This is a genomic window from Luteimonas sp. A649, assembly GCF_054072735.1.
On sequence record NZ_JBSVRQ010000001.1, the window covers coordinates 1,969,234 to 2,024,332 of the forward strand.

The following is a 55,099-nucleotide window of genomic DNA, read 5'->3' on the forward strand; positions in this document are numbered from 1 at the left end:
CTCGACGCGGTCGACCCAGGCCCGCAGGTAGGTGGCATAGACCCACTCCTGGGTGCTCGCCGACACGAACTTGCGATTCGGGCGCTTGGCGTAGCGCTCGGACTGCAGGTGGATCTCGGCGGCCAGGCGCGCCATGGCGAGATCGCGCTCGATCCGCTCCTCTCCCCTCGGCAGGGGCAGCTCGTCGGCGCGCGGGGTGGCGTCGGGCGTGGGCACCGCGTCCTCCCCGTGGCGGCTCGTGACTACGCGCGCCTCGGGGGGCGGCGCCACGTCCGGGGACTGCGCGCGCACCGCGCGCTGCGCGACGCCGGCTTCGTCCTGCGGCAGCTGCCCGGCCTGCGCATCGCGCGGCCGCCGGCTCGCCTCGTCTTCGCCACCGCCCTGGTTGCTGGCCTGCGCCAGGAAGTCGGCCTGTGCCTGGGTCAGGGGGCTGGTGGTGCGGGTCAGGATGACGTCGAGCGTGGGCAGCACCGGCGCCGCCTCTTCAAGCGCGAAGCCGATGCCGAGCACGAGCATGCCGTGCACGAGCAGGGAGAGCACCAGGGTCGCGCCCAGGCGCTCGCGCTCGCCGATGCCGCCGGGTGCCGCCATCGCGCTCACCGCTGCATGGTCTCCACGCCCGCCATCAGGCAGGCGTGCCGGGGGCGCCGCGTTCGATGGCGTCGAACAGCAGGCCGGCGATGTTGAGGCCGAACTCGGCGTCCAGCTCGCGGATGCAGGTGGGACTGGTGACGTTGACCTCGGTGAGCCAGTCGCCGATCACATCGAGCCCGACGAAGCGCATGCCGCGCCTCACCATTTCCGGCCCGACCTGGGCTGCGATCCAGCGGTCGCGCTCGCTCAGCGGGCGGCCTTCGCCACGGCCGCCGGCGGCGAGGTTGCCGCGGAACTCGTCGCCCTGCGGAATCCGCGCCAGGCTGTAGTCCACCGGCACGCCGTCGATCAGCAGGATGCGCTTGTCGCCCTGCGTGATCTCCGGCAGGTAGCGCTGGGCCATCGCCAGGTGGCGGCCGCCATCGGTCAGGGTCTCGAGGATCACGTTGAGGTTGGACTCGCCGGCGGCGGCGCGGAAGATCGAGCGCCCGCCCATGCCGTCCAGCGGCTTCAGCACCGCCTGCCCGTGTTCGGCCACGAAGGCCTTGAGCGCGGCGGCATCGCGGCTGACCAGGGTCGGCGGACAGCACTGCGGGAACAGCAGCGCGGCGAGCTTCTCGTTGAGGTCGCGCAGGCCGCGCGGGTCGTTGACCACGTTCGCCCCGGCCAGGCGGGCGGCATCGAGGATCTGGGTGTCGTGGACGTAATCGGCGTCCACCGGCGGGTCGGTGCGCATCAGCACCACGTCGCCGTCGCCGAAGCGACGCTGTGACGCCGGTCCCAGTTCGAACCAGTCCTCGGGGTCGTCACGGACCTTCAGCGGTGCGGCGAGGGCACGGGCGGCGCCGCCGTCCATCGACAGCCCGCCCGGCAGCACGTAGTGCAGCCGATGACCACGCCGCTGTGCCTCCAGCAACATGGCGAACGTGGAATCCTTGGCGACCTTGATCGACCCGATCGGATCCATCACGACGACGACATCCAGCGACATTTGGGCCACCTGCGGCAAATAGTGACAAATGTTATCAGCTGACGGCAGCGCCCGAGCAGGGATAAGCTGCAGACGCGCACAGTCCGCAGCGGTCGTGCTTGACACTGCAGCAGCGGACTGGAAGATTGGCCGCTCGCAAGGCGCCGGCAGTCACGGGGCCATGCACGGGGAGACACGATGACGCAGGACCAAAATCGCGCCGGCAGCCTCGACGGGTTGCGCGTGATGGTGATCGATGATTCGAAGACCATCCGGCGCACGGCGGAGACGCTGCTGCGACGCGAAGGCGCGGACGTCGTCACCGCAACGGATGGCTTCGAAGCGCTGGCCAAGATCGCCGACCAGCGCCCGCAGATCATCTTCGTCGACATCATGATGCCGCGCCTGGATGGCTACCAGACCTGCGCGCTCATCAAGAACAACCAGCTGTTCAAGCACACGCCGGTGATCATGCTGTCCTCCAAGGACGGCCTGTTCGACAAGGCGCGCGGCCGCATCGTCGGCTCCGAGCAGTACGTCACCAAACCTTTCACGCGCGAGGAACTCCTCGACGCGATCCGTACGCACGTCAACACCTGACCGGGGGGGCAGGTACACCATGGCAAAGATCCTGCTGATAGAGGACTCGCCGACAGACACCGCGGTCCTGACCCAGCTTCTCGAGCGCAACGGGCACGAGGTGCTGGCCTGCGGAAACGCCGAGGACGGCATCGAGGTCGCGCGACGCGAGCAGCCGGCGCTGGTGCTGATGGACGTCGTGCTGCCGGGCATGAACGGCTTCCAGGCGACCCGCGCGCTGTCGCGCGACGCAGCCACGACCGCCATCCCGGTGCTGATCGTCAGCACCAAGGGCATGGAGACCGACAAGGCCTGGGGCATGCGCCAGGGTGCCAAGGGCTACATCGTCAAGCCTCCGGTCGAGAGCGAGCTCGTCGAAAGCATCAACGCGCTGCTGGGAGGCTGAGATGGCACGACGCGACGCACGCACGCGGTCCGTCGAGCCCTTCGAGGCCCTCGCCGGCTTCGAGCGCCGCAGCCTCGCGCACGTCGTCGGCCTGCCCGAACAGCTCGATGCGCCGGGCCTCTGGCGCGGCGTCGGCTACCGCGTCGGCCAGCGCCTGCTGGCCTCGGGTTTCGACGAGGTCCTCGAAATCCTGCCCCTGCCGCAGCTCACGCCCGTACCTGGCGCGCAGTCGTGGATGCTCGGCGTCGCCAACATCCGCGGCACCCTGTTGCCGGTGGTGGACCTGCGCCTGTTCCTGGAAGGCGAGCGCACGGTGATCCACGAGGGCCAGCGCGTGCTGGTGGTGCGCCAGCCCGGCGGCAACGTCGCGGTGACCATCGACGAACTCTTCGGCCAGCGCAGCTTCCTCGAAGAGCAGCAGTCCGGCCACGAGGCCCTCGCCGAGGGCCGCTATTCCAGCTTCATCGACCGCGCCTACAAGGTGGGCGGGCATGCATGGGGCGTGTTCAGCCTGGACCGGCTGTCGCGCACCCCCGAATTCAGACAAGCAGCGGCCTGATGCCGCATCAGACAGGCCAGAGGTAATCCCATGAGCAACGTCATCGACAACGAGAGCGGCAAGGGTCGCAGCATCGGCGCCAGGGTCTGGATCTGGCTGCTGGTGGCATCGCTGCTGGTCTTCGCCGGCAACACCATCTACGCGATGACCAAGGCCGCGCGCCTGGGCGGTGCCAGCACGGCGGCCTCGAGCCTGCAGGTGAACTCGCAGCGCCTGGCCATCCAGGGCCGGGAAGCGGTCGACGGCAACACGGACTCGTACGCGGCGTTCAAGGGCACCAGGGCGGCCATCGACCGCGACATCGAACAGCTCGTCCGCGACTTCGGCGGCACGCCCGACGTCGCCGGCGAAATCCGCACCGTGGCCGCGACCTGGGAGCCGCTGGCGGCGAACGCCGACCAGGTGGTCGCCAGCGAGGCGGCGGTGGTGGCCTTCGCAGGCAACGCTGCACGCTTCACGCAGGCGGTCCCGCAGCTGCAGGCGCAGCTTGACGAGGTGGTGCGCGCGATGTCGGCCAGCGGTTCGCCGTCGTCGCAGATCTACATCGCGCTTCGCGAAGTGGTGCTGGCCTCGACCATGGCCCGGCGCGTGACCGAGATCCAGGCCGGCGGCCCGGGTGCTTCGCTGGCCGGCGACGCGCTGGCCCGCGACGCGGGCGTGTTCGAGCAGGTGCTCACCGGCCTGCGCTCGGGCGACGAGGCCATGAACGTGCAGGCGCTGTCCAACAGCTCCGCGCTCGCGGCGCTCGACCAGGCGGCCGGGCAGTGGGAAGAGATGAAGAAGGACCTGGACGCGATTCTGGCCAGCTCCCGGAACCTGTTCGACGCGCAGAGCGCGGCGGCGTCGCTGACCACCGGGTCCGACAAGCTGCTTGCCGACAGCGAGGCCCTGTTCCAGTCGCTGACCACTTTCGGCTCGCTGCGCGACACCTCGATCCTGGGCAACATCTGGATCTCGATCGCGTTCCTGGCACTCGCGGCGCTGGCCCTCGTCGGCCTGATGCGCGAACTCAGCCGCGACCGCCGCGAGCGCTACGAAACCACGATGGAGCTCAACAACCGCAACCAGGAGGCGATCATGCGCCTGCTGGACGAGATGGGCTCGCTCGCAGAAGGCGACCTGACGGTGAAGGCGACGGTGACCGAGGACATGACCGGCGCCATCGCGGACTCGATCAACTTCGCCGTCGAACAGCTGCGCAGCCTGGTGCAGACGATCAACGACACCTCGGTGCAGGTCGCGTCCAGCGCCCAGGAAACGCAGGCCACCGCCATGCACCTGGCCGAGGCCGCCGAGCACCAGGCGCAGGAGATCAACTCCGCGTCCGACCGCATCAACGAGATGGCGCAGTCGATCAACCAGGTGTCGCGCAACTCCGCCGAGTCCGCCGACGTGGCGCAGCGCTCGGTGCAGATCGCGACCAAGGGCGCGGGCGTGGTGCGCGAGACGATCGCCGGCATGGACTCGATCCGCGACCAGATCCAGGAAACCTCCAAGCGCATCAAGCGCCTGGGCGAAAGCTCGCAGGAGATCGGCTCCATCGTTGAACTGATCAACGACATCTCGGAACAGACGAACATCCTCGCGCTGAACGCAGCCATCCAGGCGGCATCGGCGGGCGAGGCGGGCCGCGGCTTCGCGGTGGTGGCCGACGAAGTGCAGCGACTCGCCGAACGCGCCTCGAACGCGACCAAGCGCATCGAGACGCTGGTCGAGACGATCCAGTCCGACACCAACGAGGCGGTCAGCTCGATGGAGCAGACGACCTCCGAGGTGGTCGCCGGTGCGCGCCTGGCCGAGGACGCCGGTACGGCGCTGGGCGAGATCGAAAGCGTGTCGACCAGCCTCGCGGCGCTCATTGAAGGCATCTCGAGCGCCTCGCAGCAGCAGTCCGCGGCGGCGAGCAACATCACCGACACGATGAACACCATCCAGTCCATCACCGCGCAGACGTCCCAGGGCGCGAACCAGACCGCAGCCTCGATCGGAAACCTCGCCCAGCTCGCAGCCGACCTGCGCCGCTCGGTCGCCGACTTCAAGCTGCCGGCCTGAAGCCCAGACCGATGACCGCTCTGCGCGACGCGATCGACTACACCACGCTCGGCTGGGTCAAGCCGGAGCTCGACGAGACCCTGCGCCAGGCGCGGATCGAAATCGAGGACTTCGCCGCCGACCCCGCCGACACCAGCCGCATGCGCTTCTGCGCCGGCTACCTGCACCAGGTGCAGGGCACGCTGCGCATGGTCGAGCTGTATGCGCCGGCGATGGTGGCCGAGGAGATGGAGCGCCTGGCACAGGCGCTGCAGGATGGTGCCGTGGCCGATCGCGATGCCGCCTGCGCGATGCTGATGCGCGGCGTGGTGTTGTTGCCCGATTACCTCGAGCGCCTGCAGAGCGGCCACAAGGACATTCCGATCGTCCTGCTGCCCCTGCTCAACGACCTGCGCGCCGCGCGCGGGGAGTCCGGCCTGTCGGAGAGCGTGCTGTTCGCGCCCGACCTGCAGCGTCCGCTCCCAGATACGCTGGCGCCGGCAACGGTCGCCAATGATCCCGTGCCGGTGCGCAATGCGCGCGCGCAGCCGCTGCTCGGCGACCTGCGCGGTGCGATGGCTGCCTGGCCGGAGCACGGTGCCCCGGCCAATGCCCGCGCGCTTGCCGGCGCGCTGGACGCGCTGATCGCCTACGTCCAGGCCGAGCCTGCACGCCGCATGCTGTGGGTGGCGTCGTCAGTCGCCAAAGGCGTCGCCGATGGCGCGCTCGAGGCGACGCCCGCGCTGCGCCAGGCATTCGCCAGCGTCGAGCGCGAATCCAGGCGCCTGTTCGAAGACGACGGCTTCGGCATCCCGCGCGCGGAGTCCGCGCTCGAGCCGACCCGCCAGCTCCTGTTCCACGTGGTCCATGCCAGCACGGACCATGCCGAGCTGCGCGCGCTGCACGACACCTTCGAGCTGCAGCAGCAGCTGCCCACCGACTCCGAGATCAGCCACGCCCAGGGCAGCATGAGCGGGCGCAACCGCGCCCTGCTCGACACCGTGGCGGCCGCGGTCAAGGAAGACCTGCTCCGGGTCAAGGACGCGCTCGACCTGCACCTGCGCACCGGCGAAGCCGACCTCGGGCGCCTTGCGCCGCAGGTCGAGGCGCTGGGCCGCGTCGCCGATACCCTCGGCATGCTCGGCCTTGGCGTCGCGCGTGGCGTGGTCGAGCAGCAGCGCGCGGCGATGGAGGAGATCGTGCGGGGCCGCAAGCCCGCCGACGAAAGCGCCCTGCTCGATGTCGCCGGCGCGCTGCTCTATGTCGACGCCACGCTCGACGACCAGGTTGCCCGCCTGGGCGCCGGCGACCAGGATGCGCCCGTGCAGGGCGAACTCACCGCCGGCGAGGCCGAGAAGGTGCTCGACGTGCTCGCGCGCGAAGCGATCAGCAACTTCGCCGATGCCCGCCAGGCCTTCGTCGCCTTCATCGAGACCGGCTGGGACCACGGCGAACTGGTCGAGGTGCCGCGCCTGCTGCGCGAGGTCACCGGTGCGCTGCAGATGCTGGAGCTGCCGCAGCCCGCGGCGTATCTCACCGGCGTGCGCCGCTATATCGAAGACGAGCTGATCGACAGCCGTCGCGTGCCCAACGGGCGCCAGCTCGACACCTTCGCCGACGCGCTGGCCAGCTTGGAGTACTACCTCGAAGCGCTGCGCGAGAACCGCTTCAACCGTGACGAAATCCTGGACGTCAGCCGCCAGAGCCTGGAGAGCCTGGGCTATTGGCCGCTGCCGGCTGAAAGACCCTCCTCGCAGGCGGCCGCCGCGCCGCTCGAGTCCGAGCAGGCGGTGGTGAGCGAGGCAGACATCGAACGCACCGTCGCGGCGCTGATCGATCGTGGCGGCACGGGATCGCTGCCGGGCGCCGAGGCCCCGGCACCGGTCGCGGTCGAAGCCGCGCCGGCTCCGGCCCCTCCGGGTGGCTTCGAAGCCACGGGCGACGAGATCGACGACGAGATCCGCGAGGTCTTCCTCGAAGAGTTCGCGGAGGAGATCGACAACCTCGACCAGCTGCTGCCGCTGTGGCGCGCGCAGCCCGACGACCTCGAGCGCCTGCGCCCGATCCGTCGCGTCTTCCACACACTGAAGGGCAGCGGACGCCTGGTCGGCGCGCGCAAGCTCGGCGAGTTCAGTTGGAAGGTCGAGAACATGCTCAACCGCGTGCTCGATGGCACGCGATCGGCCAGCCCCGCCGTGGTCGCGATGGTCGACCAGGCGTTCTACACGCTGCCCGAGCTGCAGGCCGCGCTGCGCGGCGATGGCGTGGTCCGCTCCGACCTCGAGCGCATGCAGGCCTCGGCCGAGCGCATCGGCAGCGGCGACGAGGGCATGCCGGAAGAGACGACGCGTGCGCAGATGGCCATGGACGCGCTGGTGCCGGAGGCCTCCGTTGCGGACGCCGCCGAGCCTGCGGCGCCCGTGCCGCAGGCCGACACGGCCGAGGTATCCGTGCCGCTGGAGATGGTGCCGGCCTCGGTCGACGCCCTGCTGCTGGAAATCCTTGAAGCGGAAGTCGGCGGGCACCTGGTGACGGTCGACGCCTGGCTGGATCGTGCGACCACGTCCCCGGCGCAGGTGTCCGAGGCGCTGCTGCGCGCGCTGCATACGATGAACGGCGCCTTCGCGATGACCGAGGTGCCGACCGTCGCCCAGGCGCTGACGCCGGGTGAAGGCTATGTACGCCGCTTGCTGTCGGCGGATGAGCCGGCGTCCGTCGAGGGCGTGGCCGCCATCGGTGAGCTTGCCGCAGTGGCGCGTGCCGCGATCGCGGGCCTCCTGTCGGCGCAGCCGCAGGTGCCCGTGGCCGCCGCCTTGGCCGCGCGGCTCGCGGCGCTGCGCGACGGCCTTCCGGAGCCGACGCCCATGGGCCTTGACACGTCCGTCGGCGACGACGCCTCCGACGACGCAGGCCAACCCGCGGAAGCGACCTTGGGCGAGCGCGTGCCGGAGCTGGTCGACATCGACCTGAGTGCCTATACCGGCTTCCCCGCGGGATCCAGCGCCGCCGATGGTGGCGATGTGGCCGGGGACGAAGGCGGGATCACTGCTGCTGCCACTCCGGACGAGGAGCACGCGTCGGCTGACGGGTTCGGGATCGCGCGCGTGGACGCGGATGTGGACGCCGCCGCTGCAGCGGCTGCCGCAGAAGCAGAAGCAGAAGCAGAAGCCGAGGCCGAGGCCGAGCGGCTCCGGTTCGCCGAAATGGAAGCGCAGCTCCTGGAGCAGGAGCGCGTCGAGGCGGAGCGCCTGGAAGCGGAGCGCGTGGAAGCCGGGCGTCTCGAAGCCGAGCGCGCCGAGGCGGAACGTCTCGAAGCGGAGCGCATTGAGGCGAAGCGCATTGAGGCGGAGCGCATTGAGGCGGAGCGCCTTGAAGCGGAGCGCGTCGAAGCGGAGCGCCTGGAAGCGGAGCGTCTCGAAGCGGAGCGTCTCGAAGCGGAGCACGTCGAAGCGGAGCGCCTTGAAGCGGAGCGTCTCGAAGCGGAGCACGTCGAGGCCGAGCGCCTGGAAGCTGCGCTCGTCGAAGCACAGCAGGCCGAGGCTGAGCGGACTGACGCACAGCGTGCCGAGGCGGAGCGCCTTGAAACCGAGCGTGTCGAAGCAGAACGCCTCGAAGCCGAGCGCGTCGAAGCCGAGCGTCTCGAAGCAGACCGCATCGAAGCGGAGCGTCTCGAAGCGGAACGCGTCGAAGCCGAGCGTCTCGAAGCAGAACGTCTCGAAGCAGAACGCCTCGAAACAGAACGCCTCGAAACAGAACTCCTGGAGGCCGAACGCCTCGAGTCCGAACGCCTTGAAGCCGAACGTCTCGAAGCCGAACGTGTCGAGTCCGAACGCATCGAAGTGGCGCGCATCGAAGCAGAACGCCTTGCAGCCGAGCGCATGGATGTCGACCGCGTCGCCGCCGCCGCGACCAGGGCCGTGCTGACTGCAATCCCGACCGAGGACGATCCCGACGCCGACTTCGACTTCACCGGCCTCGACTCCGAACTGGTCGAAATCTTCGTCGAGGAAGGCCGCGACCTGCTCGACCACTCGGACGGCCTGCTCGCCAGACTGCGTGAATCGGCCGATGATCGCGAGTCGTTGATGGGCCTCCAGCGCGACCTGCACACGCTCAAGGGCGGTGCGCGCATGGCCGGCGTGTTCGCCATCGGCGAACTTGGCCATTCGATGGAATCGCTGCTCGAGGCGGTGTCCGAGCAGCGCTTCGACCTCGCACGCAACGACGTGCCGCTGCTCGAGCGCGGCTTCGACCGCCTGCATGCGATGGTCACGCGCGTTGGCGAGGGTCGTGCGATCAGCCCGTCGCAGGGCCTGATCGACGCTTTTGACGCCCGTGCCCGCGGCGAGGAACTCTCGGCCGAAAGCGGCGCCCCCGCGGGTTCGCGCATGCCGGCCCCGGCCGTGGTGCTGCCGCCGCTCACCGCGCCCATGGGCGATGTCATGCTTGCCGGCGACGACGATGACATCACCATCCGTGCGCCCCAGGAGCAGGTGCGCATCCGCGCCGACCTGCTCGACCGCCTGGTCAACTACGCCGGCGAGGTCGCGATCTACCGCGCCCGCCTGGAACAGCAGCTTGGCGCGTTCCGCGGCGCCATGGGCGAGATGGAGCAGACGAACATGCGTCTGCGCGACCAGCTCCGTCGCCTCGACATCGAGACCGAAGCGCAGATCATCGCCCGCTACCAGCGCGAGCAGGACTCCGCCGATCCCACCTTCGACCCGCTCGAACTCGACCGTTTCTCCACCTTGCAGCAGCTCTCGCGCGCGCTCGGCGAGTCCGCGGCCGACCTGTCCAGCCTGCAGGGGACCCTCGACGACCTGACCCGCCAGTACGAAACCCTGCTGCTGCAGCAGTCGCGGGTCAGCTCCGACCTGCAGGAAGGCCTCATGCGCACGCGCATGGTGCCCTTCGACTCGCTGGTACCGCGCCTGCGTCGCGTGGTCCGCCAGGCCGCATCGGAAACCGGCAAGCACGCACAGCTCAAGCTCGACGGCGCCCAGGGCGAGCTCGACCGCAACGTGCTCGAGCGCATGACCGCGCCGCTGGAGCACATGCTGCGCAATGCCGTGGCCCATGGCCTCGAGAAGCCCGGCAAGCGTCGCGACGCGGGCAAGGCCGACGAGGGCACGGTGCGCATCTCGGTGCGCCGCGAAGGTTCGGAAGTCGTGCTGGAAGTGGCCGACGACGGCAACGGCCTCGACCGCGAGGCGATCCGCCGCCGCGGCATCGAGCGCGGCCTGATCCGCGACGATGCGGCGCTGATCGACAGCGACCTCGACAGCCTGATCTTCCAGCCCGGCTTCTCGACCGCCGATGAGGTCAGCCGCCTGGCCGGCCGCGGCGTCGGCATGGACGTGGTGGCCAGCGAAGTCCGCCAGCTCGGCGGCGCGCTCGACATCGCCAGCACGCGTGGCAAGGGCACGACGTTCACCATGCGCCTGCCGCAGACGCTTGCGGTCACGCAGGCGGTCTTCGTCAAGATCGGCGATACCAGCTTCGCGGTGCCGATCGCATCGGTCCGCGGCGTGGGCCGCCTCTCGCGCGAAGAGTTCGACCGGCCCGGCGCCAGCTATGCCTACGGCGGCGAGGACTACACGGTGCACGACCTCGGCGGCCTGGTCGGCCACGCGGCTGCACGCGCCGAGGGCCACATGCAGATGCCGCTGCTGCTGATCCGCTCGGGTGAACTCCGGGTGGCGGTGGCGGTCGACCAGATCGTCGGCAACCGCGAGATCGTGGTGAAGCCGGTGGGTCCGCAGGTGGCATCGGTGCCGGGCATCTTCGGCGCGACCATCATGGGCGACGGCAGCGTGGTCGTGATCCTCGACATCGCGCCGCTCGTGCGCCGCCAGCAGGTCGCCCGGCCGCGCGATGCGACGCCGGTGGAAATGCCCGACCAGCGCCGCGTGCCCCTGGTCATGGTGGTCGACGACTCGATCACCATGCGCAAGGTCACCGGCCGCGTGCTCGAGCGCCACAACTTCGAGGTCGGGACCGCGAAGGACGGCATCGACGCGCTTGAGCGCATGGTCGAGCGCGTGCCCGACCTGATGCTGCTCGACATCGAGATGCCGCGCATGGACGGTTACGAACTCGCGACCGCGATGAAGGCCGACCCGCGCCTGCGCAACGTGCCGATCATCATGATTACTTCGCGTACCGGCGAGAAGCATCGCCAACGCGCCTTCGAGATCGGTGTCGAGCGCTACCTCGGCAAGCCGTACCAGGAGAACGAGTTGCTGCGCAACGTCCACGATCTGCTGAAGCTGCAGCGTGATGGCTGAGCAGGGCGCCACGGTGCGGGTGCTGCTCCTTGCGCGCGCCGGCGAGGCCAGGCAGCGCCTGGAAGCCGCGTTGGCGGAGGCCGGCGCCGAGCTGGTGGCCGCGGTCGACCCGGTCGATGGCGATTCCGCCGCCGCCATCGCGCTCGCACCTGCCGCGGTGCTGGTGGCGCTGGAGCCGTCGATCGAGGATTCGCTGGAGCGCTACGACAGCCTGCTGTCGGACCCCGGCGTGCTGGTGATGTTCGACGAGGCCGAAGTCGCCGCGCAGCGTGATGGCTGGGACGCCGCGCGCTGGGTGCGGCACCTCGCCGCCAAGCTCAACGGCCACGAAGACGTGCTGCCCCCGGGTGCGGATGCCGACGACGCCATCCATCCGGCGCCCGGCCCGCTCCCGGAGCGCGAGTTCGATCCGGCCAGCGTCGATATCGGCGCACTGACCGGGGCCGCGCATGACCTGGCCGCGGAAGTGCCGCGTGCCGAAGCCTTTGATCCGCCGCTGGCTGGGGAAGCGGATGCGCCAGCGGCGGGATTCGCGGGACTGGTCTCCGTGGAAGACATGGACTGGTCGTCGTCATCGGAGGCCTACGAGGCCCCCTTGGCCGAGGATCCGGACCTGGTCCGGCTCATCGCCAGCGCCGACGAGGCCCGGTCGCTGAACGCCGGCGCGGATGACATGCACGCTGCCGCCGGTATCGATGGTGCTGAGGCGGTTGACGCGGACGCCGCGTCGGTCAGTGACGCCTTCGAGCTCGATATCTCGGACGAATGGAGTGCCGGCGACGTGCCCGGCGGCGTAGCCGATGACGATGCGGCCGTCGTGGCCGGCGGCGAAGACGATGCACCGCCGGCCATCGACCCGCTCTCGCTCGGCGACGGACTGTCGCTGGCCGACGACGATGCGCCCATCGCCACCCGCGCGCCCGATGCGCCGGCGATCGACCTGGATGCCCTCGCGTCCAGGCTCGACGGACTGTCGCTGGCCGACCCCGACAGCTACGGCCACGGCGTGCTGCGCGGCGCGGTGGTGGTGGAAGCGGGTCTCGGCGGGCCGGACGCCGTCCGCCAGCTGATCGGCGGCCTCGATGCGGGCTTCGCGCGGGCGGTACTGGTGCGGCTCCAGCTCGACGGCGGGCGCTACGAGCGCCTGGTCCAGCAGATGCAGCGCGCAACCTCGCTTCCGGTGGCCCTGGCCGAGCCCGGCGGCTCCGCCGAACCCGGCACCGTCTACTTCCTGGCACCCGACACCGTCGTGGTCCAGGATCGTGCGCGGATGGTGTTCGCGACGGCGGAAGACGATGGCGACAGCTACGGCGCACTGCCTGCAGCGGACAGTGCCGTCATCTTCCTGAGCGGCGCCCAGGTTGCCCGCGTGGACGAGGCGATGGCCCTGGCCACGGCGGGTGCGCTGGTGCTGGCACAGGCCCCCGACAGCTGCTACGACAGCACCGCGGTCGGCGCGCTGGTCGGGCGCGGCGCAGATGCCGCCCAGCCGGGCGACTTGGCGACGGCGCTGCTCGACCGTTGGCCCGCATGAGGACCTGCCCATGAACTCCCCCGCCATCCAGGACATCCGCGGTGTCCTGATCCAGGTCGAAGGCGCGCGCCTGCTGCTGCCCAACGCCACCATCGCCGAAGTGCTGTCGTACGCCGAGCCCGAAGCCGTGGCCGGCGCGCCGGACTGGCTGCTTGGCCGCATCCGCTGGCGCGGCTGGCAGCTCCCGCTGGCCTCGTTCTCGCGCCTTGCGGGCATCGCCGACGAAGTCGGCGGCCTGGGAAGCAAGGTGGTGGTGCTCAAGGCACTGGGCGGCGACAGCCGGCTGCCTTACGTCGCGCTGCTGACCAAGGGCTTCCCGCGCCTGGTCACGGTGCCGCGCGATGCGCTGGTGCCCGATGCCGGCGAGGGCGATGTCGATGGCGAGGCCGCGATTCTGCCGCTGGGCGTGCTGATGCGCGTGCTGCTCAACGACGAAGCGGCGTTGCTCCCGGACGTGGACGCGATCGAAACCGCCATCCGCGACGCGCTGGCCGCCTGACCGGGAAGCGCTTCAGGCCAGGTCGCCGAACGCGGCCTGCAATGCGCTGATCGCGGCGATGCCGGCGGTTTCCGTACGCAGGATCCGCGGCCCCAGGCGCAGGCCGCTGAAGCCGCCGTCAGCCAACACCGAGCGGTCGCGCGGCGACCAGCCGCCCTCGGGACCGATCGCGATCACCACGCTACGACCACCAGGATGCGCCAGCCCGCGCACGGCGGCGTCGGCGGTGGGATCCAGGGTGAGCCGTAGCGCGTCAGCCGGCAGCCCTGCCACGGCGTCTGCAAGCGACATCGGTGTCGACACCGCGGGCACCACGGCGCGACCGCTCTGCGCGCAGGCCGAACCGACCACGCCCTGCCAGTGCGCCAGCCGCTTTGCGGCGCGCGCGGCATCCAGGCGCACCTCGCTGCGCTCGCTGTTCACGGGCACGAAGGCGGCCACGCCGAGCTCGGTCGCCTTCTGCAGGATCCAGTCCATCCTCTCGCCGCGCGCCACGCCCTGCAGCAGCAGGATGCGGAGCGCGGATTCATTGTCGACGGCATGCGCGGCCAGGATCTCCACCTCGCCCCCGCGCTTGCCGGCGGCCGTGACCCGAGCCCCGTAATCGAACCCGTCGCCGTTGAACAGGACGCAGGCGTCGCCGACATCCAGGCGCAGCACGCGCAACAGGTGCGCCGCCGCGCCCTCAGGCAGCGCGAGACGCGCGCCGACGGTCAGGGGCGCTTCGATGTGGGCGCGGGTGAGTCGCATGGGGGATCCCCTTTTTTAGCCACGGATTTACGCGGACAGGTGCGGATTTACACGGATAGAGCGGAAGAAGCGGAAGAGCATTTTTTTGCCACGGATTGACGCGGATGACGCGGATCTGGCCGAGGCAAGTTTGTTGCGAAGAACTCGTTTGAGAAAATGCAGCGAGCAGCGCGCGGTCTTTGGACTGGCCTTGGCCAGATCCGCGTGATTCGCGCAGATCCGTGGCCAAGCTTTTGCTCTGTTTCTCTACTGCCCTATTGCTCCATCCGCGTCCATCCGCGCAAATCCGTGGCCGAAAAGCCTTTGCTCTATCCGTGCAAATCCGCACCTGTCCGCGTAAATCCGTTGTTAAACCGCTCTCCCGGTCGCCGCCTCGATCGCCACCCGCGTGGCGTCGGCCAGCAGCGCCAGCTGGTCGTCGTCGATGCAGTAGGGCGGCATCCAGTAGAGGATGTCGCCCAGCGGGCGCAGCATCACGCCGTGATCGAGGGCGGCGCGGTAGGCGCGCAGGCCGATCTTGTCGGCGGCGTCGAAAGGCGTGCTGCGGTCACCGTCGCGCGTCAGTTCGAACGCGAGCACCATGCCGGCCTGGCGCACCTGGGCCACGTGCGGCAGGTCGGCGAGCGGCGCGGCGGCGGCGGACATCTTCGCGGCCGTGACCTGGTTGCGGGCGATGATGTCGTCGGATTCGAAGATGTCGAGCGAAGCCAAGGCGGCGGCGCAGGCCAGCGGGTTGCCGGTGTAGCTGTGCGAATGCAGGAAGGCGCGGTCGCGCGAGTCGTCGAGGAAGCCGTCGTAGATCGACTGCGTGGCCAGCACCGCGGCCAGTGGCAGGAAGCCACCGGTCAGGCCCTTGGACATGCACATCAGGTCCGGCATCACGCCGGCCTGCTCGAAGGCGAACATGGTACCGGTGCGGCCGAAGCCGGTCGCGATCTCGTCGGCGATCAGGAACACGCCGTGCACGTCGCACAGCTCGCGCGCGCGCTTCAGGTACACCGGATGGTGCATGCGCATGCCCCCGGCGCACTGCAGGCGCGGTTCCAGGATCAGCGCGCAGACCTCGCCCGGGTGTTCATCAAGCAGGCGCGCCAGCGCGTCGGCGGCTTCCTCGGCGCAGTCGGCATCCGACTGGCCGGGACGCGCGTGCCAGGCATCGGGGGAGGGCGTGAACATCGCCTCCATCAGCAGCGGTGCGTAGACGCGGCGGTACAGCGGGATGTCGCCGACCGACAGTGCACCGATGGTCTCTCCGTGGTAGCCGTTGGCGAGCGCGACGAACTTCGTGCGCCGGGGCTCGTCGCCGCGGTTGCGGTACCACTGGAAGGCCATCTTCAACGCGACCTCGACGCCGGCCGATCCGTTGTCGGCGTAGAACACCTTGGCCAGCGGGTCGCGGCCGGGCTGGCGCGGGGCGATCGCTAGCAGGCGTTCGGCCAGCTCGATCGCCGTCTCGTGCGTAGCGCCGGCGAGGATCACGTGCTCCAGGGTGCGCGCCTGGCGCGCGATGGCCTCGGCGATGCGCGGCTCGGCGTGACCGTGGATGTTGGTCCACCAGCTGCTCACCGCGTCCAGCGTGCGGCGCCCGTCGTGGCCGACCAGCCAGGCCCCATCGCCGCGGGCAACGGTCAGGAGCGGCAGCGTGTCGGGGTGCTCTCGCATCTGGGTGCAGGGGTGCCAGAGCACGGCCAGGTCGCGGGATCGCCAGCTTTCGCCCTCGGCTAGAATGGCGGGATCGTGGAAAGACTTGTCGGACATCGCAGCATTATCGCCCCTCGGGCAGCGAGGGCGCGCGCATGAGCCGCCGCCTGCCGATCATCCACGGCATCACCGAGTCCGACGCCGGCCCCTACCGGCTCGAACGCATGGACCTGGAGTTCTCCAACGGCGAGCGCCGGCGCTACGAGCGCCTGCACGGCCACGGCCACGGCGCGGTGGTGGTGGTGCCCCTGATCGACGACGAGACGGTGCTGCTGGTGCGCGAGTACGCCGCCGGCGTGCATCGCTATGAGCTTGGCTTGGTGAAAGGCCGTATCGACGCCGGTGAGACCCCGGCCGAGGCGGCCGACCGCGAACTCAAGGAGGAGGCCGGCTACGGCGCGCGCCGGATCGACGTGCTGCGCAGCCTGACGCTGGCGCCGACCTACATGAGCCATTCCACCCACCTCGTGATCGCCCGCGACCTGTATCCCGAGCGTCTGCCGGGCGACGAGCCGGAGGAGCTGGAAGTGGTGCCGTGGCGGCTTGATCGCCTGCACGAGCTGATCCTGCGCGAGGACTTCTCCGAGGGCCGTTCGATCGCGGCGCTCTTCATCGCTCGCGACTGGCTGCAGCACCATGTCACTGGTTGAGGTCGTGCGCGAAGGCGTGATCGCGATCGCCCGCGAGGCCGGCGCCGCGATCATGGCCGTGCACGGTGACGACATCGCAGTGCGCGCCAAGGCCGACGCCAGTCCGGTCACCGCTGCCGACATGGCCGCGCACCGCTGCATCGTGGACGGCCTGGCGCTGCTGACGCCTGACATCCCCGTGCTGTCCGAAGAGTCCGCGCACATGGTGCCGCTGCAGCAGCGCCGTGGCTGGTCGCGCTTCTGGCTGGTCGATCCGCTTGATGGCACCCGCGAGTTCCTGAAGGGCAACGGCGAATTCACCGTCAACATCGCGCTGGTGGACGATGGCGTGCCGGTGTTCGGCGTGATCCAGGTGCCCGTGGGCGGTGCCGTCTGGCACGGCGTGCCGGGGCAGGGCGCCTTCCGCCGCGACGGCGGCGTCGAGCGCGCCATCGCAACCCGTCGCCCGGCCACCGCGCCGCTGCGCGTGGCCGCAAGCCGCTCCCACCTCGACGCCCGCACCGCGGCGATGCTGCAGCGTATCGGCGAACACGAATCGATCGGCCTGGGCTCCTCGCTCAAGTTCTGCCTGCTCGCCGAAGGCGGCATGGACGCCTACCCGCGCCTGGGCCCCACCAGCGAATGGGACACCGCTGCCGGCCAGGCCATCCTTGAAGCCGCCGGCGGCTGCGTGCTGGACCTGCGCGGCCGTCCCTTCCGCTACAACCAGCGCGACACGATCCTCAATGGCGACTTCGTTGCGCTGGGCGATCCGGCGCTGCCGTGGCGGGATTGGGTCTAAGAGCGCTTTGCCACGGATTGACGCGGATCACGCGGATTGGCCGAGTCCAGTTCGATCACCACGCGCTGCTCCCGCATTTCCCTCAAACAGGGATTTTCCCCACAAACTCGCCTCGGCCAGATCCGCGTCATCCGCGTCAATCCGTGGCAAAAAAGAGCTTTCCCTGGAGTCCCGAAGTGTCCGAACAAGTCCATGAAATGCAGCGGTTGTTGGCGATCATGGCGCGGCTTCGCGACCCGGAGCGCGGATGCCCGTGGGATCTGGCGCAGGACTTCTCGACGATTGCGCCGTACACGATCGAGGAGGCCTACGAGGTGGCCGATGCGATCGACCGCGGCGACATGGATGGGCTGCGCGAAGAGTTGGGCGATCTGCTGCTGCAGGTGGTGTTCCACGCGCAGATGTCCAGCGAGGCCGGCGAGTTCGCGTTTGGGGACGTGGCCCGCGCGATCTCGGACAAGATGGAGCGACGGCATCCGCACGTATTCGGCGATGAAGACCGCGAGGATGCTGAAGCGGTGCACACGAGTTGGGAGCAGATCAAGCGTGCCGAGCGCGCGGCGGCAGGAGATGGCGACGATTCCGCGCTGGCCGGCATCGCCCGCGGGCTGCCGGAGTGGCAGCGGGCGGTGAAGCTGCAGGACCGCGCCGCGCGCGTGGGGTTCGACTGGCCCGGGCCCGCGCCGGTGATGGCCAAGCTCGAGGAAGAGCTGGAAGAGGTCCGCGTGGAGTTCGATGCGGTCGCCACCGCGCCGGATGATGCGGCTGCCCGTGACCGACTGGAGACAGAGCTCGGGGACCTGCTCTTCGTGGCGGCCAATCTCGCGCGCCACGCGAAGGTCGATGTCGGTGCCGCGCTGCGCCGCGCCAACCACAAGTTCGAGCGCCGCTTCCGCACCATGGAAGCGCTGGCCGCGTCCGAAGGCAGGCAGCTTGCCGGGCAGCCGCTCCGGGCGCAGGACGCGTACTGGACGCGTGCGAAGGACGCCGAACGGCTGGCCGCGTCCGACACAGGGCGTGATGCCAGCGACTGAGGCATGATGCCGGCACAGGCCGCACCAGGAGCCGTCCCATGGCCCGCTTCGCAAGCTTCCGCGAGTTCTATCCGTTCTACCTTGGCGAGCACAGCGATCGCATGTCGCGGCGCCTGCACTTCGTAGGCAGCTGCGGCGCGCTGGCCTTCGCTGCCACGGCCGTTGCCCGCGCCAACGCGTGGTGGCTGCTCGCGGCGGTGGTGTGTGGCTATGCCTTCGCCTGGGTCGGCCACTTTTTCTTCGAGAAGAACCGGCCGGCCACGTTTCGCCATCCACTCTACTCATTCGTGGGGGACTGGGTGATGTTCAAGGACATCCTCACCGGCCGGATCCCGTTCTGAGCCTTCACGTGGCCTAGACTCGTTCCACGGCACATTTCACAAAGCTGAAGACGTCCGTGGAGAGAACTGTATGCGTGGATCGCAGGAACCCGGTGGCCTTGTCCTGATCGTCGAGGACAACCGCAATATTTCGGAGATGGTGGGGGAGTACCTCGAGGGCCGTGGCTTCGAGGTCGACTATGCCGCCGATGGCCTGGACGGCTATCGCCTCGCCAGCGAAAACAACTATGACGTGGTCGTGCTCGACCTGATGCTCCCGCGCCTGGACGGCATCGAGGTCTGCAAGCGCCTGCGCGAGGAAGCACGCAAGTCGACCCCCGTGCTCATGCTCACTGCGCGCGACACCCTGGACGAAAAGCTCACCGGCCTCGGCGCCGGCGCCGACGACTACCTCGTCAAACCCTTCGCGGTGCAGGAACTCGAGGCACGCCTGCGCGCGCTGATCCGGCGCGAACGCCGGCAGGTGGGCTCGGAGGTGTTGAAGGTCGCCGACCTGGTGCTCGACCCGGCCAGCCTGCGCGCCACGCGCTCGGGTACCGAGCTGCAGCTCTCGCCGATCGGCCTGAAGCTGCTCACCATCCTCATGCGCGAGTCGCCACGCGTGGTGAACCGCCAGGAGATCGAGCGCGAGATCTGGGGCAACAGCCTTCCCGACTCCGACACGCTGCGCAGCCACCTCTATAACCTGCGCAAGACCATCGACAAGCCGTTCGACAAGCCCCTGCTGCACACCGTGCAGAGTGCGGGCTACCGCATCGCGGACATCGAACAGCCGCCGGCCTGACGCGGAGGCGGGGACATCGCAATGCCAGATGGCCTGCCGCACAAGCTGCGCAGGGTATTCCTGCTGCAGGCAATGCTGGCGATCCTGGCGGTGGTCGCCTGCCTGTACGTATCCACGGTGTTCGCGCGCGGCGTGCTGTCCACGCAATGGGTGCGCGCGGAGGCGGCCCGGTTCTGGGATGAGAAGGCGAAGGATCCTGCCTATCCGCCGCCGTGGACGTCGTCGGTGCACGGCTATTTCGTGCCGACGGGAAGCGACCCCACGGCCGTGGGGGTCCCGGCGGAGTACGTGGCGATGGGGCCCGGCGTGTACCGGCTGAACCCGACGGGGGCGTCGCAGCGGCTGCTCGTCGAGGATGGGCCGGGCGGGCGCCTCTACCTCCAGATCGCGTTCCGGCTGATGGACAACGTGGGACGCTGGTCGGTACTCATCGCGTCCGTGCTGGCCGTGCTCGCAATCGCGACGGTCAGCTGGCTGAGCTATCGCATCGCGCGCAGCATGGTGTTGCCCGTGACCACGATGGCGGGCGAGGTGTCACGCTGGGATCCGCGGCGTCCCGATCTCGACGCCATCGATCCGGGGCGATTGCCGGGCGACGTGGGCAGCGAGGTGCGCCTGCTGGGCGGCGCGCTCAAGGGCCTGGCGGAGAGGACACAGGCCTTCATCCAGCGCGAACGCGATTTCACCCGCGAGGCCAGCCACGAGCTGCGGACGCCATTGACCGTAGTCAGCGTGGCCGCCGATATGTTGCGTCGGGATCCCGAATTGCCGCCGCGCATGCAGCGTTCGCTGGACCGCGTGCAGGTGGCCGCGCGCGACATGGAGGCGGTGGTCGACGCGCTGCTGATCCTGGCGCGGGAGGACGAACCGGGCAGCATCGAGGAGTTCGACGCGCTGGACGTGGTGATCGAGGCGGTCGCGGTCGGCGCGACGCTGCTCCGCGAACAAGCCGGTCCTCCGGCCGTGCGCCTGACGCTGCTGGAGCATGGCGCTCCGCGTCTGCGCGGCTCGCGGCGGGCGTTGGCGGTCATCGTGGAGCAGCTGGTGCGCAACGCCTGCACGTTCACCTCGGAAGGCACCATCGAAGTGGTCGTGGAACCGGATCGCATCGAAGTGCGCGATACCGGCGTGGGCATGGAGCGCGATGTGCTCGAGCGCGCGTTCGAGCCGTTCTACCGCGCCGACCAGTACGTCGGCGGGCGCGGATTGGGGCTGGCCGTCGTGCGGCGGCTGGCCGGTCGCTTCGGCTGGTCGGTGGATATCGACAGCACGCCCGGGAAGGGTACCGACGTCATCCTCCGCTTCCAGCCGAGCCGGGAGACCTGAGCCGGTCAACGCCTGCCATGCTGGTGCGTTAGCCTTCACGACCCCAGCCGGATCCCGCAGCGAATGAGCCACCGACCCAAGCGCGCCCAGCGCCCCCGCAAGATCCTCGCCATCGCCGTCATCACCGTCTTCGCCATCGGCGCGGGCGCCTGGTATTTCAGCCAGCGCAACGCATCCGCCGATGCCGGGACCTGGCGCACCGTCGAGGTCGAGCAGGGCGACATCCGCGTCGCGATCTCCGCCACCGGCACCCTGAGCGCGATCTCGACCGTGGTCGTGGGCAGCCAGATCTCGGGCCAGGTGACCGACGTGCTGGTCGACTTCAACGACAAGGTCGAGCAGGGCCAGGTGCTCGCCCGCATCGACCCGAGCAGCTACCAGGCGCAGATCGAGCAGGGCTCGGCGCAGATCGCGAGCGCCCGCGCGAGCCTTGCACAGGCGCAGGCGGCGCTTCGCAACGCCGAACTCGACCACAGGCGCAAGACCGAGCTGGGCGAGCGCCAGCTGGTCGCGCGCAGCGACGTCGATCTGGCGCGCGCGGCGCTCGACCAGGCGCGCGCGCAGGTGGCGTCCGCGCAGGCGCAGATCAACCAGCAGACCGCGTCCACGCAGACCACGCGCATCAACCTCGAGCGCACCGTGATCCGCTCGCCCGTGGACGGCGTGGTGCTCACCCGCACCATCGAGCCCGGGCAGACGGTGGCCGCGAGCCTGCAGGCGCCGGAGCTGTTCACCATCGCCGAGGACCTGTCGAAGATGAAGATCGAGCTCGCCGTGGACGAGGCCGATATCGGCCAGGTCCAGGCGGGGCAGGCCGTGAGCTTCACCGCCGATGCCTTTGCCGACCGCCAGTTCCGCGGCGTGGTCGACCAGGTGCGGCTGAGCGCCACCAATACCAGCAACGTGGTGACCTACCCCGTGGTCGTGACCGTGGACAACGGCGACGGCACGCTACTGCCCGGCCTGACGGTGAACGCGGAGATCGAGGTCAGCCGCCGCGACGACGTGCTCAAGGTGTCCAACGCCGCGCTGCGCTACAAGCCCACCAGCGCCGGGGGCGCGGTCCCGGCCGCGGCGCGTGGGGGCGCGCGAAACGGCGTCACCGACGACCTTCGCCGCGAGGCAGGCGCGCTCGGCCTCGCGGCACAGCAGCAGGCCGCATTCGACGAGGCCATCGCCGCGATCCAGGCCCGCCAGCAGGCCCGCGAAGCAGCGGCGCCTGCCGGCGGCGGGCCCGCGGGTGGCCCGATGTTCGGCGGGTCGCGCGGTGGCGGTGCGCCCTCGGGCGCGATGGCATCGCAGATCCGCCAGCGCATGCTGCAACGCTACCGGGACGATTTCGCGGCCTTCCGTGCCAGCCTCGACGACGGCCAGGCGCAGCGCTGGGACGCCGCGGTGGCGAGCCTGGTCGGTGCGACCCGCGCGACCGTGTACAGGCTGTCGGGTGGCAAGCCGGAGCCGGTGATGGTCCGCGTCGGAGCGACCGACGGCACCGCCACCGAAGTCTCGGGCGGGCTCCAGGCCGGCGATGTGCTGGTCACGGGCGAGCGCGCCGCGCGATGAGCACCGCCGTCCCGATCATCGAGACGCGCGCCCTGGGCAAGGTCTACTCGGCCGGCTCAGAGGCCGAGGTGGTGGCGCTGAAGGATGTGGACCTGCGCATCGAGCACGGCTCCTTTGTCGCGATCATGGGGCCCTCGGGTTCGGGCAAGTCGACGCTGATGAACCTGGTCGGCTGCCTGGATACACCGAGCTCGGGCAGCTATCACTGCGACGGCGTGGATGTGTCGACCCTCGATGCCGAAGAGCTTGCGGCGCTGCGCCGCGAGAAGATCGGCTTCGTGTTCCAGGGCTTCCACCTGCTGCCGCGGATGAGCGCGCTGGAGAACGTTGCGATGCCGCTGAGCTACGCCCGCGTGCCCCCGGAGGAGCGCGCGCGCATGGCCACCGAAGTGCTTGAAGCCGTCGGGCTGGGCGGGCGCACGGGGCACCGGCCCAATGAACTGTCCGGCGGCCAGCAGCAGCGCGTGGCGATCGCGCGTGCGCTGGTCAACCGGCCGCCGCTGCTGCTGGCCGACGAACCCACCGGCGCGCTTGACTCGAAGACCGGCGAGGAAATCCTGGCACTGTTCAAGCGCCTGCGCGACGAAGGCCACACCGTGGTCCTGATCACGCATGACGCCGAGGTCGCGGCGCACGCCGACCGCACCTACGTGATCCGCGACGGCGAACTGCATCCCGAGCACGCGGAGGCGGCGCGATGAAATTCAGCGACGTCATCCGCACCGCGATCCATGCCCTGCGTGGCAACTGGATGCGCAGCGTGCTCACCTCGCTCGGCGTGATCATCGGCATCGCCGCGGTGATCGTGATGGTCTCGGTGGGCCAGGGCACGCAGTCGGAGATCGACAAGATGGTCTCCGGCCTGGGGTCGCAGCGCCTGGACATCTCGCCCGGCTCGCGCCGCGGTCCGGGTGGCGTGCGCATGAGCGCGTCGAGCTTCTACACCCTGACCGAAGGCGACGTCGAAGCGATCCGCAGCGACATCCCGGAAGTGCAGTTCGTGTCCGGCTCCTTGAACGGCAGCAGCCAGGTGGTCTATGCCGAGAACAACTGGTCGAGTCGCTGGCAGGGCGTGCAGCCGGACTACTTCGACATCAATGGCTGGACCATCGTCGAGGGCGAGGCCTTCGACGCGCAGGACTACGGCGGTGCGGCCAAGGAAGTGATCCTCGGCGAGACCGTGCGCCGCGAACTGTTCGGCGACGAACCGGCGATCGGGCAGACGGTGCGCCTGGGCCGCGTGCCCTTCGTGGTCGTCGGCACGCTTGCGCCGAAGGGGCAGGGCGGTTGGGGCCAGGACCAGGACGACGTGATGATGGTGCCGCTGCAGACGGCCCGCCGCCGGCTGCTGGGCTCGATCGGATTGCCGCCGGGGGCAGTCATGCAGGTCGCGTTGACCGTCTCGAACGCGGACGATCTCGGCTACGTGCAGGGCGAGGTGGAATCGCTGCTGCGCCAGCGTCACCGCATCGGCCCCGGCGACGACGACGACTTCACCGTGCGCAACATCTCCGAGATCGTGGCCACGCGCACCGCGACCACGCGGTTGATGTCGCTGCTGCTCGGCGCGGTGGCGACGATCTCGCTGATCGTCGGCGGCATCGGCATCATGAACATCATGCTGGTGTCGGTGACCGAGCGCATCCGCGAGATCGGCCTGCGCATGGCGGTGGGCGCCGGGCCGTCGGACGTGCGTCGCCAGTTCCTCGCCGAGGCCATGCTGCTGTCGCTGGTCGGCGGTGCGCTGGGCATCGTGATCGGCATCGCCGGGGCGCTGCTGGTCGGCCGTTTCGGCAACCTGCCGGTGGTGCTCAACGGCCAGATCGTGGCGCTCGCGGCCGGCTTCTCGGTGGCGACGGGCCTGTTCTTCGGCTACTACCCGGCGCGCAAGGCGTCGACGCTGGATCCGATCGAAGCGCTGCGGCAGTAACCCGACCTCGGGTCGCCCCCATAGGGACCGGCCCGGGGTTGGCGGCCACCGGGGGCGCGCGGAGACTGTCTCCATTGCAACGCGCCGCGCAGCGGACCGGAGACGCGACATGACCGCCATCCACAACATCGCCTCGGGCGACACGCTTTCGCAGATCGCGCAGCGCTACGGGACCACCGTCAACGCGCTGATGGACGCCAACTCGCAGATCAAGGACGCAGACCTGATCTACGCCGGCGACACGCTGAACATCAGCGGGACGTCGGGCGGTGCGGGTGGCGGCGGCGCCAGCGGCGTCTCGGCCAGCGGGGGTGTCGCGTCTGGCACCGGCGTCAGCGGCAACAGCGCTGCCGCGATCGCCGAGCAGTTCATCGGCCGCAACGCCGGCGAGCTCAAGCACAGCGACGAGCTGCCGATGCAGAGCTGGGTGCCGAACAACGTCAACTGCGCGAACTTCGTTTCAGCCTGCCTGCAGAAGGCGGGGCTGATCGATGGCAGCCAGGCGAGTGCCTCGGTAGACAACCTGGCGAGCAACCTGAAGGGCGACGGGTGGAAGACGGTCTCGCTGGCCGACGCCCGGCCCGGCGACGTGGTGCTGATGCAGCGCGACGGGCAGTCGCACGTGGTGCTGTTCGCGGGCTTCGAGGGCGGGCAGCCGAAGTTCATCGGTTCCAACAACGTCAACGCCGACGGTTCGCAGCGCGTCAGCTGGGGCGGTGCGTCGGGGAACTACGAAATCATCACCCCGCCGGGCTGAGGGGGCGCTCGCCGCCTGCGTGGCGGAGTGATTGGGTACTCCGCGCGCTGAGCAGTTGCGCTGCTCTTTATGCGCGCTGCGTACCCAACCACCCCGCCATCCAGGCGCCGACGCGCGCTGGCGGGATGGCAAGAGCCGAGCGCGTGCTCCGGCGGCCACCGCGGCGCGCAGCGCCGCGCAAGCTCGCCGCAGCGGTCGGACTGAGGGCGCATGGGGTACGCAGCCCGCATAAAGAGCACCACGTGCTCAGCCGGCGGAGTACCCCATGCGTCCTCAGCCCCGCCACCACCCAAAAGCATCAGAAGCCGAACAGCGCCCTCGGTGCGGCATGCGCCTGCGGCCAGTCGAGCCAGGCCACGTCGCCCGGCCCGATGGCGTGGTCGAGCACGCGCCAGGTGCCGCCGAAGGGGACGCCATCGGCACCCGTCGAGTCGCCCCTCTGGTCGCGCGCCGCTGCTGCTGCAGGGGCGGCAGAGGCGGCAGCGTCGGCATCGGCATCGGCATCGGCAGCCGCATCGCCATCGCCCGTGGCATCGACGGCCTCGCCTTCGTCGGCAAGGCTGGCGTCCTGTTCGTGCCGGAGCAGGACCACGTACACGTCGGACATCGCGCCCTGCGCCGAAGCTTCGGCGAACCGCGTGCCGGAAAGATCCGGCCGGCCGCCCCCGGGTGCGCGCATGGTGCCGAGCACGAAGGCCCAGCTGCCGAGGCGATCCATGCGTTCGACGTCGAGCTCAACCTTTCCGTCGAGGGCGGCACGCAGCGGTCCGGTGGCGGCTTCGAGCATGGCGTCGTAGCCGGCATCACCCGGCCGCATGGATTGCGGCGTGGCCTGTGCGAACGAAGGATTCATTGCGACTCCGGAGGCGAGTACGGCGATCGATCCGAGGATAGCAGCGGGTCTGCGCATGCGCGGATTCCTGGTGCGGTTGCGTGACGCCTGCATCGTGGCAGCCTGGGCCTGCGCGTCGGGTGAACGCTGGTCAGCGTAGCCACGGCACGATGGCTTCGCGCCAGACGGCATAACCCGCGGCATTCATGTGCAGGCGGTCGGCGATGAAAAGCGCCTCGCGTGGGCGGCCCGCGTCATCGAGCATGGGCGTGGTGACATCGATGTAGGCCGTGCCGGGCTGCTGGCGCAGCCAGGTTTCGACCAGCGCGTTGGCCTCGCGCTGTGCCGGCAGCTGATCGATGCGCGCGGGGCTGGGCTTGATCGAGACCCAGGCGAGGGTGGCCCGCGGCAGGGCCGCGCGCAGGCGCGTGACTAAGACCTGCGTGTCGGCCAGCACCTGCCCGGGGCTGCGGCCGGCGTCGATGTCGTTGTCGCCGGCGTACAGCAGCACCACGCGCGGCTGGTACTGGATGGCGACGGCGTCCGCATGCCAGGCGAGGTCGCGGACCTGGGCGCCGCCAAAGCCCCGGTTGCGCACCGGGATGCCGGGGAAATCCCGCGACAGCGACGGCCACATCCTGAACGATGAACTACCGGCGAATACCACCGGGCGCCGTGGCGGCGGATGCAGCACGTCCTCCGCCGCGAACCGCGCCATGTCGGCCTCCCAGTCGGGCGTGGAAACCGGATCCAGGCCCGGCGGCGGCTGCCAGGGTGGGGACGAGGGCGCGGTGGCGCAGGCCGCCAGCAGCACGGCCGCGGCCGCAAGGCCAGCCGCCGCGCGGGCTGCGGCGCGGAGGCGGTTCGATAAGGGGGCGAGAGTGATGGTGGTGGGCATGCCTGCACCGGAAACGGCCTGGGACCAGTGGAGCAGCGCCCGGCCACGGACGCAATCCGGGGAAGACCCGGTCGCGCGCGCCGCCTTGTGGCAAAATTGCGCGCTTATGGCCGACGAGACCGGACACCTGCCCCGCAGCCCGGCACGCATGCTGAAGGCGACCCTCTGGTCGCTCCAGGGCCTGCGCGCGGCCTGGCTCCACGAGTCGTCGTTCCGGCTCGAGGTCTATCTGTTCGCATTGCTGGCGCCGCTGGGCCTGTGGCTGGGCCAGGACGGCGTCGAGCGCGCGCTGCTCGTAGGGTGCCTGCTGCTGGTGCTGGCCGTGGAACTCCTGAATTCAGCGGTCGAAGCGGTCATCGCCCGCTATGGCGACGAACACCACGAGCTCGCCGGCCGCGCCAAGGACATGGGCTCTGCAGCGGTCTTCGTGCTGATGCTCAACGTATTGCTGGTGTGGGGCGCGCTGCTGCTGCCACGACTGCCATGAACTCCGTGCGCTGCACGGCAATCGATTCCCGAAGGACAAGCAAGCAATGATCGAACTCATAACCGACCCGCAGGTATGGATCCTGCTGGTCACGCTGGCCACGATCGAAATCGTGCTCGGCATCGACAACCTGGTGTTCATTTCGATCGCGGTCAGCCGGCTCCCCGCCGAGCGCCGCGAGTTCGCGCGCAAGTTCGGCATCGCCGTGGCTTGCATCACGCGCCTGGGCCTGCTGCTCACGCTGGCCTGGCTGGCCGGGTTGACCGCCGACCTGTTCGTGCTCTTCGGGCAGGGGATCTCGGTCCGTGACCTGGTGCTGGTCCTCGGCGGCCTGTTCCTGATCGTGAAGGGCGCGATGGAAATCCGCTCGCTGGTGACCGGCGAACACGAGGACATGGACGGCACCGGCAAGGCGGCTGCGTCATTCGGCATGGTGATCGCGCAGATCGCGGTGATCGACATCGTGTTCTCGCTCGACTCCGTGATCGCGGCCGTCGGCATGGCCGGCGACTACGTCCCGGTGATGGTCGCGGCGATCCTGATCGCGGTCGGCGTGATGCTGCTGGCGGCGCAGCCGCTGGGCAAGTTCATCGACAACAACCCGACGGTGAAGATGCTGGCCCTGGCCTTCATCGTGCTGATCGGCGCCTACCTCCTCACCGAGGGCTTCGACCTGCACATCCCGCGCGGCTACATCTACGGTTCGATGGCCTTCTCGGCCTTCGTCGAGGGCCTGAACCTCTGGGCCAAGCGCCGCGCGCTGGCCGGCGTGGCCCGCGAGTGACCGCGGCATGAGCCTGCTGCACCTGGTCGACCCGGTCGCGGTCCAGGCCCCGGCGTTTGAGCTGTTCGGACGGACCTTCGCGCCGGGAGTGCACTGGTATGGGCTCATGTATGCGCTGGCCTTCGTCAGCGCCTGGCTGCTGGGGCGGTCGCGGATCCGTGCCGGCCGGCTGCCTGGCGTCGACGACGCCGGCTTCGGCGACCTGATGTTCTACGGCATGCTCGGCGTCGTGCTGGGCGGTCGCATCGGCTACGTGCTGTTCTATTCCTTCGGCGATTTCCTGGCCAACCCGCTGATGCTGGTGCGGGTCTGGGAAGGCGGGATGAGCTTCCATGGCGGCCTGCTTGGCGTGCTGCTGGCGAGCTGGCTTTGGTCGCGTGCGCGCCGGCTGCACTTCTTCGACACGATGGATTTCGTGGCGCCGCTGGTGCCGCTCGGCCTGGGCTTCGGCCGCATCGGCAACTGGATCGGCGGCGAGCTCTGGGGCAAGCCCACCGACCTGCCTTGGGCCACGGTGTTCCGCAGCGCGCTGCCCTCGGACCTGGCGTACCTGGATGACGCCGCGCTGCGCGTGCTGCACCAGGCGGGGCAATTGGAGCCCTATGCGCGCCATCCTTCGCAGCTCTACCAGGCGTTCCTGGAGGGCGTGGCGATGTTCACCGTGCTGTGGTGGTTCTCGCGCAGGCCGCGGCCGCGCTATGCCGTCGCCGGCGTGTTCGCGCTGCTGTACGGCGCGTTCCGCTTCCTGGTCGAGTTCGTGCGGGAGCCCGACGCCCACATCGGCTATCTTGCGTTCGGCTGGCTGACGATGGGGCAGGTGCTGAGCACGCCGCTGCTGCTGATTGGCCTGTACTGGCTGTGGCTGGCGCGGCGGTCGCCGACCCTGCAGCCCGCGCCGCCGGCCGCCGCCGACAAGCCGTAGCCACGGCCGCAGCCGCGACCGGCAACGACCTGCCATCCCGACGGAGCCTGATGCATGCGGCAGTACCTCGATCTCCTTGGCCACGTGCTCGAGCACGGCACCGAAAAGGCCGACCGCACCGGCACCGGCACGCGCAGCGTTTTCGGCTGGCAGATGCGCTTCGACCTCAACGACGGCTTCCCGCTGGTCACCACCAAGAAGCTGCACCTGCGCTCGATCGTCCACGAGCTGCTGTGGTTCCTGAGGGGTGAAACCAGCACCGCGTACCTGCGCGACAACAAGGTCACGATCTGGGACGAATGGGCCGACGCCGACGGTGAGCTTGGACCGGTCTACGGCAAGCAGTGGCGGCGCTGGGCCGACGGCCGCGGCGGCGAGATCGACCAGATCCGCTGGGTGATCGACGAGATCCGCCGCAATCCGGACTCGCGCCGCCTGGTGGTGAGCGCCTGGAACGTCGCCGACCTGCCGGCCATGGCACTGCAGCCCTGCCATGCGCTGTTCCAGTTCTACGTGGTCGAGGGCCGGCTGAGCTGCCAGCTCTACCAGCGCAGCGGTGACATCTTCCTTGGCGTGCCCTTCAACATCGCAAGCTACGCCCTGCTCACGCACATGGTGGCGCAGGCCTGCGGACTGGGCGTGGGCGACTTCGTGCACACGCTGGGCGATGCCCACCTGTACTCGAACCACTACGCGCAGGCGCGCGAACAGCTCGCGCGCGAGCCGCGGCCGCTGCCGACGCTGGCGCTGAACCCGGCCATCGACGATGTCTTCGATTTCACCTACGACGACATCGCCATCGAAGGCTACGACCCGCTGCCGGCGATCAAGGCGCCGGTCGCGGTCTGAGCCGCATGGCCGGCCATGACAGCGCGCCGCTGGTCACGATGGTGGCGGCGGTCGACCGCAGGCTGGCCATCGGGCGTGACAACGACCTGCCCTGGCGCTTGCCCGACGATCTCGCGCGGTTCAAGGCGCTGACCCTGGGCAAGCCTGTGCTGATGGGACGCAGGACGGCCGAGTCGCTGGGCCGGGCGCTGCCGAAGCGGCGCAACCTGGTGCTCACGCGCAGCGGCCGGGTGCCGTTTCCCGGAATGGAGGCGGTGTCATCGCTGGACCAGGCCTGTGCGCTGGCGGCGGCTGCCGGCGAGCTGTGCGTGATCGGTGGTGCCGAGGTCTATGCGCTGGCGCTGCCGCGAGCCTCGGTGCTGCAGCTGACGCACGTCGACACCACCGTAGACGGCGCCGACGCGTTCTTCCCTGGCGTCCCGCGGGATGGCTGGCGCCGGGTTTCCAGCGAGCACCACCCGGCCGACGAGCGCCACGCCTTTGCCTTCGAGTTCGTGGAGTACCGCAGGCTCTGACGGGCGCGCCTGATGTCCGGGGTTCGACCTTGTTGCCTGCGTCGAAGCGATCACCGGGTCGCTGTCGCTTCAGGCTGGACCCTGGTCCGGCTGCGGGCGACCCGGAACCTGCACCACCTGCAGCTCCTCGGAGTCCAGGCGCAGCGCGGTGAGCTTGCCGCCCCAGACCGCGCCGGTGTCGATGGCATGCACGCCGTGGCCGATGAACAGCCCCAGCGACGACCAGTGCCCGCACACCAGTTTCAGGCCGCGCTCGACCCGTCCGGGAACCGCATACCAGGGATAAAGCCCCGGCTGCTGCGTGCCCGGCGCGCCTTTTTCCTCGAACGCGATGCGCCCGCGCGGGCTGCAGTAGCGCATGCGGGTGAAGATGTTGATGATCGCGCGCTGGCGGTCGGTGCCGCGCAGGCCGCTGGACCAGGCCGGGCGATCTCCGTACATGTTGCGCAGCAGCCCCTGGCGGTTGCTTCCCTGCAGCACGCGCTCCACTTCGCCGGCCATGGCCAGGGCGTCGTCGGCGGTCCACTTCGGCGCCAGGCCGGCGTGCACCATCATCCAGCCCAGGTTGCGGTCGGCGTGCACCAGCGGCTGCGTGCGCAGCCAGTCCAGCAGTTCGTCACGATCGGGCGCGAAGAGGACGCGCTGCAGGTCGGGATTGACCTTGCGCTGATCGGCTTCGCGGCGTTCGGCGATGGCCAGCAGCGACAGGTCATGGTTGCCGAGCACGCTGACCGCACTCCCGCGCAGGGAGTGGACCAGGCGCAGCGTCTCCAGCGACTCGCCGCCGCGGTTGACCAGGTCGCCGCAGAACCACAGGCGGTCGCGCGCGGGGTCGAAACCGATGCGCTCGAGCAGCCGCTCGGTAGGCCCCAGGCAGCCCTGGAGGTCGCCGATCGCCCAGACCGCCATATCAGTGCAGCGTACGCGGGACGGCGAGGGTGAACGGCGGGATCGGCGCGTCGAAATGCGTGCCGTCGTCACCGACCATGCCGTAGCTGCCTTCCATCGTGCCGACCGCGGTCTCGAGCACGGCGCCGGAGGTGTAGGTGAACTGGTCGCCGGGTTCGATGAGCGGCTGCTCGCCGACCACGCCTTCGCCACGCACTTCCTCGACGCGGCCGTTGCCGTCGGTGATCAGCCAGTGGCGGTCGAGCAGCTGCGCGGCGCGCCGGCCGAGGTTGCGGATCCGGATGGTGTAGGCGAAGACGTAGCGGTCGTCTTCGGGCGCGGATTCCTCGGGCAGGAAGCGCGTCGCGATCTGGATCTCCAGGGTGTAGTCGGGTGCTTCGTCCATGCGGTGAGTGTAAGCGTTCGGCGTGAAAACCGGGGCTACGGCGCAGGCACCGCGTTCGCCAGGCGGATGAAATCCACGACCTCCAACTGCTCCGCACGCTGTGACGGGTCGATGCCCGCGGCGCTGATCTCGTCTGCGCTGCACAGCGTCTGCAGCGCGTTGCGCAGCGTCTTGCGGCGCTGCCCGAAGGCGGCGCGCACGATGGCCGCGAAGCGCGCCGGATCGTCGATGCCGATCTCCGCCGGATCGCGCGGCACCAGGCGCACCACGGCGGAATCGACCCTGGGTGGCGGCCTGAATGCGCCCGGGCCCACGGTGAACAGCGCGGTGACGCGGCACCAGGCCTGGAGCATCACGCTGAGGCGTCCGTAGACCTTGCTGCCGGGGCCGGCCGCCATGCGGTCGACCACTTCCTTCTGCAGCATGAAGTGCATGTCGCGGACGGCCGCGGCGTGGTCCAGTGCGTGGAACAGGATCGGCGACGACAGGTTGTAGGGCAGGTTGCCGACCAGCCGCACCGGCGTGCCGGCGGCGAGCGCGGTGAAGTCGACATCAAGCACGTTGGCGTGGATGAGCTCGAGCTCGCCGTGCTCGCGGGCGCGCACCGTCAGCGGGGCCAGCAGGTCGCGGTCGAACTCGATCGCGGTCAGGGCGCCATGGCGCTTGAGCAGGGGGAAGGTCATCGCGCCCTGGCCGGGCCCGATCTCGACGACGCGGTCGCCGGGACGCGGGTCGAGCGCCAGGATGATGCGGTCGACCACGCCGCGCTCGTGCAGGAAGTGCTGGCCGAGCGACTTCTTGGCGGGCTCGCGGAAGCGGCCGTCGTGGCCGTCATGCTGGTTCATGGTGCAGTGTTCCCGGCCACACGTGCCGCGGCAAGGCGGGTGCAGGTGTCGATGGCGGCGAAGAGGCTCGATGGGTCGGCGCGCCCGCTGCCGGCCAGGTCGAACGCGGTGCCATGGTCGACCGCGACCCGCGGATACGGCAGGCCAAGGCTGATGTTGACCGCTTGTTCGAAGCCGGCGTGCTTGAGGACCGGCAGGCCCTGGTCGTGGTACATCGCCAGGATCGCGTCATGGCGCGTGAGCTTCGCCGGCAGGAAAGCGGTGTCCGCTGGTAGCGGACCTTCCAGTCGCAGGCCTTCGCCACGCAGCCGCTCGAGCACGGGGATGACGGTGTCGATTTCCTCGCGGCCGAGGTGGCCGTCCTCGCCCGCATGGGGATTGAGGCCCAGCACCGCGATTACGGGATCGCCGATTCCGAAGTCCCTGCGCAGGGCGGCGTGCAGGATGCGCAGGGTGCGCTCGAGCAGGCCGGGCGTCAGTGCGTCCGGAACGTCGCGCAGCGGCATATGCACCGTGGCCAGCGCCACGCGCATGGCCGGGTTGGCGAGCATCATCACCACCTCGCAGCCGGCGTGCGCGGCGAGGAGGCCGGTGGTGCCGGTATAGGCGATGCCGCCCTCGTTGATCGCGGCCTTGTGCACGGGGCCTGTGACCATGCCGTGGCAGCGGCCGGCGAGACAGGCGTCAGCCGCGGCCAGGAGCGCGCCCACGGTCGACGCGGCGTTGGCGGGGGCGGGTTCACCCGGGGAGACGGCGACTGTGGCCGGCAGCTCGTGCAGGACGAACTCGCCGCCAGGCGTGGACATGCGGTCGGCGGCCGTGCGCTGCAGCGGCAGCCCGAGGCGTCCGGCTGCGAACAGCAGCGCCGCACCATCGGCAAAGAGTTCGAGTTCAGCGTCCCAGCTGCGCTGCAGCGCGCGGACGCACAACTCCGGCCCGACGCCGGCCGGTTCACCCGGGACCAGCGCGAGCCGTGGACGCTGCATGTCAGCTGTCGCCGACGGCCCCGGACGCAGGACGGATATCGATATAGGCCTCGCCGCGCATCTCGCGCAGGAAGCGGTTCCACTCGTCCTCGAGCTTGCGCTGGCCGATGGTCTCGCGGGCCTGGTTGCGGCGGTTCTCGGCGTTGACGTCGGCCTGGCGGGTGCCGGTCCGCTGGAGGATGTGCCAGCCTGCCTGGCTGCGGAACGGCGCCGATACCTCGCCTTCCTGCAGCGCCGCGACCTGCTCGCCGAACTGCGGTCCGAAGGCGTCGTGCACGAACCAGCCCAGGTCGCCACCGGCGGCCTTGGTGGCGCTGTCGTCGGAGGCCTCGCGGGCCACGGCGCCGAAGTCCGCTCCTTCGACCTGCGCGCGGAGGCTGTCGATGCGGGCCTTGGCGGCCGTGTCGTCGCCGCGCACGAGGATATGGCGCGCCTGGTACTGGGTGACCGTCTCCCCGCTGCCGCCGGCGGCGTCACGGACATCCACGAGCTGCAGCAGCTGGAAACCGCTGGGACCACGTGCCGGCCCGAAGACCTGGCCCGGCTGGAGGCCGCCGACGATCGCGGTGAACGCTGCCGGGATCTCGTCGGTGCTGCGCCAGCCGAGGTCGCCGCCTTCCAGCGCGTTGGGGCTGTCGGAATAGCGCACTGCCGCCGCCGCGAAGTCCATCTCGCCGCGCTCGAGCAGGGCGTTGATGCCGTCGATCTTTTCCTGCGCCATCGCGATCTGCTCGGGCGTGGCGCCGTTGGGCAGGGCGACGAGGATGTTGGCGAGGCGATACTGGGTGCCGCCGGCCTGGCTTTCCAGTGCGGCGTCGACTTCGGCGTCGCTGACCGTGATCGTGCTCTGCGCAAAGCGCTGGCGCAGGCGCTGGATGGCCAGTTCGTCGCGCAGCGAGCTGCGGAACTCGCCCAACGAGATGCCGTCCGACGCGAGCTGCTGGCGCAGCTGGTCGGGGGTCATGTTGTTCTGCTGGGCCACCGCGGCCACCGCGCCGTCGAGCTCTTCATCCGCGACGCGCACGCCGGTGGACTGCGCGCGCGCGGTCTGCAGCTGCACCAGGATCAGGCGTTCCAGCACCTGCCGGCGCAGGATCGCTTCGGGCGGGAGCTGGTCGCTGCGGCCGCCGTACTGCATCTTGATGTTCTGCACCGCGCGCTCGAGCTCGCTCTGCAGGATGACGTCCTCGTCGACCACGGCGGCGATGCCATCGATGGGCTGCACGTCCTGGGCAAGGGCGGGCGCGGAGAGCGCGGCGAGGAAAGCGAAGGAAAGGAAGAGCTTCTTCATGGGGAAACGTCGGCCGAGGGCGCGTCGCCATCGTCGTTGCGGACGTCAGGCGGAGGCACCAGGTACAGGTCCTCGCGGTGGTAGCCGAGAATAGCACGGCGCAGGCGGCTGGTCGTTTCAGGGCCGGCCGAGCCCAGGCCCTTGAATTCGATCTCCAGCTGGATCGCGTCGTTCATGTCGCCCTGGAAATTCCGCACGTAGCGGCGTGCCACCAGGCGCGCGGCCATGCAGCAGCTGTCCCACTGGATGCCGGCAATGCCTTCCAGGAGCTGGTTGTCCAGCAGCGAGTAGTAATAGCGCCCGACCAGGCTCCAGGACGGGCTGAGCGGGTACAGGAAGGAGAAGTCGACCTGCTCCAGCAGGTCCTCCTGGTTGTTGGCGTTGCGCCGGTAGCGGTAGGCCAGGTTGACCACGCCATCGTCGCCGATCAGGTATCGGGTGCGGACGCTGGCCAGGTCTTCCTGGCTGGTGGCGGGGTTCCAGTGGTAGGTGCCGCCGATGCTCCAGCGGTCGTTGATCTCGTAGCTGGCGTCGGCGATCCATGCCGACCTGCCTTCGGGGATCACCGGGGAACCGGGGCTGAGGCCGACGCGGGAGTCCTCGAAGTAATGGATCTGGCCGATGCTCGCCGACAGCTTCTCGCGGCCGGACTCGGCATTGACCAGGCGCGTGGTCAGCGCAAGCGTGATCTGGTTGGCATCGGCCTGTCGGTCGGCGCCGGTGAAGCGGTTGTCGCGGAACAGCTGGCCCCAGCTGTACGACATCGCCTGGGTGTCGAACAGCGGCAGCGCGGACTGGTCGCGGTAGGGCGTGTTCACGTAGAACAGCCGTGGCTCGAGCGTCTGCAGGTGGGACTCGCCGCGGAACAGGGTGGTGCGGTCGAAGTAGACGCCGGCATCCACCGTGCTGATGGGCAGGCTGCGCGAGGGCGACGTGTCCGGGGCGCCCGGGGTGAGCCTCGCGGCGAGTGCGTCCTCGAGCTCGTACCCGGTGTAGCGCCAGGCCAGGGTCGGGGTGATGAACCAGGCCGCGCCCTCGAGCGGCATCGACACCCAGGGCCTGAGGTCCAGGCGGCTGCCGCCGGGCTTTGCCCGGCTGTCCGCGTGCTCGAAGCGGGTCACGTCGATCGAGGCGCCGGCCACGAACAGGCCCGCGAAATCGTCTTCCCAGTTCGCGTACGCTCGCGGCAGGCGGTGATAGGGAAGGATGGCATCGCTCTGGGTGTAATCGCCCAGCTGCCAGTAGTCGGCCATGATCCCCGCGTCCCATGTGCGGGCGCGGCCATAGATGCCGATATCGCTCTTGATCGAGAAGTTCGTGCGGCCGTTGAGATTGCTGCTCGAGTCCTCGATGTAGCGCGGGTCGCTCGCCCAGGCCAGGTTGGTGCGCGCCTGCCAATGGCGATTGATGTTCTGGTGGCCGTTGAAGCGGAACATGCCGCGGTCGTCCTTGCGGCGGTTCTCCGCGGGGATGGACTCATCGGCCAGCTCTTCCGCGCGACCATCGCGCGCGAGCCGGTCGGAGGGCAGCACCTCGATGTCGAAGACGCCGGCGCCGCCGTTGGTGCGGTAGCGGAACTCGGTGCCCAGCAGCAAGCCGCGCTTGGTCATCAGGCGCGGTTCCAGCGTCATGTCGTAGTGCGGCGCCAGGTTGATGTAGATCGGCTGGCGCCAGTCGAAACCGTTGCGGCTGGAATAGGAAATGCTCGGATAGAGCAGGCCCGTGCGTCGGCGGTTGTCGGTGGGGAAGGCGAAGATCGGCACGTACAGAACCGGGACCTTGCCCACGCGCAGGGTGGCGCCGCGGGCGATGCCCTCGCCCTTGTCGTTGTCGATGTCGATGCGTTCGGCGCGCAGCTCCCACCAGCGGTCGTCGCGTGCGCATGTGGAATAGGTCGAGCCGTAGAGCGCGCCCTGCGCACCCTTCATCTCGATGCGCTCGGCGCCGCCGTTGCCGCGGCGCTCGGTCAGCTGGTAGCTGACCTTGTCGACCCGGTGCGTGTCGGCTTCCTGGTCGCCTTCCAGGTGCTCGGCCACCAGGCGCATGCCGGAGTCCTGGTAGCGGACGCTGCCGGTGGCGACGTAGGTGGACGTATCACTGTTGTATTCGATGTTGTCGGCGCCGAGGAACTGGTCGCCGCGGCGCAGGGTCACGTTGCCGGAGTACTCGATGTTCTCGCCGTCGACGCCGGCGAGGTTGTCACCCGCGATGTCGGTGGGCTGGGAAGCGCGGTCGGCAGGGGTGCCCGTGGGCGGCTGGGCATCGGCAAACCCCGGCACCGATTCCACGATCGGGCACAGGCTCCAGTCCGGCTCGATGTCATCGTCGGCCATCGCGGCCGGATGGTGTGCCGCCAGAGCGCAGGCGATGCACAGCGGCAGCGGGAGCAGGCGGAGGGCTTGGCGCACGCAGGATTCCGATGGGGGAGAGGGCGGCGGACAGCTTGCCGCATCGCCCGGGCAGCGGCAATGCACGGACCGTGAACGCCTCAGCCCGTGGCGCGGGTACCCAGGGCGTGGACATGGGCGATGCTGCACTCGGCGAGCGCAGCAAGGTCGTAACCGCCCTCGAGCACCGAGACCATGCGGCCGCCGGCGTGGCGCGCAGCAATGGCGGCCAGTTCGCCCGTCAGCCAGGCGAAGTCGTCGGCCTCCAGTTCGACGTGGGCGACCGGGTCGGCGCGGTGGCCGTCGAAGCCGGCCGAGACCAGCAACAGCTGGGGCTCGAAGGCATCGATCGCCGGCAGCAGGCGTTCGCGCCAGGCCTCGCGGAAACGATGGCTGCCGCTGCCCGCCCGCAGTGCGGCGTTGTGGATGTTGCCTTGGCCGCGGTCACGGGGGTGGCCGGTGTCCGGGAACAGCGGCATCTCGTGGGCGCTGGCATAGAGCACGCGCGGCTCGTCGGCGAAGATCGCCTGGGTGCCGTTGCCGTGGTGGATGTCGAAATCGATGACCGCCACCCGCGACAGGCCATGGCGGTCGAGTGCATGCGCCGCGCCCACGGCGACGTTGTTGAACAGGCAGAAGCCCATGGCATGCGCGGGCGTGGCGTGGTGGCCGGGGGGGCGCACCGCGCAGAACGCGACCTCCGACTCGCCGGCCATGACCAGGTCCACCGCCGCGACTACGGCGCCGGCCGCGCGCAGCGCCGCTTCCGGGGAGCCGGGCGAAAGCACGGTGTCGGGATCGAGCTGCATCAGATGGTCCGGCTCGGCCTCGAGCACCGCGTGCAGTAGCAGGGGCTCGTGCACGCGCAGCAGCTGGCCGCGCGTGGCCCGCGGGGCTTCGCGCCAGTCGAGCCCGGGAACATGGTCGCGAAGCGCGGTCACGACGGCGCCAAGGCGCGCGGGGGCCTCGACGTGGCCGGGGCCGGTGTCATGCGCGAAGCACGCGGCGTGGGTGAAGACTGCCAGCCGCTTCGCGCCCATGCCCGCGCTCAGCTCCGGCGGCGCTCGTGCTGCCAGATGACTTCGCCGTGGCCGCCCTCGCGCGCCAGCACCCGGCAGAGCACGAACAGCAGGTCGGACAGGCGGTTGAGGTAGCGCACGGGCTGCGGGCGCACGTCTTCGACGCGGGCCAGGGCCACCGCGCAGCGCTCGGCGCGACGGACCACGGTGCGCGCGATATGGCAGCGCGCCGCGGCTTCGCCGCCGCCGGGAAGGATGAACTCCTTCAGCGGCGGCAGGTCGGCGTTGTAATGGTCGAGGTGCTGCTCGAGCCGGGTGACGTCGTCGTCATCGATGGCGGCGTGGCCCGGGATGCAGAGCTCGCCGCCCAGGTCGAACAGCTGGTGCTGGATGGAGGTCAGCAGGCTGCGGATGGCGTCGGGCAGGTCGGCGGCGAGCACCAGGCCGATGGTTGAATTGGCTTCGTCGACGGTGCCGTAGGCCTCGACCCGCAGCGAGTCCTTGCCTGTGCGGCTGCCATCCCCCAGGCCGGTGCTGCCGTCATCGCCGGTGCGCGTGTAGATCTTCGAAAGGCGGTTGCCCATCGGGGTCAGCGCTTGCCGCGCTGCCGCGCGGGGCCGGCATTGCGGGCCACGGACTCGGACACCACCTGGGCCAGCGCGGCCGCGGCCACGAACATGGCGGTGGCGCCGAGATAGGGCGCGAACCAGTGGCCGTAGTTGGCGGCCCAGCCGGCAAACGTCGGCTCGGCGACCGCCGGCGACAGCCAGTAGAACCCGCCCTGCGCGAACAGGTGGCAGGCCGCCGTGGCAAGCACCAGCACCCCGGCCAGGCGGGCGAGCGCGCGGAAGTCCGCGCCATCGTGGCGGCTGCGCAGCCAGTGGCCGCCGGCCCACATCGCGGCGTGCGCGGGCACCAGCATCCAGTAGCCGGGCGAGACGCAGTAATGCGCGAAGAAGTTCAGCCCTTGGCCGCTGATCACGATGTAATCGATCACCACGGCCAGTGCCATCAGCGCCGGGAACGCCCAGCGCGCCCAGGCCCGCAGGTAGAAGCCGCCGATGAAGAACGCCGCCCAGGTCGCGTCCGGCACCGGGGTGAAGTGGGTGAAGACGTGGCTCCGCGTGGCCGCCATCAGCAGCACGAGCAGCGACAGGACGATGGCGCGTTGCAGGTTGGTGTTCATCTCGCGTGGAGCTCCGACGGCTGTGCTGGATTCGCGCCATTCTAGCGAACTGCGGGCCGCGGCGGCCGTATCATGCCCGGATGACGGCGACACACGACGTAGTGGTCATCGGCGGCGGCCTGGTCGGGGCCAGCCTGGCGATTGCCCTGGAAGACAGTGGACTGGACGTGGCCATGGTCGAGGCCGCACCGGCGGCGGCGATGCCGGCGGTGTTCGACGAGCGCAACCTGAGCTTTGCCGAGGCCACGATCAACGCGCTCACGGCCTTGGGCGTGATGCAGCGGCTGCGCGCACCCACCGGCGCCATCACCCGCATCCACGCCAGTCGGCAGGGCGACTTCGGGCGCGTTCTGCTGGAAGCGGCGGACTATGGCCGCGCAGCCTTCGGCCAAGTGGTGGTGGCGCGGGATTTCGGGGAAGCGCTGGAGTCACGCCTGGCCGGGGTAAGCGGCCTGGCGCGGCATCGTGCGACGCGCTTCAACGGCTTCGCACCGGACGAGGGTGCGTATCGCGTCCTGGAGCTGTCCGGCAAGGGACCGGCGCGGCTGTGCGCGCGCCTGGTCGTGGCCGCGGACGGCATGCACAGCGGCGTGCGCGATGCACTGGGCATCACGGCCACCCGCCACGATTACGGCCAGGTGCTCATGGTGGCCCGGCTGCGCGCGGCGCGACCGCCCGACGGCACGGCTTACGAGCGCCTGGGCGATGACGGTCCGACGGCGCTGCTGCCCCGAGGCGATCGCGCCTGGGGCCTGGTGCATGGCGTGGCCACGGCGGACGCGGATGCCGTGCAGGCGCTCGACGATGCCGGCTTCCTGGCGCGGGTCCAGGCGGCATTCGGCTGGCGCATCGGCCGGCTGATGTCGGTGGGCCCGCGCAGCGCCTACCCGGCGGTGGCGCTGCGTGCGGACGGCACCATCGCCTCCCGCGCGGTGCTGGTGGGCAACGCCGCGCAGAGCATCCACCCGGTGGGCGCGCAGGGTTTCAACCTCGGCCTGCGCGACGCGCTGACCCTGGCGGAGCTGCTGGCGGCCTGCGCGCGCGACGGCGGCGACCCGGGCGATCCCGCCCTGCTCGCGGCCTATGTCGCGCGGCGCAGCGAAGACCGCGCGCGCACGCTCGATTTCTCAGACGGACTGGCGCGGTTCACGGCCAATCCCGGCCAGGGTGCCTCGCTGCTCCGGAGCGCCGGACTGGTCGCGCTTGCCGCGCTGCCGGGGCTGCAGGCCGGCCTGGTCGGAGGGGCGATGGGTTACCGGGGCGACGTGCCGGATGCCTGCCGCCCGGAGGCCGTGCGATGAGTCGCGGGACTGTCGATGTCGTCGTTGCCGGCGGCGGCGTTGTCGGCGCGGCCGCGGCGCTGGCGCTGGCGCGGCTGGGCCTGTCGGTGACGATGGTGGAGGGCCGGGCGCCGCCCGTCTGGTCTGAAGCGAAGCCCGACCTGCGCGTGTTCGCCTTCGCCCACGACAACGCCCGGCTGTTCGACGACATCGGCGCCTGGGCGGGCGTGGCGGGTCGCGACGGCCGCGCGACCCGGCTCCAGCCCTATCGCAGGATGCGGGTCTGGGATGCGGCCGGCGGCGGCGAGCTGGCCTTCGATGCCGACCGCGTGGGGCGGCGCGAGCTCGGCTGGATCGTGGAGAACGCGCTGCTGGTCGACAGGCTCTGGGCCTGCCTGCCCGGCGCGGGCGTGGACGTGCGCTGCCCCGCCCGGGTGGACGCATTGGAACAGGACGAGCGCGGCGTGCGCCTGCGCCTGGATGACGGCAGCCGCGTGTCGGCGCGCATCGCGCTCGCCGCCGACGGCGCCGGGTCGACGCTGCGGCAGCTGGCCGGCATCGCTGTCGATGGCCATGGCTACGACCAGTCCGGCGTGGTCGGCTATGTGCGCACGGAGCTGGGGCACGAGGCCACGGCGTGGCAGCGCTTCCTGCCCGGCGGGCCGCTCGCCGTCCTGCCCTTCACCGACGGCAACAGCTCGATCGTGTGGACCTTGCCCACCGCGGAAGCGGACGCCGTGCTGGCGATGGACGACGCGACGTTTGGCGAAGCGCTGGCCCGTGCCTTCGACCGGCGGCTTGGCCGGGTCGAGCCCCGTTCGCCGCGCGCCGCCTTCCCCCTGCGCCTGCAGCTGGCGCAGCGGTATTCGTCGGGCCGGGTGCTGCTGCTGGGCGATGCCGCCCACGTGATGCATCCGCTGGCGGGGCAGGGGGTGAACGTCGGCCTGCGGGACGTCGCCGCGCTGCGCGAATCCATCATGGCTGCGCAGGCCCGCCGCCAGGCGTGGGATACGCCGCAACGGATCGCGCGCTGGGCGCGCGTGCGCCGGAGCGAGGCCACGCTGGCCGCGCGCACCTTCGATGGAATCAACCGCGCCTACACCAGCGATTCGCCTGCCGCGGTGCTGCTGCGCGGGCACGCGCTGGGGCTGGCCGGGCGGCTGCCGCCGTTGGCTGGGGCTCTGTGGCGGCACGCGGCGGGGATCTGACACCCGCCGGGCGCCGACCGCTCAGCGCATCCAACCCCTGAGTTCCTGCGTATCGAGCACGCCGTCGCCGTTGTTGTCGACGGCCGCGAACTCGGCGCTGAGCGTGGGGTTCGCACGGGCTTCGGCACCGCTCAGGCGGCCATCACCATTGGTGTCGAGCGCCGCCATGTCGATCCGGTACGCACCGACCACCGAATCAGGCGGGCTGGAGGTGACCGTCACCTGCGCCACGCTGGGGTAGGTATGCAGCGGCGTTGCGGGCGGCGCGGGTGGCGTCGGCGGCGCATTGGTGGCCACGCGGGCGGTCTCTGCAGCCATCTGGGCATCGAGCGCCGCCTGGCGCGCCGCACTGCTGGCCGCGCTGGCGTTGCCGGCGGCGTTGTGGGACTGCACCAGGGTTTCGTTGGGCAAGGCGTAGCCGCCTTGGGCCGCAGTGGATGCTGCGCCTGTCTGGTTGGCCGCACGCTTGGCTTCATGGGCAGCGCGCTCGGCACGGCGCGACGCCTGGTCGGCCTCCCACGCGCTGTATTCGGCCTGTGCCTGGCCGCGAGGAGTAAGCGCGCCGGCGCGTCGCTCCGCGGCCGCCTGCTCCGCGGCCTCTCGGGCAGCCCGCGCGTCCTGGTCGGCGGCGCGGGCATCCTGGAATGCGGACTGCGTATTGACCTGGCTGCGCGCCTGCACGTCCGCGGTACCCGCGGCCTGGGCCATCAGGGGTCCGCTGGCGCCGAGCCCGCAGCAGGCGAGCAGGGCCAGGCCGAGGGAATGCGTGGTCTTGAGCGGATTCATGGCGGTGTCCTCACGAAGTGATCGGACGCCACGCTAGTCCTTGCCCCATGAAGCGGCGGTCAGGGTTGCCCTGCTGCGCGCTGAACGCAGGATCCGCTTCAGCTGCCGGCCGGCATTGCGAGCACGGTGATCTCTTCGCGATCGTGATACAGCTGCCGCGCGCGCAGTTCCAGCGGCCGCTGCGCTTCACGATTGAAGAGGTCCAGGCAGAGCGAGGTTTCGAGCCAGCGCTTCTTCATCGGGAGCTTGAGGTTGAACACCGCCTGCCGGCACCAGCCCTCGCGGAACCAGGTCGCCATGCGCGAAGCCACGCGCCGCGGCTGTTCGACCATGTCGCAGACCATCCAGTCCAGCGGCCGTGACGGCTGCCAGCGAAAGCCGTCGTCGCGCAGGTGCTCGACCCCGCCGCCGTCGAGCACGTGCTGGCGCAGCGGGCCGTTGTCGACGGCGATGACCTGCACGCCGGCGCGCTGCAGCACCCATGTCCAGCCACCCGGGGCCGCCCCGAGGTCGGCGGCGGCCATGCCCGGGCGCAGCAGGCGCGTGCGCTCGTCCTGGTCGAGCAGGGTGAGGAAGGCTTCCTCGAGCTTCAGTGCCGAGCGCGAGGGCGCGTCGCGATGGATGCGCAGGCGCGGCACGCCCATCGGCCAGGGGGAAGAATCCGCGGGAGCGGCGGTCGCGAGCAGCAGGTGGTCGCCCGCCAGCAGGCAGACGTGCAGGCGCGGGCGGCGCGTGTCGTCGGTGGTCGCCAGAAAGCCTGCCTTGCGCAGCGCCGGACGCAGGGCGTTGCCGAATGCGCGCGCCAGGCCGGCGAGCGGTCGCGCCTCGTCGCTGTCGGGGTGCTCGACCACGAGCATGCCGAAGGCCGGGCCGCGGCCAACGGGTGCAGCGTCGACGTGCCGATGCAGGGCCGCGAGCACGGGCGCCACGCGGTCCGCGGTGTCGAGGCCCTGGAGTTCTTCCACGATCACCAGTTTCTGGCGCGCGAACACCAGCGAGCGCCAGGGCAGCGCGCGCGACAGCGCGGCGGCATCGTCGCCGGGCGCGAGGAAGCGCACGAAGCCGGTTCCACGTTCGGTGGCCGCATAGCCGTGGTGGCCGGCCGCCGCGGCGCGCTCGCCAAGCTCGGCTGCAAGCTCGGGCTCGAAGCCGCTGCGGCAATAGCAGAGCAGGCCACTCATGCCGTTGCGTGGACCCGGGCGCGAGGCATCAGTAGCGCTGGCCGCCGCTGCTGCCGTAGCGGGCCAGGACCTCGCGCGCCTGGTCGCGGGCGACGTCGCGCACGAGCTCGATGCCGCGGCGGGCGAGTTCGCCGGGCCAGTCCTGCGGGAGCGGACCCTCGTCGAACTCGGTGAGCTCGTGCACGTCGTCGGAGCGGGCGCCGATCAACAGGCGGTCGACGCCGGCCCAGATGGTGGCGCCATAGCACTGGCAGCAGGGCTGCGCCGAGGTGGCCAGGGTGTAGGGGCCGCAGGGCCGGTCCTGGTCGTCGACGTTGATGCGCGCCCGCCCCAGGGACTGCTGGGCCAGCATGTAGGCCATGTTTTCGGCGTGCGCCAGCGAGGTCGACTGCGGCAGCACGACGTTGACGCCGGCGGCGACCACGCGGTCGTCGGGGCCGAACACCACCGCGCCGAACGGCCCGCCGGTGGCCTCGTCGATATTGCGTGCGGCGAGCGCGATCGCGAGCGACACCTTGTCGGCATCGCTGGCATAGGCGCGGTCGCGGTCGACAGCGCCATGCACCCATTCCGGGAGCTGCAGGTGGACGCGTGCGGGCAGGCTCATTCCAGCAAGCCCTCCGAAGCCTTCGGCTCGCAGGTGTTGGCGACGCAGGCGCAGGCTTCGATCTCCTCGAAGCCGCACACGCCGGCCATGCCCGACTCCGCGCAGGCAGCCTGCACGGCCGCCGGATCAGGCTCTGCAGCGGTGTTCACGCAAGCGGGGGAGTAGCCGCAGCAGCTGCCCACGTTCTTCACCGTGCAGTCGGAATCGACGCGGCAGCTGCGGTCGAGGTCGGGCACGCCTGCAACGGCCGGGCGCGCTGGCTCCGTCGGCATCGGCGTCGCGGGCAGCGGGTTGCTCATGGGCGGCGCCGGTACGGCCGTGTCGGGCTGCGGGGCCGCGCAAGCCGCAAGGCAAAGCGCGAGCAGGGCGATGGATGCGGACTGGATGATCTGGCGCATGGCGCTCTCCGTGTCTCGTGTCGTGGGGTGCGGGCATGGTAGCCCCGCCCCGCGTAGCGCCGGGGGAAGGCCGGCGCGGTTGGATCTCAGGCCCTGGCAGCCCAGGTGTCGCGCAGGGTCACGCTGCGGTTGAACACCGGTGCGTTGCCGCGATGGTCGCGGCGGTCGGCGACGAAATAGCCCAGGCGCTCGAACTGGAACGCGTGCTCGGGCGCCACGTCGGCGGCCGCCGGTTCGAGGTAGCCGCATACCGACATCCGCGAATCCGGGTTGATGTGGTCGCGGTAGGTGAGGCCGCTGCTCTCGTCGTCCGGGTCCGGCACCGAGAACAGGCGGTCGTAGAGCCGCACTTCCGCCTCGACCGCGCGCGCTGCACCGACCCAGTGGATCGTGCCCTTGACCTTGCGGTTGGCGCCTTCCATGCCGGGCCGGGATTCGGGATCCAGCGTGGCGCGAAGTTCCACCACCTGTCCGTCCGCGTCCTTGACCACCTCGTCGCAGCGCACGATGCCGGCGCCGCGCAGGCGGACCTCGCCACCAGGCACCAGGCGCTTCCAGCCCTTCGGCGGGACTTCGGCGAAATCGTCGCGCTCGATCCAGAGTTCGCGCGAGAACGGCACCTCGCGCTCGCCGAAGGATTCGTCCTTCGGGTGGTTGGGGAAGCGCAGCGTCTCTTCGTGGCCTTCGGGCAGGTTGGCCAGCACCATCTTCAGCGGCGCCACCACCGCCATGCGGCGCGGTGCGCGTGCATCGAGGTCCTCGCGCAGCGCGCCTTCCAGCACCGAGAAGTCGATCATCGAGTTCTGCTTGCTGATGCCCACCCGGTCCACGAACAGGCGCAGCGCGCCGGGGGTGTAGCCGCGGCGTCGCAGACCCTGCAGCGTGTACATGCGCGGGTCGTCCCAGCCGTCCACCAGGCCCTCGGCGACGAGCTGGGTGAGCTTGCGCTTGCTCATCACCGTGTAGTTGATGTTGAGGCGCGAGAATTCGATCTGCCGCGGCTTCGCGGCCTCGATCGGCAGGCCCCTGTCCTGCAGCGGCGCCAGCAGCTCCGGATGGCCGGCAAGGTCCACCCTGTCCACGCACCAGTCGTACAGCGGCCGGTGGTCTTCGAACTCCAGGGTGCACAGGGAGTGGGTGATGCCTTCCACCGCGTCGCCCAGGGCGTGCGCGAAGTCGTACATCGGGTAGATCGGCCAGGCGTCGCCGGTGTTCTGGTGCGGGACCTTCTTGATCCGGTAGATGGCCGGGTCGCGCATGTTGATGTTGCCGCTGCCCATGTCGATCTTCGCGCGCAGGGTGCGCGCGCCGTCATCGAACTCGCCCGCGCGCATGCGGCGGAACAGGTCCAGGTTCTCGCCGACGCCGCGGTTGCGGTACGGCGACTCGCGTCCGGGCTCGGTCAGGCTGCCGCGGTAGGTGCGCACCTCGTCGGCCGACAGGTCGCAGACGAAGGCGTCGCCCTGCCGGATCAGCTTTTCGGCGGCCAGGTAGAACACTTCGAAGTAGTCCGAGGCGTGGCGCAGGCTGGCCCAGTCGAAGCCCAGCCAGCGCACGTCGTCCTGGATCGCCTGCACGAACTCCGGATCTTCCTTCGCCGGGTTGGTGTCGTCGAAGCGCAGGTTGCAGCGGCCGCCGAACTCCTCGGCGATGCCGAAGTCCAAGCAGATCGCCTTGGCATGCCCGATGTGCAGGTAGCCGTTGGGCTCGGGCGGGAAGCGCGTGCGGATGGCGTCGTGCTTGCCGCTGGCGAGGTCCTTGCGGACGATCTGGCGGATGAAATCCTGCTTCTCGGCGGGCGCCGGCGCGGCGTCGGCCGCAGTGGGGGTGGGCTCGGTCATGCGGTCTTCACGGGTGCGGGCGCGGGCCTGCGCCATGGACCGGGCAGTGTAGCCGAGCCGGCGCGCGCACGGCTTGAACCCGTGCCCCCGAGCGCCCACGATCAATGCATTCCTTTTCGAGCACCCGCCATGTGCCTGTCCAACGTCCATCATGTCCACGGCCGTCCCCTGCAGGGCGAATTCCCCGGCATGCAGCGGGTGGTGTTCGGCATGGGCTGCTTCTGGGGCGCCGAACGCCTGTTCTGGACGCTTCCGGGCGTGGAGACGACGGCCGTGGGCTATGCGGGCGGTGATGCGCCGGCGCCAGGCTATCGCGAGGTCTGCAGCGGCCGCACCGGCCACGCCGAGGTGGTGCTGGTGGTGTACGACCCCGAGCAGGTCGGGTTCGATGCGCTGTTGGCCCGTTTCTGGGAAGGGCACGACCCGACCCAGGGCATGCGCCAGGGCAACGACATCGGCAGCCAGTATCGCTCGGTCCTGCACTGCCACACGGCGGCGCAGCACGACGCCGTGCTGGCCAGCCGGGATGCCTACCAGCTGCGGCTGTCCGCCGCGGGTCTTGGCGCGATCACCACCGAAATCGTGTTCCCGGCACCGGCCTTCCACTACGCGGAAGAGGAACACCAGCAATACCTGTCGAAGAACCCCGCCGGCTATTGCGGCCTCGGTGGCACCGGCGTCAGCTGCCAGGTACCCGCCGCAACCTGACCCTGTTCCGCAGGCGGGGAAGCGCGTCGCAGGGGCGCGACTAGACGCCGGGAGCGCCCGGGACGTACATCGGCGCGGTGCTCTCGCGCACCGTCGGCAGCAGCAGGTCCGGGGGCAGTTCGCGCATCACCTGCGCCAGTTCCTGGAGGAAGGCGGTCATCGCCGTGCTCCTGCGCCAGGCCATCGCGATGCGGCGGCTGGGCGGCGGGTCGCGGAACGACACCAGCTCGATGCTCTGCGAGCGCGCGACCGGTGGCTTCACGGCCAGCATCGGCAGCAGGGTGACGCCAACGTGTGCGGCGACCATCTGCCGCAGGGTCTCGAGGCTCGTGGCCTGGAACTCGCCCTTTTCGGAGGCGCCCGCCAGGTGGCAGACGTCGAGCGCCTGGTCGCGCATGCAGTGGCCGTCCGCGAGCAGCAGCAGGCGTTCGTCGGCCAGGTCGTCGAGCGACAGCGGGCCTTCGCCCGCCAACCGGTGCGCCTCGGGAACGGCCAGCACGAAGGGCTCTTCGAACAGGAACTCCAGGTGCAGCTGGTCGTCGCTGATCGGCAGCGCGAGCAGGGCCGCGTCCAGCCGGCCCTGCTGCAGGCGTTCCAGCAGGACGTCGCTCTTTTCCTCGACCAGCAGCAGCTCGAGTTCCGGGAAGCGCGCGCGGATCGCCGGCACCACGTGCGGCAGCAGGTAGGGCCCAAGCGTCGGGAACAGGCCCAGGGTCACCTTGCCCGCTTCCGGATCCTGGCTGCGGCGCGCAGCCTCGCGCATCTCTTCGACGTCGGCCACGATCCGCCGCGCGCGCGTGGCGACGTCGCGCCCCGCGGGCGTGAGCATCACGTTGCGCGGCGCGCGCTCCACCAGCGGCACGCCCAGTTCCTCCTCCAGCTTGCGGATCTGGGTGGAAAGCGTGGGCTGGCTGACGAAGCTCGCCGCCGCCGCGCGCCCGAAGTGCAGGTGCTCGGCGAGGGCGATGAAGTAGCTCAGGTCGCGCAGGTTCATGGTGATGCCCCTTCCGCGGGCGGTGCGGCTCAGGCCTCGGCCGTCGCCGCCTCCGCCTTCGGGCTGCTGGTGCGGATCAGGTGGTCGAACGCGCTGAGCGCGGCCTTGGCGCCTTCGCCCATGGCGATGACGATCTGCTTGTAGGGCACCGTGGTGGCGTCGCCGGCGGCGAACACGCCCGGTAGCGAGGTGCGCGCGGCGTTGTCGACCACGATCTCGCCACGCGGGCTGAGTTCGATCGCGCCCTTGAGCCATTCGGTGTTGGGAAGCAGCCCGATCTGCACGAACACGCCCTCCAGCTCCACCCGATGGGAATCGCCGCCGACGCGGTCGCGGTAGACCAGGCCGTTGACGCGCTTGCCGTCCCCGAGCACCTCGGTGGTCTGGGCCGACGTGATGATGCGGACGTTCGACAGGCTGCGCAGCTTGCGCTGCAGCACTTCGTCCGCGCGCAGCTTGCCGTCGAATTCGACCAGGGTGACATGGCCGACGATGCCGGCAAGGTCGATGGCCGCTTCCACGCCGGAGTTGCCGCCGCCGATCACCGCCACGCGCTTGCCCTTGAACAAGGGGCCGTCGCAGTGCGGGCAATAGGCCACGCCCTTGTTGCGGTACTGGTCCTCGCCGGGGACGCCCATCTGCCGCCAGCGCGCGCCGGTGGCGAGCACCACGCTGCGGCCGCGGACGGAGGCGCCGCTCTCGAGTTCGATGGTGGTGATGCCGTCTTCATCCTGCGTCAGCGCCTTGGCGCGCTGCAGGTTCATGATGTCGACGTCGTACTGGCGCACGTGCGCCTCGAGCTGCGCCGCCAGGCGCGGGCCCTCGGTTTCCTGCACCGAGATGAAGTTCTCGATCGACATGGTGTCGAGCACCTGGCCGCCGAAGCGCTCCGAGGCGACGCCCGTGGCGATACCCTTGCGCGCGGCGTAGACCGCGGCCGCGGCGCCGGCGGGACCGCCGCCCACGACCAGCACGTCGAACACGTCCTTCTTCGCGATCGCCGCGGCGTCGCGCTTCGCGGCGCCGGTGTCGAGCCTGGCCACGATCTGCTCCAGGCTCATGCGGCCCTGGTCGAAGACCTCGCCGTTGAGGAACACGGTCGGCACCGACATCACTTCGCGCGCCTCGACCTCGTCCTGGAACAGGGCGCCGTCGATGGCGACGTGATGGATGTTCGGGTTCAGCACCGCCGCCAGGTTCAGCGCCTGGACCACGTCCGGGCAGTTCTGGCAGGACAGCGAGAAATAGGTTTCGAAGCGGTAGTCGCCCTCGAGGTTGCGCACCTGCTCGAGCAGCTCCGGCGCGGACTTCGACGGATGTCCGCCGACCTGCAGCAGGGCCAGCACGAGCGAGGTGAACTCGTGGCCCATCGGCAGGCCCGCGAAGCGCAGGTCGATGTCGTGGCCGGGCGATGTCACGGCGAAGGAGGGCTTGCGCTGGGCGTCGTCGCGCGACACCTCGACCGTCACCTTGTCCGACAGCGCGCGGATGTCTTCCAGCAGCTCCAGCATCTCGGCCGAGTTGGCGCCGTCGTCGACGCTGGCCACCAGCACCACCGGGCGCTGCAGGCGCTCGAGATAGGCCTTGAGCTGGGTCTTGAGATCGTCTTCGAGCATGGGGAACTCCTGGTAAACGGCAAGGCGGGGGCCTGCGTCCCGTCGTCGACGGGTCGCCACCGGCGTGGGGATGGACCGCAGGCCGCGCCGTGGCACGGACTCCGGTCCAGCCCCACCCCCACTGGAAGCGGGGATGGGCTGGGTCTTGCGACTGTGGGAGCGGCCATGGCCGCGATCGCCGCTATAGCGGCTCCCACAAGGGCGGGAAGTGCTTAGATCTTGCCGACCAGGTCCAGCGACGGCTTCAGGGTCTTCTCGCCTTCCTTCCACTTGGCGGGGCAGACCTCGCCCGGGTGGGCGGCGACGTACTGGGCGGCCTTGACCTTGCGCAGCAGTTCCAGCGCGTCACGGCCGATGCCCTCGGCGGTGATCTCGATCGACTGGATCACGCCCTCGGGGTCGACGATGAAGGTGCCGCGGTCGGCCAGGCCGGACGGACGCAGGATCTCGAAGCCGCGCGAGATCTCGTGGGTCGGGTCGCCGATCATCGGATACTGGATCTTGCCGATCGCGTCCGAGGTGTCGTGCCAGGCCTTGTGCGAGAAATGGGTATCGGTCGACACGCTGTAGATCTCGACGCCGAGCTTCTTGAACTCGTCGTAGTTGATCGCCAGGTCCTCGAGCTCCGTCGGGCAGACGAAGGTGAAGTCGGCCGGGTAGAACACGAACACGGACCACTTGCCCTTCAGGTTGGCGCTGTCGACTTCAACGAACTCGCCGTTGTGGTACGCGGTGGCCTGGAACGGCTTGATTTCGGTATTGATGACGGACATGGAATCCTCGCGGGTGTGGGGAGTGGGTTGAGACAACCGGCGTCTGCCGGACGAAGAGAATGTTAGGTCTGGCCTATCAATTCGTAAAGTGAATTGTACTTATCCAATCGATAGACAAAAACTATGAATAGTGAACACAGCGTCTCGGAATGCCTCATCGAAGCGCGGGAACGTATCCCGGCGGACGAGGCTGCGCTGCTGCTGCTGCACGTGCTGGATCGTCAGCACGCGTGGCTGTTCGCCCATGGGGACGCGGTGGTGGCGCCAGGGGCCGGGGTCCGCTTCCAGGCCCTGGTCGCGCGCCGGTCCGCGGGCGAGCCGGTCGCCTACCTCCTCGGCCGGCGCGGTTTCTGGACCCTGGACCTGGCCGTCACGCCGGACACCCTGATCCCGCGCCCCGAAACTGAATTGCTGGTCGAGCAGGCGCTGGCCCGGCTGGATCCCGGGACGCCGGCGCGAGTCGCCGACCTCGGCACCGGCAGCGGCGCGATCGCGCTGGCCATTGCCAGCGAGCGGCCGCTGGCGCAGGTGATCGCGACCGACCGCAGCGACGCCGCGCTGGCGGTGGCGCGCGGCAACGCGGCCACGCATGGCCTGGACGGTCGCGTCGAGTTCCGCGCCGGCGACTGGTTCGTGCCGGTGGCGGGGGAGCGCTTCCACCTCGTGGCCAGCAATCCTCCCTATATCGCCGAGGACGATCCGCATCTCGGGCAGGGCGACCTGCGGCACGAGCCGCACGCCGCGCTGGCGTCCGGACCCGACGGCCTGGATGCGATCCGGGTCATCGTCGCGGCGGCGCCGGCGCACCTGGTCGCGGGCGGCTGGCTGCTGCTCGAGCACGGTTTCGACCAAGGCCCGGCGGTGCGCGCGCTGCTGCGGGCGAGGGGGTTCGACGGGGTGGCGACCGTGTGCGACCTCGAGGGCCGCGACCGGGTCAGCCTCGGGCGCAGGGCCGCGGTGTGATCGGGAGCGGCTGCTAGACTGGCCGCGTATCTCCGTACGAGGCCGTATCTGCATGCGCACGCTGTATCCCGAGATCGAACCCTTCGACACCGGCACGCTCCGCGTCGACGATCGGCATGTCCTGTACTACGAGCAGTGCGGCAATCCCGACGGCAAGCCGGTGGTGATGCTGCACGGCGGTCCCGGCGGCGGCTGCACCGACAAGATGCGTCGCTTCCACGATCCGGCGAAGTACCGCATCGTGCTGTTCGACCAGCGCGGCTCGGGCCGCTCGACGCCGCACGCCGATCTCGTCGACAACACCACGTGGCACCTGGTCGAGGACATCGAACGCCTGCGCGAATACCTCGGCATCGATTGCTGGCAGGTGTTCGGCGGGTCCTGGGGCTCGACCTTGGCCCTGGCCTACGCCCAGGCGCACCCGAAGCAGGTCACCGGACTGATCCTGCGGGGCATCTTCATGCTGCGCCGCTGGGAGCTGGAATGGTTCTACCAGGAGGGCGCGTCGCGCCTGTTCCCGGAAGCCTGGCAGCACTACATCGCGGCCATTCCCGAAAGCGAGCGCGGCGACCTGATCGCGGCCTTCCACCGCCGCCTGACCTCCGAGGACGAGGCCACCCGCCTTGCCGCGGCGCGCGCCTGGAGCGTGTGGGAGGCGGCCACCAGCTTCCTGCACATCGACCCGGGCTTCATGGCCGACCACGAAGACCCGCAGTTCGCGCTGGCCTTCGCGCGGATCGAAAACCACTACTTCACCAACGCCGGCTTCTTCGAGTGCGACGACCAGCTGCTGCGCGACGCCTATCGCATGGTCGACATCCCCGGCGTCATCGTGCACGGCCGCTACGACGTGGTCTGTCCGATCCAGAACGCCTGGGACCTGCACCAGGTCTGGCCAAAGGCCGAGCTGGTGGTGACGCCGGCATCAGGTCATTCGGCGTTCGAGCCGGAGACCGTCGACGCGCTGGTGCAGGCGACCGACCGCTTCGCCTGACGCGCTACGTCGCTTCCGCCGCGCACGGACGCGCGGGGCGGTTGAACAGCAACAGCATCCACTGGATCAGCGGGCCGATCGCCAGCGCGTAGGCCAGGGTGCCCAGGCCAAGGCTGCCGCCCAGCAGGAACCCGACCAGCAGCACGCCGCCTTCGATCAGGGTGCGGACCAGCCGCACGGACCACCCTGTTCGCCGTGCCAGGCCGGTCATCAGGCCGTCGCGCGGGCCGGGGCCGAAGCGCGCGCCGATGTAGGCTGCGGTCGCTGCGCCGTTGAGGACGATGCCGCCGACGAGCAGCGCGATGCGCTGTGGCAGGGTCATGTCGGCCAGCGCGCCGCCGATCCAGGCCATGGCGGCATCGAACACCAGGCCGATCACGATCACGTTGCAGACGGTCCCGAAGCCGGGGCGCTGGCGGATCGGGATCCACGCCAGCAGTACGGCGAAGCCGACCGCGATCGCCACCCTGCCCATCGGCCAGTCGCCCTGCAGCGCGATGCCCTGGTGCAGCACGTCCCAGGGCATCACCCCGAGGCCGGCCTGGACCAGCAGCACCATCGACAGGCCGTAGGCGACCAGGCCCAGGAACAGTTGGATCAGCCGGCGAGGCATGTGCAGCCCATGGAAGCGCGGCCGGTCAGTGTAGGCGTGGTGGTCCGGCGCAACGACGTGCGGATGGAACGATGTGTGGTGCGTGGCGACTGCCGCGGCTCAGGCTTTCGTGCCGTCCGGGTTGTGTTCGATCATCCACAGCCCGGCCCAGAGCTTGAGGTCGAGTTCGAAACCTTCCTCGTACTTCTGCATCAGCCAGGCCGGCGCGGTGGCGCGCGGAATGGCGTGGACGGTGATCGCCTCGTCGTCGACGCCGCCGCCGTCGCCGACCTTGCGCAGGTCCAGCGCACGGGCGAAGGCGATGCGTTCGTTGCTCATGCCCGATGAGGTCGGCCCCACCAGCAGCACGTCGATGCGTCCCGCGTCCCAGCCGGTTTCCTCGATCAGCTCGCGGCGCGCCGCGGACTCCAGGGTGTCGTCGCTGAAGTCGTCGCCGACGAGGCCGGCGGGCATCTCGATCGTGCGCGCGCCCAGCGGCACGCGGTACTGCTCGACGAAGAGCACGTGGTCGTCGGGGGTCACCGCGATCACCAGCACCGCAAGGCCATCCTTGCCGTGGGTGCGTTCGCAGGATTCCCACTGGCCGCGCTTGACCATGCGCAGCCATTCGCCTTCGTAGAGGAGTTCGGGTTCGTTCGTGGCGTGTTTGCGGCTGTCGTTGTGCATGTTCCGATCCTAACTCCGCCCGGCGACGAGTGTGCTGCCTTCGGCGAAGCTCTCCAGCCGGCGGCGGGTCATCGGGCCGAAGCCCACGGCATCGGCGAACGCGGCGAGGGTGCCGGCCTCGGCCGCCGCGCGCACGAATGGCGGCATGGCGTCGAGCAGCGGCGCATCGCAGGCGATCGTCGACAGCTGGCGGTAGAGCAATACCTGTTCGCGGTGCTCGCGCAGCCGCACGGCGACCGTGGCCGCGCCGCGCAGTCGCAGGAAGGCCACTTCGTCCATGCGTTCGAGCAGGGCGTCGAGGCTGCCGAAGTGTCCCAGCAGCACCGCCGCGGTCTTGCTGCCGACGCCGGGCACGCCGGGGATGTTGTCGACGGCATCACCGCACAGCGCCAGGTAGTCGGCGATCTGGTGTGCGTGCACGCCATGGCGCGCCTTGACCCCGGCTGCGCCCCAGCGCTGGCCGCGGGCGTAGTCCCACTGCTCGTCGTGGACCTCGAGCAGCTGGGACAGGTCCTTGTCCGCGGACACGATCACGCCCCGGAAGCCGTCACTGCGCGCCGCCACCAGCGCTGCGCCGATCAGGTCGTCGGCCTCGTATTCGCGATGCGCCAGCACCGGCAGCCCGAGCGCGGCGCACAGCGCCTTGCAGTAGGCGAACTGGCGCTTCAGCTCGGCCGGCGCGGGGTCGCGATTGGCCTTGTAGGCGGGGTACAGCGCGTTGCGGAAACAGGAGTCCAGGGCTTCGTCGAACGCGATGGCGATGTGCCGGGGGCGCTCGCGCTCGAGCAGGTCGAGCAGGAAGCGGACGAAGCCGTGCACCGCGTTGGTCGGCCAGCCGTCGGCATCGTGGAAGCCGTCGGCCGGCATCGAATGCCAGGCGCGGAACACGTACAGGCTGGCGTCGACCAGGTACAGCGGCGGCGCGGGAGCAGGCAGGCTCACGCCGGCGGCACCCACTCGACCAGCAGCGCGGCGGGATCGGGGCGCGGGCGTTCGGGCGCCTCGATGGTCGGGGTGCCGATGTGGATGAAGCCGGCCACGCTCTCATGCGTGCCGAGGCCCAGCAGCGCGTGCACCGCCGGGTCGTAGGCCGGCCA

The 55,099-nt window shown here is 70.1% G+C and carries 53 protein-coding genes and 3 pseudogenes (2 of these 56 running past the window's edge); 28 read left to right on the top strand and 28 right to left on the bottom strand.

The window, feature by feature from the left end:
* Positions 1-591 carry the 5' portion of an energy transducer TonB gene (locus tag ACW5E8_RS09060; RefSeq protein ID WP_456965120.1) on the bottom strand. The gene continues 273 nt to the left of window position 1, outside the view, so only the first 591 of its 864 coding nucleotides appear in the window; its start codon is at positions 589-591; the stop codon falls past the left edge of the window.
* Between the two features lie 34 nt (positions 592-625).
* On the bottom strand, positions 626-1,585 hold the full coding sequence (gene gshB, locus ACW5E8_RS09065) for a glutathione synthase (RefSeq protein WP_456965121.1): 960 nt from the start codon (positions 1,583-1,585) through the stop codon (positions 626-628).
* Between the two features lie 177 nt (positions 1,586-1,762).
* Between gshB and pilG the strand changes: the two genes are divergently transcribed.
* The 5 genes and pseudogenes from pilG to ACW5E8_RS09090 all read left to right on the top strand — a co-directional run.
* Positions 1,763-2,164, top strand: coding sequence for a twitching motility response regulator PilG (gene pilG / locus ACW5E8_RS09070; RefSeq protein WP_132985356.1), 402 nt, complete (start codon positions 1,763-1,765; stop codon positions 2,162-2,164).
* A 19-nt stretch (positions 2,165-2,183) separates the two neighbouring features.
* Positions 2,184-2,549, top strand: coding sequence for a response regulator transcription factor (locus ACW5E8_RS09075; protein ID WP_456965122.1), 366 nt, complete (start codon positions 2,184-2,186; stop codon positions 2,547-2,549).
* 1 nt (position 2,550) lies between these two features.
* Positions 2,551-3,108: a chemotaxis protein CheW gene (locus ACW5E8_RS09080; protein ID WP_456965123.1), complete on the top strand. Its 558-nt coding sequence runs from the start codon at positions 2,551-2,553 to the stop codon at positions 3,106-3,108.
* A gap of 30 nt (positions 3,109-3,138) precedes the next feature.
* A complete protein-coding gene (locus ACW5E8_RS09085; RefSeq protein WP_456965124.1) occupies positions 3,139-5,160 on the top strand; it encodes a methyl-accepting chemotaxis protein in 2,022 nt (673 codons plus the stop codon).
* An 11-nt stretch (positions 5,161-5,171) separates the two neighbouring features.
* Positions 5,172-7,355, top strand: a pseudogene (locus ACW5E8_RS09090) (Hpt domain-containing protein); the annotation flags it as partial.
* Positions 7,356-8,181: 826 nt separating this feature from the next.
* On the opposite strand, the gene ACW5E8_RS09095 reads toward ACW5E8_RS09090, so the two are convergent.
* On the bottom strand, positions 8,182-9,069 hold the full coding sequence (locus ACW5E8_RS09095; protein ID WP_456965282.1) for a pentapeptide repeat-containing protein: 888 nt from the start codon (positions 9,067-9,069) through the stop codon (positions 8,182-8,184).
* Between the two features lie 65 nt (positions 9,070-9,134).
* On the opposite strand from ACW5E8_RS09095, the pseudogene ACW5E8_RS09100 reads away from it, so the two are divergent.
* The 3 genes and pseudogenes from ACW5E8_RS09100 to ACW5E8_RS09110 all read left to right on the top strand — a co-directional run.
* Positions 9,135-11,429, top strand: a pseudogene (locus ACW5E8_RS09100) (response regulator); the annotation flags it as partial.
* Positions 11,422-12,963, top strand: coding sequence for a chemotaxis protein CheB (locus ACW5E8_RS09105; RefSeq protein WP_456965125.1), 1,542 nt, complete (start codon positions 11,422-11,424; stop codon positions 12,961-12,963). The pseudogene ACW5E8_RS09100 and the gene ACW5E8_RS09105, both read left to right, overlap by 8 nt.
* 10 nt (positions 12,964-12,973) lie before the next feature.
* Positions 12,974-13,462, top strand: a complete 489-nt coding sequence (locus ACW5E8_RS09110; RefSeq protein WP_456965126.1) for a chemotaxis protein CheW — start codon at positions 12,974-12,976, stop codon at positions 13,460-13,462.
* A gap of 12 nt (positions 13,463-13,474) precedes the next feature.
* Here the strand turns inward: ACW5E8_RS09110 and ACW5E8_RS09115 are convergent, their stop codons facing one another.
* Positions 13,475-14,212, bottom strand: coding sequence for a 16S rRNA (uracil(1498)-N(3))-methyltransferase (locus ACW5E8_RS09115; protein ID WP_456965127.1), 738 nt, complete (start codon positions 14,210-14,212; stop codon positions 13,475-13,477).
* A gap of 348 nt (positions 14,213-14,560) precedes the next feature.
* Positions 14,561-15,970 (bottom strand): adenosylmethionine--8-amino-7-oxononanoate transaminase, encoded by a 1,410-nt coding sequence (bioA, locus tag ACW5E8_RS09120; protein ID WP_456965128.1) that lies wholly within the window; start codon positions 15,968-15,970, stop codon positions 14,561-14,563.
* A gap of 38 nt (positions 15,971-16,008) precedes the next feature.
* Between bioA and nudE the strand changes: the two genes are divergently transcribed.
* The 10 genes from nudE (at position 16,009) to ACW5E8_RS09170 (ending at position 25,079) form a co-directional block, all read left to right on the top strand.
* A complete protein-coding gene (gene nudE, locus ACW5E8_RS09125; RefSeq protein WP_456965129.1) occupies positions 16,009-16,563 on the top strand; it encodes an ADP compounds hydrolase NudE in 555 nt (184 codons plus the stop codon).
* Entirely contained in the window at positions 16,550-17,344 is a 795-nt protein-coding gene (cysQ, locus tag ACW5E8_RS09130; RefSeq protein WP_456965131.1) for a 3'(2'),5'-bisphosphate nucleotidase CysQ, read from the top strand. The genes nudE and cysQ overlap by 14 nt, the downstream gene beginning before the upstream one ends.
* A 197-nt stretch (positions 17,345-17,541) precedes the next feature.
* Entirely contained in the window at positions 17,542-18,378 is an 837-nt protein-coding gene (mazG, locus tag ACW5E8_RS09135) for a nucleoside triphosphate pyrophosphohydrolase (protein WP_456965283.1), read from the top strand.
* A 38-nt stretch (positions 18,379-18,416) separates the two neighbouring features.
* Positions 18,417-18,719 carry an Mpo1-like protein gene (locus ACW5E8_RS09140; protein ID WP_456965132.1) on the top strand — a complete coding sequence of 101 codons (303 nt, stop codon included), beginning with the start codon at positions 18,417-18,419 and terminating at the stop codon, positions 18,717-18,719.
* Positions 18,720-18,789: 70 nt separating this feature from the next.
* A complete protein-coding gene (locus ACW5E8_RS09145) occupies positions 18,790-19,503 on the top strand; it encodes a response regulator transcription factor (RefSeq protein ID WP_132985343.1) in 714 nt (237 codons plus the stop codon).
* 21 nt (positions 19,504-19,524) lie between these two features.
* Complete coding sequence (locus ACW5E8_RS09150) at positions 19,525-20,829, top strand: sensor histidine kinase (protein ID WP_456965133.1); 1,305 nt, start codon at positions 19,525-19,527, stop codon at positions 20,827-20,829.
* A gap of 63 nt (positions 20,830-20,892) precedes the next feature.
* Positions 20,893-22,392, top strand: a complete 1,500-nt coding sequence (locus ACW5E8_RS09155; RefSeq protein WP_456965134.1) for an efflux RND transporter periplasmic adaptor subunit — start codon at positions 20,893-20,895, stop codon at positions 22,390-22,392.
* Entirely contained in the window at positions 22,389-23,093 is a 705-nt protein-coding gene (locus ACW5E8_RS09160) for an ABC transporter ATP-binding protein (protein ID WP_456965135.1), read from the top strand. The genes ACW5E8_RS09155 and ACW5E8_RS09160 overlap by 4 nt, the downstream gene beginning before the upstream one ends.
* Positions 23,090-24,322: an ABC transporter permease gene (locus ACW5E8_RS09165; RefSeq protein WP_456965136.1), complete on the top strand. Its 1,233-nt coding sequence runs from the start codon at positions 23,090-23,092 to the stop codon at positions 24,320-24,322. Before ACW5E8_RS09160 ends, ACW5E8_RS09165 begins: the two co-directional genes overlap by 4 nt.
* Positions 24,323-24,431: 109 nt before the next feature.
* Complete coding sequence (locus ACW5E8_RS09170; protein WP_456965137.1) at positions 24,432-25,079, top strand: LysM peptidoglycan-binding domain-containing protein; 648 nt, start codon at positions 24,432-24,434, stop codon at positions 25,077-25,079.
* Between the two features lie 298 nt (positions 25,080-25,377).
* On the opposite strand, the gene ACW5E8_RS09175 is transcribed toward ACW5E8_RS09170, so the two are convergent.
* Positions 25,378-25,932 carry a hypothetical protein gene (locus ACW5E8_RS09175; RefSeq protein ID WP_456965138.1) on the bottom strand — a complete coding sequence of 185 codons (555 nt, stop codon included), beginning with the start codon at positions 25,930-25,932 and terminating at the stop codon, positions 25,378-25,380.
* A gap of 130 nt (positions 25,933-26,062) precedes the next feature.
* The gene (locus ACW5E8_RS09180) at positions 26,063-26,809 is read right to left on the bottom strand and encodes an SGNH/GDSL hydrolase family protein (RefSeq protein WP_456965139.1); all 747 of its coding nucleotides are present in this window, start codon (positions 26,807-26,809) and stop codon (positions 26,063-26,065) included.
* A 106-nt stretch (positions 26,810-26,915) separates the two neighbouring features.
* On the opposite strand from ACW5E8_RS09180, the gene ACW5E8_RS09185 reads away from it, so the two are divergent.
* The 5 genes from ACW5E8_RS09185 to ACW5E8_RS09205 are packed head-to-tail and all read left to right on the top strand — an operon-like array spanning position 26,916 to position 30,366.
* Positions 26,916-27,296, top strand: a complete 381-nt coding sequence (locus ACW5E8_RS09185) for a diacylglycerol kinase (RefSeq protein WP_456965140.1) — start codon at positions 26,916-26,918, stop codon at positions 27,294-27,296.
* 46 nt (positions 27,297-27,342) lie between these two features.
* On the top strand, positions 27,343-28,080 hold the full coding sequence (locus ACW5E8_RS09190) for a TerC family protein (RefSeq protein WP_456965141.1): 738 nt from the start codon (positions 27,343-27,345) through the stop codon (positions 28,078-28,080).
* Between the two features lie 7 nt (positions 28,081-28,087).
* A complete protein-coding gene (gene lgt / locus ACW5E8_RS09195) occupies positions 28,088-29,002 on the top strand; it encodes a prolipoprotein diacylglyceryl transferase (protein WP_456965142.1) in 915 nt (304 codons plus the stop codon).
* Positions 29,003-29,056: 54 nt separating this feature from the next.
* Complete coding sequence (locus ACW5E8_RS09200) at positions 29,057-29,851, top strand: thymidylate synthase (protein WP_456965143.1); 795 nt, start codon at positions 29,057-29,059, stop codon at positions 29,849-29,851.
* Between the two features lie 38 nt (positions 29,852-29,889).
* Positions 29,890-30,366 (top strand): dihydrofolate reductase, encoded by a 477-nt coding sequence (locus tag ACW5E8_RS09205; protein WP_456965284.1) that lies wholly within the window; start codon positions 29,890-29,892, stop codon positions 30,364-30,366.
* Between the two features lie 72 nt (positions 30,367-30,438).
* Here ACW5E8_RS09205 and ACW5E8_RS09210 read toward each other — a convergent pair.
* From ACW5E8_RS09210 to ACW5E8_RS09250, 9 genes and pseudogenes are all read right to left on the bottom strand, one after another.
* Positions 30,439-31,275: pseudogene (locus tag ACW5E8_RS09210) on the bottom strand (symmetrical bis(5'-nucleosyl)-tetraphosphatase); the annotation flags it as partial.
* A gap of 1 nt (position 31,276) precedes the next feature.
* Positions 31,277-31,660: a Co2+/Mg2+ efflux protein ApaG gene (apaG, locus tag ACW5E8_RS09215; RefSeq protein WP_456965144.1), complete on the bottom strand. Its 384-nt coding sequence runs from the start codon at positions 31,658-31,660 to the stop codon at positions 31,277-31,279.
* A gap of 35 nt (positions 31,661-31,695) precedes the next feature.
* Positions 31,696-32,505 (bottom strand): 16S rRNA (adenine(1518)-N(6)/adenine(1519)-N(6))-dimethyltransferase RsmA, encoded by an 810-nt coding sequence (rsmA, locus tag ACW5E8_RS09220; protein WP_456965145.1) that lies wholly within the window; start codon positions 32,503-32,505, stop codon positions 31,696-31,698.
* Positions 32,502-33,491, bottom strand: coding sequence for a 4-hydroxythreonine-4-phosphate dehydrogenase PdxA (gene pdxA / locus ACW5E8_RS09225; protein WP_456965146.1), 990 nt, complete (start codon positions 33,489-33,491; stop codon positions 32,502-32,504). Before pdxA ends, rsmA begins: the two co-directional genes overlap by 4 nt.
* Before the next feature lies 1 nt (position 33,492).
* Positions 33,493-34,782, bottom strand: a complete 1,290-nt coding sequence (locus ACW5E8_RS09230) for a peptidylprolyl isomerase (RefSeq protein ID WP_456965147.1) — start codon at positions 34,780-34,782, stop codon at positions 33,493-33,495.
* A complete protein-coding gene (gene lptD, locus ACW5E8_RS09235) occupies positions 34,779-37,190 on the bottom strand; it encodes an LPS assembly protein LptD (RefSeq protein WP_456965148.1) in 2,412 nt (803 codons plus the stop codon). The genes ACW5E8_RS09230 and lptD overlap by 4 nt, the downstream gene beginning before the upstream one ends.
* A gap of 80 nt (positions 37,191-37,270) precedes the next feature.
* A complete protein-coding gene (locus ACW5E8_RS09240) occupies positions 37,271-38,194 on the bottom strand; it encodes a histone deacetylase family protein (protein WP_456965285.1) in 924 nt (307 codons plus the stop codon).
* Positions 38,195-38,217: 23 nt separating this feature from the next.
* Positions 38,218-38,772, bottom strand: coding sequence for a cob(I)yrinic acid a,c-diamide adenosyltransferase (locus ACW5E8_RS09245; RefSeq protein ID WP_456965149.1), 555 nt, complete (start codon positions 38,770-38,772; stop codon positions 38,218-38,220).
* Positions 38,773-38,777: 5 nt separating this feature from the next.
* Positions 38,778-39,374: a hypothetical protein gene (locus ACW5E8_RS09250; protein WP_456965150.1), complete on the bottom strand. Its 597-nt coding sequence runs from the start codon at positions 39,372-39,374 to the stop codon at positions 38,778-38,780.
* Positions 39,375-39,454: 80 nt separating this feature from the next.
* On the opposite strand from ACW5E8_RS09250, the gene ubiH reads away from it, so the two are divergent.
* Together ubiH and ACW5E8_RS09260 are read left to right on the top strand one after the other, a co-directional pair.
* Positions 39,455-40,675 (top strand): 2-octaprenyl-6-methoxyphenyl hydroxylase, encoded by a 1,221-nt coding sequence (ubiH, locus tag ACW5E8_RS09255; protein ID WP_456965151.1) that lies wholly within the window; start codon positions 39,455-39,457, stop codon positions 40,673-40,675.
* On the top strand, positions 40,672-41,862 hold the full coding sequence (locus ACW5E8_RS09260) for an FAD-dependent oxidoreductase (RefSeq protein ID WP_456965152.1): 1,191 nt from the start codon (positions 40,672-40,674) through the stop codon (positions 41,860-41,862). The genes ubiH and ACW5E8_RS09260 overlap by 4 nt, the downstream gene beginning before the upstream one ends.
* A gap of 21 nt (positions 41,863-41,883) precedes the next feature.
* Here the strand turns inward: ACW5E8_RS09260 and ACW5E8_RS09265 are convergent, their stop codons facing one another.
* From ACW5E8_RS09265 to ACW5E8_RS09285, 5 genes are all read right to left on the bottom strand, one after another.
* Complete coding sequence (locus ACW5E8_RS09265; RefSeq protein WP_456965153.1) at positions 41,884-42,648, bottom strand: hypothetical protein; 765 nt, start codon at positions 42,646-42,648, stop codon at positions 41,884-41,886.
* Between the two features lie 98 nt (positions 42,649-42,746).
* The gene (gene rlmM / locus ACW5E8_RS09270) at positions 42,747-43,829 is read right to left on the bottom strand and encodes a 23S rRNA (cytidine(2498)-2'-O)-methyltransferase RlmM (RefSeq protein WP_456965154.1); all 1,083 of its coding nucleotides are present in this window, start codon (positions 43,827-43,829) and stop codon (positions 42,747-42,749) included.
* 28 nt (positions 43,830-43,857) lie between these two features.
* Positions 43,858-44,436 (bottom strand): nucleoside deaminase, encoded by a 579-nt coding sequence (locus ACW5E8_RS09275; RefSeq protein ID WP_456965155.1) that lies wholly within the window; start codon positions 44,434-44,436, stop codon positions 43,858-43,860.
* The gene (locus ACW5E8_RS09280) at positions 44,433-44,834 is read right to left on the bottom strand and encodes a hypothetical protein (protein WP_456965156.1); all 402 of its coding nucleotides are present in this window, start codon (positions 44,832-44,834) and stop codon (positions 44,433-44,435) included. The genes ACW5E8_RS09275 and ACW5E8_RS09280 overlap by 4 nt, the downstream gene beginning before the upstream one ends.
* Positions 44,835-44,920: 86 nt before the next feature.
* A complete protein-coding gene (locus ACW5E8_RS09285) occupies positions 44,921-46,675 on the bottom strand; it encodes a glutamine--tRNA ligase/YqeY domain fusion protein (RefSeq protein ID WP_456965157.1) in 1,755 nt (584 codons plus the stop codon).
* An 81-nt stretch (positions 46,676-46,756) separates the two neighbouring features.
* Here ACW5E8_RS09285 and msrA point away from each other — a divergent pair, with 81 nt between their 5' ends.
* Positions 46,757-47,383, top strand: a complete 627-nt coding sequence (gene msrA, locus ACW5E8_RS09290) for a peptide-methionine (S)-S-oxide reductase MsrA (RefSeq protein ID WP_456965158.1) — start codon at positions 46,757-46,759, stop codon at positions 47,381-47,383.
* 40 nt (positions 47,384-47,423) lie between these two features.
* On the opposite strand, the gene ACW5E8_RS09295 is transcribed toward msrA, so the two are convergent.
* The 3 genes from ACW5E8_RS09295 to ahpC form a co-directional block, all read right to left on the bottom strand.
* Positions 47,424-48,377 carry a LysR substrate-binding domain-containing protein gene (locus ACW5E8_RS09295; RefSeq protein WP_456965159.1) on the bottom strand — a complete coding sequence of 318 codons (954 nt, stop codon included), beginning with the start codon at positions 48,375-48,377 and terminating at the stop codon, positions 47,424-47,426.
* Positions 48,378-48,406: 29 nt separating this feature from the next.
* Positions 48,407-49,993 carry an alkyl hydroperoxide reductase subunit F gene (gene ahpF / locus ACW5E8_RS09300; RefSeq protein ID WP_456965160.1) on the bottom strand — a complete coding sequence of 529 codons (1,587 nt, stop codon included), beginning with the start codon at positions 49,991-49,993 and terminating at the stop codon, positions 48,407-48,409.
* Between the two features lie 212 nt (positions 49,994-50,205).
* Positions 50,206-50,766, bottom strand: coding sequence for an alkyl hydroperoxide reductase subunit C (gene ahpC / locus ACW5E8_RS09305; protein ID WP_456965161.1), 561 nt, complete (start codon positions 50,764-50,766; stop codon positions 50,206-50,208).
* 123 nt (positions 50,767-50,889) lie between these two features.
* On the opposite strand from ahpC, the gene prmC reads away from it, so the two are divergent.
* Both prmC and pip read left to right on the top strand, forming a co-directional pair.
* Entirely contained in the window at positions 50,890-51,729 is an 840-nt protein-coding gene (prmC, locus tag ACW5E8_RS09310) for a peptide chain release factor N(5)-glutamine methyltransferase (protein ID WP_456965162.1), read from the top strand.
* Between the two features lie 52 nt (positions 51,730-51,781).
* Positions 51,782-52,723 carry a prolyl aminopeptidase gene (gene pip / locus ACW5E8_RS09315; protein ID WP_456965163.1) on the top strand — a complete coding sequence of 314 codons (942 nt, stop codon included), beginning with the start codon at positions 51,782-51,784 and terminating at the stop codon, positions 52,721-52,723.
* 4 nt (positions 52,724-52,727) lie between these two features.
* On the opposite strand, the gene yczE is transcribed toward pip, so the two are convergent.
* From yczE to ACW5E8_RS09335, 4 genes are all read right to left on the bottom strand, one after another.
* On the bottom strand, positions 52,728-53,336 hold the full coding sequence (yczE, locus tag ACW5E8_RS09320; protein ID WP_456965164.1) for a membrane protein YczE: 609 nt from the start codon (positions 53,334-53,336) through the stop codon (positions 52,728-52,730).
* 99 nt (positions 53,337-53,435) lie between these two features.
* Positions 53,436-54,002, bottom strand: a complete 567-nt coding sequence (locus tag ACW5E8_RS09325; RefSeq protein WP_456965165.1) for an NUDIX hydrolase — start codon at positions 54,000-54,002, stop codon at positions 53,436-53,438.
* 9 nt (positions 54,003-54,011) lie between these two features.
* Positions 54,012-54,944, bottom strand: coding sequence for a 5'-3' exonuclease (locus ACW5E8_RS09330; RefSeq protein WP_456965166.1), 933 nt, complete (start codon positions 54,942-54,944; stop codon positions 54,012-54,014).
* Positions 54,941-55,099, bottom strand: the 3' portion of a protein-coding gene (locus ACW5E8_RS09335) for a nitroreductase family protein (RefSeq protein WP_456965286.1). It continues 444 nt past the right edge of the window; 159 of the gene's 603 nt are visible here — the last part of the coding sequence; the start codon falls outside the window, past its right edge; it ends in the stop codon at positions 54,941-54,943. The genes ACW5E8_RS09330 and ACW5E8_RS09335 overlap by 4 nt, the downstream gene beginning before the upstream one ends.

Excerpts from the sequence above, each read along its gene's own strand:
- gshB (WP_456965121.1), bottom strand. The coding sequence starts at position 1,585 with ATGTCGCTGGATGTCGTCGTCGTGATGGATCCGATCGGGTCGATCAAG.
- pilG (WP_132985356.1), top strand. The coding sequence starts at position 1,763 with ATGACGCAGGACCAAAATCGCGCCGGCAGCCTCGACGGGTTGCGCGTG.
- ACW5E8_RS09075 (WP_456965122.1), top strand. The coding sequence starts at position 2,184 with ATGGCAAAGATCCTGCTGATAGAGGACTCGCCGACAGACACCGCGGTC.
- ACW5E8_RS09080 (WP_456965123.1), top strand. The coding sequence starts at position 2,551 with ATGGCACGACGCGACGCACGCACGCGGTCCGTCGAGCCCTTCGAGGCC.
- ACW5E8_RS09085 (WP_456965124.1), top strand. The coding sequence starts at position 3,139 with ATGAGCAACGTCATCGACAACGAGAGCGGCAAGGGTCGCAGCATCGGC.
- ACW5E8_RS09105 (WP_456965125.1), top strand. The coding sequence starts at position 11,422 with ATGGCTGAGCAGGGCGCCACGGTGCGGGTGCTGCTCCTTGCGCGCGCC.
- ACW5E8_RS09110 (WP_456965126.1), top strand. The coding sequence starts at position 12,974 with ATGAACTCCCCCGCCATCCAGGACATCCGCGGTGTCCTGATCCAGGTC.
- ACW5E8_RS09115 (WP_456965127.1), bottom strand. The coding sequence starts at position 14,212 with ATGCGACTCACCCGCGCCCACATCGAAGCGCCCCTGACCGTCGGCGCG.
- bioA (WP_456965128.1), bottom strand. The coding sequence starts at position 15,970 with ATGTCCGACAAGTCTTTCCACGATCCCGCCATTCTAGCCGAGGGCGAA.
- nudE (WP_456965129.1), top strand. The coding sequence starts at position 16,009 with ATGAGCCGCCGCCTGCCGATCATCCACGGCATCACCGAGTCCGACGCC.
- cysQ (WP_456965131.1), top strand. The coding sequence starts at position 16,550 with ATGTCACTGGTTGAGGTCGTGCGCGAAGGCGTGATCGCGATCGCCCGC.
- mazG (WP_456965283.1), top strand. The coding sequence starts at position 17,542 with ATGCAGCGGTTGTTGGCGATCATGGCGCGGCTTCGCGACCCGGAGCGC.
- ACW5E8_RS09140 (WP_456965132.1), top strand. The coding sequence starts at position 18,417 with ATGGCCCGCTTCGCAAGCTTCCGCGAGTTCTATCCGTTCTACCTTGGC.
- ACW5E8_RS09145 (WP_132985343.1), top strand. The coding sequence starts at position 18,790 with ATGCGTGGATCGCAGGAACCCGGTGGCCTTGTCCTGATCGTCGAGGAC.
- ACW5E8_RS09150 (WP_456965133.1), top strand. The coding sequence starts at position 19,525 with ATGCCAGATGGCCTGCCGCACAAGCTGCGCAGGGTATTCCTGCTGCAG.
- ACW5E8_RS09155 (WP_456965134.1), top strand. The coding sequence starts at position 20,893 with ATGAGCCACCGACCCAAGCGCGCCCAGCGCCCCCGCAAGATCCTCGCC.
- ACW5E8_RS09160 (WP_456965135.1), top strand. The coding sequence starts at position 22,389 with ATGAGCACCGCCGTCCCGATCATCGAGACGCGCGCCCTGGGCAAGGTC.
- ACW5E8_RS09165 (WP_456965136.1), top strand. The coding sequence starts at position 23,090 with ATGAAATTCAGCGACGTCATCCGCACCGCGATCCATGCCCTGCGTGGC.
- ACW5E8_RS09170 (WP_456965137.1), top strand. The coding sequence starts at position 24,432 with ATGACCGCCATCCACAACATCGCCTCGGGCGACACGCTTTCGCAGATC.
- ACW5E8_RS09175 (WP_456965138.1), bottom strand. The coding sequence starts at position 25,932 with ATGAATCCTTCGTTCGCACAGGCCACGCCGCAATCCATGCGGCCGGGT.
- ACW5E8_RS09180 (WP_456965139.1), bottom strand. The coding sequence starts at position 26,809 with ATGCCCACCACCATCACTCTCGCCCCCTTATCGAACCGCCTCCGCGCC.
- ACW5E8_RS09185 (WP_456965140.1), top strand. The coding sequence starts at position 26,916 with ATGGCCGACGAGACCGGACACCTGCCCCGCAGCCCGGCACGCATGCTG.
- ACW5E8_RS09190 (WP_456965141.1), top strand. The coding sequence starts at position 27,343 with ATGATCGAACTCATAACCGACCCGCAGGTATGGATCCTGCTGGTCACG.
- lgt (WP_456965142.1), top strand. The coding sequence starts at position 28,088 with ATGAGCCTGCTGCACCTGGTCGACCCGGTCGCGGTCCAGGCCCCGGCG.
- ACW5E8_RS09200 (WP_456965143.1), top strand. The coding sequence starts at position 29,057 with ATGCGGCAGTACCTCGATCTCCTTGGCCACGTGCTCGAGCACGGCACC.
- ACW5E8_RS09205 (WP_456965284.1), top strand. The coding sequence starts at position 29,890 with ATGGTGGCGGCGGTCGACCGCAGGCTGGCCATCGGGCGTGACAACGAC.
- apaG (WP_456965144.1), bottom strand. The coding sequence starts at position 31,660 with ATGGACGAAGCACCCGACTACACCCTGGAGATCCAGATCGCGACGCGC.
- rsmA (WP_456965145.1), bottom strand. The coding sequence starts at position 32,505 with ATGAACCAGCATGACGGCCACGACGGCCGCTTCCGCGAGCCCGCCAAG.
- pdxA (WP_456965146.1), bottom strand. The coding sequence starts at position 33,491 with ATGCAGCGTCCACGGCTCGCGCTGGTCCCGGGTGAACCGGCCGGCGTC.
- ACW5E8_RS09230 (WP_456965147.1), bottom strand. The coding sequence starts at position 34,782 with ATGAAGAAGCTCTTCCTTTCCTTCGCTTTCCTCGCCGCGCTCTCCGCG.
- ACW5E8_RS09245 (WP_456965149.1), bottom strand. The coding sequence starts at position 38,772 with ATGGGCAACCGCCTTTCGAAGATCTACACGCGCACCGGCGATGACGGC.
- ACW5E8_RS09250 (WP_456965150.1), bottom strand. The coding sequence starts at position 39,374 with ATGAACACCAACCTGCAACGCGCCATCGTCCTGTCGCTGCTCGTGCTG.
- ubiH (WP_456965151.1), top strand. The coding sequence starts at position 39,455 with ATGACGGCGACACACGACGTAGTGGTCATCGGCGGCGGCCTGGTCGGG.
- ACW5E8_RS09260 (WP_456965152.1), top strand. The coding sequence starts at position 40,672 with ATGAGTCGCGGGACTGTCGATGTCGTCGTTGCCGGCGGCGGCGTTGTC.
- ACW5E8_RS09265 (WP_456965153.1), bottom strand. The coding sequence starts at position 42,648 with ATGAATCCGCTCAAGACCACGCATTCCCTCGGCCTGGCCCTGCTCGCC.
- rlmM (WP_456965154.1), bottom strand. The coding sequence starts at position 43,829 with ATGAGTGGCCTGCTCTGCTATTGCCGCAGCGGCTTCGAGCCCGAGCTT.
- ACW5E8_RS09275 (WP_456965155.1), bottom strand. The coding sequence starts at position 44,436 with ATGAGCCTGCCCGCACGCGTCCACCTGCAGCTCCCGGAATGGGTGCAT.
- ACW5E8_RS09280 (WP_456965156.1), bottom strand. The coding sequence starts at position 44,834 with ATGCGCCAGATCATCCAGTCCGCATCCATCGCCCTGCTCGCGCTTTGC.
- ACW5E8_RS09285 (WP_456965157.1), bottom strand. The coding sequence starts at position 46,675 with ATGACCGAGCCCACCCCCACTGCGGCCGACGCCGCGCCGGCGCCCGCC.
- ACW5E8_RS09295 (WP_456965159.1), bottom strand. The coding sequence starts at position 48,377 with ATGAACCTGCGCGACCTGAGCTACTTCATCGCCCTCGCCGAGCACCTG.
- ahpF (WP_456965160.1), bottom strand. The coding sequence starts at position 49,993 with ATGCTCGAAGACGATCTCAAGACCCAGCTCAAGGCCTATCTCGAGCGC.
- ahpC (WP_456965161.1), bottom strand. The coding sequence starts at position 50,766 with ATGTCCGTCATCAATACCGAAATCAAGCCGTTCCAGGCCACCGCGTAC.
- prmC (WP_456965162.1), top strand. The coding sequence starts at position 50,890 with ATGAATAGTGAACACAGCGTCTCGGAATGCCTCATCGAAGCGCGGGAA.
- pip (WP_456965163.1), top strand. The coding sequence starts at position 51,782 with ATGCGCACGCTGTATCCCGAGATCGAACCCTTCGACACCGGCACGCTC.
- yczE (WP_456965164.1), bottom strand. The coding sequence starts at position 53,336 with ATGCCTCGCCGGCTGATCCAACTGTTCCTGGGCCTGGTCGCCTACGGC.
- ACW5E8_RS09325 (WP_456965165.1), bottom strand. The coding sequence starts at position 54,002 with ATGCACAACGACAGCCGCAAACACGCCACGAACGAACCCGAACTCCTC.